This window comes from Ectopseudomonas khazarica (genome assembly GCF_017915135.1).
In the GTDB taxonomy this organism is placed as follows: domain Bacteria; phylum Pseudomonadota; class Gammaproteobacteria; order Pseudomonadales; family Pseudomonadaceae; genus Aquipseudomonas; species Aquipseudomonas khazarica.
Genome location: NZ_CP068551.1, coordinates 3,612,482 through 3,669,096, shown reverse-complemented (window position 1 = coordinate 3,669,096; position 56,615 = coordinate 3,612,482). Strand labels below are relative to the sequence as shown.

At 64.5% G+C, this 56,615-nt stretch carries 52 protein-coding genes (2 of these 52 running past the window's edge); 39 read left to right on the top strand and 13 right to left on the bottom strand.

The window, feature by feature from the left end; translation table 11 throughout:
• The 22 genes from pyrH to ispD form a co-directional block, all read left to right on the top strand.
• Positions 1-459 carry the 3' portion of a UMP kinase gene (gene pyrH, locus JLK41_RS17300; RefSeq protein WP_037053743.1) on the top strand. 285 nt of this gene lie to the left of the window's left edge, so 459 of the gene's 744 nt are visible here — the last part of the coding sequence; the start codon falls outside the window, past its left edge; its stop codon occupies positions 457-459.
• Positions 456-1,013, top strand: a complete 558-nt coding sequence (gene frr, locus JLK41_RS17295) for a ribosome recycling factor (RefSeq protein WP_037053747.1) — start codon at positions 456-458, stop codon at positions 1,011-1,013. Before pyrH ends, frr begins: the two co-directional genes overlap by 4 nt.
• A gap of 17 nt (positions 1,014-1,030) precedes the next feature.
• Positions 1,031-1,774 (top strand): polyprenyl diphosphate synthase, encoded by a 744-nt coding sequence (uppS, locus tag JLK41_RS17290; RefSeq protein WP_047591990.1) that lies wholly within the window; start codon positions 1,031-1,033, stop codon positions 1,772-1,774.
• Positions 1,774-2,589, top strand: coding sequence for a phosphatidate cytidylyltransferase (locus JLK41_RS17285; protein WP_047591992.1), 816 nt, complete (start codon positions 1,774-1,776; stop codon positions 2,587-2,589). Before uppS ends, JLK41_RS17285 begins: the two co-directional genes overlap by 1 nt.
• The gene (gene ispC, locus JLK41_RS17280) at positions 2,586-3,770 is read left to right on the top strand and encodes a 1-deoxy-D-xylulose-5-phosphate reductoisomerase (protein WP_037053762.1); all 1,185 of its coding nucleotides are present in this window, start codon (positions 2,586-2,588) and stop codon (positions 3,768-3,770) included. The genes JLK41_RS17285 and ispC overlap by 4 nt, the downstream gene beginning before the upstream one ends.
• Positions 3,771-3,833: 63 nt before the next feature.
• On the top strand, positions 3,834-5,186 hold the full coding sequence (gene rseP, locus JLK41_RS17275; protein ID WP_210389442.1) for a sigma E protease regulator RseP: 1,353 nt from the start codon (positions 3,834-3,836) through the stop codon (positions 5,184-5,186).
• Between the two features lie 87 nt (positions 5,187-5,273).
• A complete protein-coding gene (bamA, locus tag JLK41_RS17270; protein ID WP_047589056.1) occupies positions 5,274-7,634 on the top strand; it encodes an outer membrane protein assembly factor BamA in 2,361 nt (786 codons plus the stop codon).
• A 43-nt stretch (positions 7,635-7,677) separates the two neighbouring features.
• On the top strand, positions 7,678-8,181 hold the full coding sequence (locus JLK41_RS17265; RefSeq protein ID WP_047589055.1) for an OmpH/Skp family outer membrane protein: 504 nt from the start codon (positions 7,678-7,680) through the stop codon (positions 8,179-8,181).
• A complete protein-coding gene (gene lpxD, locus JLK41_RS17260; protein ID WP_155294609.1) occupies positions 8,178-9,239 on the top strand; it encodes a UDP-3-O-(3-hydroxymyristoyl)glucosamine N-acyltransferase in 1,062 nt (353 codons plus the stop codon). Before JLK41_RS17265 ends, lpxD begins: the two co-directional genes overlap by 4 nt.
• 49 nt (positions 9,240-9,288) lie before the next feature.
• Positions 9,289-9,729 (top strand): 3-hydroxyacyl-ACP dehydratase FabZ, encoded by a 441-nt coding sequence (gene fabZ / locus JLK41_RS17255; RefSeq protein WP_017363778.1) that lies wholly within the window; start codon positions 9,289-9,291, stop codon positions 9,727-9,729.
• Positions 9,726-10,502, top strand: coding sequence for an acyl-ACP--UDP-N-acetylglucosamine O-acyltransferase (lpxA, locus tag JLK41_RS17250; RefSeq protein ID WP_210389441.1), 777 nt, complete (start codon positions 9,726-9,728; stop codon positions 10,500-10,502). Before fabZ ends, lpxA begins: the two co-directional genes overlap by 4 nt.
• 5 nt (positions 10,503-10,507) lie before the next feature.
• The gene (gene lpxB, locus JLK41_RS17245; RefSeq protein ID WP_037053782.1) at positions 10,508-11,641 is read left to right on the top strand and encodes a lipid-A-disaccharide synthase; all 1,134 of its coding nucleotides are present in this window, start codon (positions 10,508-10,510) and stop codon (positions 11,639-11,641) included.
• Positions 11,641-12,258 (top strand): ribonuclease HII, encoded by a 618-nt coding sequence (gene rnhB, locus JLK41_RS17240; protein ID WP_210389440.1) that lies wholly within the window; start codon positions 11,641-11,643, stop codon positions 12,256-12,258. Before lpxB ends, rnhB begins: the two co-directional genes overlap by 1 nt.
• Before the next feature lie 136 nt (positions 12,259-12,394).
• A complete protein-coding gene (gene dnaE, locus JLK41_RS17235; protein ID WP_210389439.1) occupies positions 12,395-15,925 on the top strand; it encodes a DNA polymerase III subunit alpha in 3,531 nt (1,176 codons plus the stop codon).
• 138 nt (positions 15,926-16,063) lie between these two features.
• A complete protein-coding gene (locus tag JLK41_RS17230) occupies positions 16,064-17,014 on the top strand; it encodes an acetyl-CoA carboxylase carboxyltransferase subunit alpha (protein WP_210389438.1) in 951 nt (316 codons plus the stop codon).
• A 58-nt stretch (positions 17,015-17,072) separates the two neighbouring features.
• Complete coding sequence (tilS, locus tag JLK41_RS17225) at positions 17,073-18,395, top strand: tRNA lysidine(34) synthetase TilS (protein ID WP_150605822.1); 1,323 nt, start codon at positions 17,073-17,075, stop codon at positions 18,393-18,395.
• Between the two features lie 155 nt (positions 18,396-18,550).
• Positions 18,551-20,182 carry a CTP synthase gene (locus JLK41_RS17220; protein WP_037053793.1) on the top strand — a complete coding sequence of 544 codons (1,632 nt, stop codon included), beginning with the start codon at positions 18,551-18,553 and terminating at the stop codon, positions 20,180-20,182.
• Between the two features lie 3 nt (positions 20,183-20,185).
• Positions 20,186-21,031 carry a 3-deoxy-8-phosphooctulonate synthase gene (gene kdsA / locus JLK41_RS17215; protein WP_037053795.1) on the top strand — a complete coding sequence of 282 codons (846 nt, stop codon included), beginning with the start codon at positions 20,186-20,188 and terminating at the stop codon, positions 21,029-21,031.
• Positions 21,032-21,177: 146 nt separating this feature from the next.
• Positions 21,178-22,467 carry a phosphopyruvate hydratase gene (eno, locus tag JLK41_RS17210; RefSeq protein WP_037053798.1) on the top strand — a complete coding sequence of 430 codons (1,290 nt, stop codon included), beginning with the start codon at positions 21,178-21,180 and terminating at the stop codon, positions 22,465-22,467.
• 89 nt (positions 22,468-22,556) lie between these two features.
• On the top strand, positions 22,557-22,757 hold the full coding sequence (locus tag JLK41_RS17205) for a hypothetical protein (protein WP_210389437.1): 201 nt from the start codon (positions 22,557-22,559) through the stop codon (positions 22,755-22,757).
• 47 nt (positions 22,758-22,804) lie between these two features.
• Positions 22,805-23,083, top strand: a complete 279-nt coding sequence (locus JLK41_RS17200; protein WP_037053844.1) for a septum formation initiator family protein — start codon at positions 22,805-22,807, stop codon at positions 23,081-23,083.
• Positions 23,080-23,778, top strand: coding sequence for a 2-C-methyl-D-erythritol 4-phosphate cytidylyltransferase (gene ispD, locus JLK41_RS17195; protein WP_210389436.1), 699 nt, complete (start codon positions 23,080-23,082; stop codon positions 23,776-23,778). The genes JLK41_RS17200 and ispD overlap by 4 nt, the downstream gene beginning before the upstream one ends.
• 3 nt (positions 23,779-23,781) lie before the next feature.
• Here the strand turns inward: ispD and JLK41_RS17190 are convergent, their stop codons facing one another.
• Positions 23,782-24,105, bottom strand: coding sequence for an HPF/RaiA family ribosome-associated protein (locus JLK41_RS17190; protein ID WP_037053803.1), 324 nt, complete (start codon positions 24,103-24,105; stop codon positions 23,782-23,784).
• Between the two features lie 120 nt (positions 24,106-24,225).
• A complete protein-coding gene (locus JLK41_RS17185; RefSeq protein ID WP_037053805.1) occupies positions 24,226-25,122 on the bottom strand; it encodes a LysR family transcriptional regulator in 897 nt (298 codons plus the stop codon).
• A 173-nt stretch (positions 25,123-25,295) separates the two neighbouring features.
• On the opposite strand from JLK41_RS17185, the gene JLK41_RS17180 reads away from it, so the two are divergent.
• The 9 genes from JLK41_RS17180 (at position 25,296) to rpoS (ending at position 33,327) form a co-directional block, all read left to right on the top strand.
• Positions 25,296-26,408 carry an S-(hydroxymethyl)glutathione dehydrogenase/class III alcohol dehydrogenase gene (locus tag JLK41_RS17180; protein ID WP_037053808.1) on the top strand — a complete coding sequence of 371 codons (1,113 nt, stop codon included), beginning with the start codon at positions 25,296-25,298 and terminating at the stop codon, positions 26,406-26,408.
• 71 nt (positions 26,409-26,479) lie between these two features.
• Positions 26,480-27,322: an S-formylglutathione hydrolase gene (gene fghA / locus JLK41_RS17175; RefSeq protein WP_210389435.1), complete on the top strand. Its 843-nt coding sequence runs from the start codon at positions 26,480-26,482 to the stop codon at positions 27,320-27,322.
• A gap of 76 nt (positions 27,323-27,398) precedes the next feature.
• Positions 27,399-27,872, top strand: a complete 474-nt coding sequence (gene ispF / locus JLK41_RS17170) for a 2-C-methyl-D-erythritol 2,4-cyclodiphosphate synthase (RefSeq protein WP_037053815.1) — start codon at positions 27,399-27,401, stop codon at positions 27,870-27,872.
• Positions 27,869-28,927, top strand: a complete 1,059-nt coding sequence (truD, locus tag JLK41_RS17165; RefSeq protein ID WP_210389434.1) for a tRNA pseudouridine(13) synthase TruD — start codon at positions 27,869-27,871, stop codon at positions 28,925-28,927. Before ispF ends, truD begins: the two co-directional genes overlap by 4 nt.
• Positions 28,915-29,664, top strand: a complete 750-nt coding sequence (surE, locus tag JLK41_RS17160; RefSeq protein ID WP_210389433.1) for a 5'/3'-nucleotidase SurE — start codon at positions 28,915-28,917, stop codon at positions 29,662-29,664. Before truD ends, surE begins: the two co-directional genes overlap by 13 nt.
• The gene (locus tag JLK41_RS17155; RefSeq protein WP_037053822.1) at positions 29,664-30,338 is read left to right on the top strand and encodes a protein-L-isoaspartate(D-aspartate) O-methyltransferase; all 675 of its coding nucleotides are present in this window, start codon (positions 29,664-29,666) and stop codon (positions 30,336-30,338) included. The genes surE and JLK41_RS17155 overlap by 1 nt, the downstream gene beginning before the upstream one ends.
• 25 nt (positions 30,339-30,363) lie before the next feature.
• Positions 30,364-31,302, top strand: coding sequence for a polyprenyl-phosphate transporter (locus JLK41_RS17150; protein WP_037053825.1), 939 nt, complete (start codon positions 30,364-30,366; stop codon positions 31,300-31,302).
• A gap of 46 nt (positions 31,303-31,348) precedes the next feature.
• Positions 31,349-32,218, top strand: a complete 870-nt coding sequence (locus tag JLK41_RS17145; RefSeq protein ID WP_373921536.1) for a peptidoglycan DD-metalloendopeptidase family protein — start codon at positions 31,349-31,351, stop codon at positions 32,216-32,218.
• Positions 32,219-32,319: 101 nt separating this feature from the next.
• Positions 32,320-33,327: an RNA polymerase sigma factor RpoS gene (gene rpoS, locus JLK41_RS17140; protein WP_037053828.1), complete on the top strand. Its 1,008-nt coding sequence runs from the start codon at positions 32,320-32,322 to the stop codon at positions 33,325-33,327.
• Positions 33,328-33,683: 356 nt separating this feature from the next.
• Here the strand turns inward: rpoS and JLK41_RS17135 are convergent, their stop codons facing one another.
• The 4 genes from JLK41_RS17135 to JLK41_RS25490 form a co-directional block, all read right to left on the bottom strand.
• A complete protein-coding gene (locus JLK41_RS17135) occupies positions 33,684-34,886 on the bottom strand; it encodes an ISL3 family transposase (RefSeq protein WP_150605811.1) in 1,203 nt (400 codons plus the stop codon).
• Between the two features lie 270 nt (positions 34,887-35,156).
• Complete coding sequence (fdxA, locus tag JLK41_RS17130; RefSeq protein WP_037053831.1) at positions 35,157-35,480, bottom strand: ferredoxin FdxA; 324 nt, start codon at positions 35,478-35,480, stop codon at positions 35,157-35,159.
• Between the two features lie 139 nt (positions 35,481-35,619).
• Positions 35,620-38,187 carry a DNA mismatch repair protein MutS gene (gene mutS / locus JLK41_RS17125; protein WP_210389432.1) on the bottom strand — a complete coding sequence of 856 codons (2,568 nt, stop codon included), beginning with the start codon at positions 38,185-38,187 and terminating at the stop codon, positions 35,620-35,622.
• Positions 38,188-38,278: 91 nt separating this feature from the next.
• A complete protein-coding gene (locus JLK41_RS25490; protein ID WP_037053240.1) occupies positions 38,279-39,583 on the bottom strand; it encodes a methyl-accepting chemotaxis protein in 1,305 nt (434 codons plus the stop codon).
• A gap of 110 nt (positions 39,584-39,693) precedes the next feature.
• On the opposite strand from JLK41_RS25490, the gene JLK41_RS17115 reads away from it, so the two are divergent.
• The 3 genes from JLK41_RS17115 to recX all read left to right on the top strand — a co-directional run bounded on the left by JLK41_RS17115 (position 39,694) and on the right by recX (position 41,800).
• Positions 39,694-40,194 (top strand): CinA family protein, encoded by a 501-nt coding sequence (locus JLK41_RS17115; protein ID WP_037053239.1) that lies wholly within the window; start codon positions 39,694-39,696, stop codon positions 40,192-40,194.
• Between the two features lie 85 nt (positions 40,195-40,279).
• Complete coding sequence (gene recA / locus JLK41_RS17110) at positions 40,280-41,323, top strand: recombinase RecA (protein ID WP_037053238.1); 1,044 nt, start codon at positions 40,280-40,282, stop codon at positions 41,321-41,323.
• Between the two features lie 15 nt (positions 41,324-41,338).
• Positions 41,339-41,800, top strand: coding sequence for a recombination regulator RecX (gene recX / locus JLK41_RS17105; protein WP_037053237.1), 462 nt, complete (start codon positions 41,339-41,341; stop codon positions 41,798-41,800).
• Between the two features lie 10 nt (positions 41,801-41,810).
• Here recX and JLK41_RS17100 read toward each other — a convergent pair whose 3' ends face one another.
• Positions 41,811-42,689 carry a DUF6685 family protein gene (locus tag JLK41_RS17100; protein WP_037053236.1) on the bottom strand — a complete coding sequence of 293 codons (879 nt, stop codon included), beginning with the start codon at positions 42,687-42,689 and terminating at the stop codon, positions 41,811-41,813.
• Positions 42,690-42,833: 144 nt separating this feature from the next.
• On the opposite strand from JLK41_RS17100, the gene JLK41_RS17095 reads away from it, so the two are divergent.
• Both JLK41_RS17095 and JLK41_RS17090 read left to right on the top strand, forming a co-directional pair.
• Positions 42,834-43,055 carry a DUF2835 domain-containing protein gene (locus tag JLK41_RS17095; protein ID WP_080756997.1) on the top strand — a complete coding sequence of 74 codons (222 nt, stop codon included), beginning with the start codon at positions 42,834-42,836 and terminating at the stop codon, positions 43,053-43,055.
• A gap of 87 nt (positions 43,056-43,142) precedes the next feature.
• Positions 43,143-44,165, top strand: a complete 1,023-nt coding sequence (locus JLK41_RS17090) for a quinone-dependent dihydroorotate dehydrogenase (protein ID WP_037053235.1) — start codon at positions 43,143-43,145, stop codon at positions 44,163-44,165.
• An 80-nt stretch (positions 44,166-44,245) separates the two neighbouring features.
• On the opposite strand, the gene rmf is transcribed toward JLK41_RS17090, so the two are convergent.
• The gene (rmf, locus tag JLK41_RS17085) at positions 44,246-44,461 is read right to left on the bottom strand and encodes a ribosome modulation factor (RefSeq protein ID WP_080756998.1); all 216 of its coding nucleotides are present in this window, start codon (positions 44,459-44,461) and stop codon (positions 44,246-44,248) included.
• Between the two features lie 416 nt (positions 44,462-44,877).
• Here rmf and rlmKL point away from each other — a divergent pair, with 416 nt between their 5' ends.
• Positions 44,878-47,055, top strand: a complete 2,178-nt coding sequence (gene rlmKL, locus JLK41_RS17080) for a bifunctional 23S rRNA (guanine(2069)-N(7))-methyltransferase RlmK/23S rRNA (guanine(2445)-N(2))-methyltransferase RlmL (protein WP_210389431.1) — start codon at positions 44,878-44,880, stop codon at positions 47,053-47,055.
• 57 nt (positions 47,056-47,112) lie between these two features.
• Here rlmKL and dacB read toward each other — a convergent pair whose 3' ends face one another.
• Entirely contained in the window at positions 47,113-48,549 is a 1,437-nt protein-coding gene (gene dacB, locus JLK41_RS17075; protein WP_037053231.1) for a D-alanyl-D-alanine carboxypeptidase/D-alanyl-D-alanine endopeptidase, read from the bottom strand.
• 185 nt (positions 48,550-48,734) lie between these two features.
• Between dacB and JLK41_RS17070 the strand changes: the two genes are divergently transcribed.
• On the top strand, positions 48,735-49,076 hold the full coding sequence (locus JLK41_RS17070; protein ID WP_210389430.1) for a YggL family protein: 342 nt from the start codon (positions 48,735-48,737) through the stop codon (positions 49,074-49,076).
• 64 nt (positions 49,077-49,140) lie between these two features.
• Here the strand turns inward: JLK41_RS17070 and JLK41_RS17065 are convergent, their stop codons facing one another.
• From JLK41_RS17065 to JLK41_RS17055, 3 genes are all read right to left on the bottom strand, one after another.
• Entirely contained in the window at positions 49,141-52,092 is a 2,952-nt protein-coding gene (locus tag JLK41_RS17065; RefSeq protein WP_150605795.1) for an HD domain-containing phosphohydrolase, read from the bottom strand.
• A gap of 71 nt (positions 52,093-52,163) precedes the next feature.
• Positions 52,164-53,228 carry an FUSC family protein gene (locus JLK41_RS17060; RefSeq protein ID WP_037053224.1) on the bottom strand — a complete coding sequence of 355 codons (1,065 nt, stop codon included), beginning with the start codon at positions 53,226-53,228 and terminating at the stop codon, positions 52,164-52,166.
• Positions 53,225-54,556 carry a deoxyguanosinetriphosphate triphosphohydrolase gene (locus tag JLK41_RS17055; RefSeq protein ID WP_037053222.1) on the bottom strand — a complete coding sequence of 444 codons (1,332 nt, stop codon included), beginning with the start codon at positions 54,554-54,556 and terminating at the stop codon, positions 53,225-53,227. Before JLK41_RS17055 ends, JLK41_RS17060 begins: the two co-directional genes overlap by 4 nt.
• Positions 54,557-54,796: 240 nt before the next feature.
• Between JLK41_RS17055 and JLK41_RS17050 the strand changes: the two genes are divergently transcribed.
• Positions 54,797-55,579, top strand: a complete 783-nt coding sequence (locus JLK41_RS17050; protein ID WP_210389429.1) for an SDR family NAD(P)-dependent oxidoreductase — start codon at positions 54,797-54,799, stop codon at positions 55,577-55,579.
• Between the two features lie 64 nt (positions 55,580-55,643).
• Here the strand turns inward: JLK41_RS17050 and JLK41_RS17045 are convergent, their stop codons facing one another.
• On the bottom strand, positions 55,644-56,615 hold the 3' portion of the coding sequence (locus tag JLK41_RS17045; RefSeq protein WP_047586710.1) for an EAL domain-containing protein. The gene runs 192 nt beyond the window's last position; only the last 972 of its 1,164 coding nucleotides appear in the window; the start codon falls outside the window, past its right edge; it ends in the stop codon at positions 55,644-55,646.

The following is a 56,615-nucleotide window of genomic DNA, read 5'->3' as shown; positions in this document are numbered from 1 at the left end:
GACGCGCTGGAGCGCTCGAACATCCCGGCCATCGTCATGTCGGCCATTTCCATGGTCGGCGTCACCGACCACTACGACCGCCGCAAGGCCATGCGCCACCTCAAGACTGGTGAAGTGGTGATCTTCGCTGCCGGTACCGGCAACCCGTTCTTCACCACCGACTCCGCTGCCTGCCTGCGCGCCATCGAGATCGATGCCGACGTGGTGCTGAAGGCGACCAAGGTGGATGGCGTGTACACTGCCGACCCGTTCAAGGACCCGCATGCCGAGAAATTCGAGCGTCTGACCTACGACGAAGTGCTCGATCGCAAGCTGGGCGTCATGGACCTGACGGCCATCTGCCTGTGCCGCGATCACGCCATGCCGCTGCGTGTCTTCAACATGAACAAACCAGGCGCCCTGCTCAATGTGGTGGTGGGTGGCGCCGAAGGAACCCTGATCGAGGAGGAAGCACAATGATCAACGACATCAAGAAAGACGCCCAGGAGCGTATGAGCAAGTCCCTGGATGCGCTGGGTCGCAACCTGGCTTCCATTCGTACCGGCCGTGCCCACCCGAGCATTCTCGATAGCGTCAAGGTGCCGGCCTGGGGTAGCGACATGCCGCTGAACCAGGTGGCCGCGATCACCGTCGAGGACGCCCGTACCCTGAAGATCGTCGCGCACGACAAGAACCTCGGCGCCGCCATCGAGAAGGCCATCCTGACCTCCGACCTCGGCCTGAACCCGAGCAGCGCCGGTACCACCATTCGCGTGCCGATGCCGGCCCTGACCGAAGAGACCCGCAAGGGTTACACCAAGCAGGCGCGTGGTGTGGCGGAAGATGCCAAGGTTGCCGTGCGCAACGTGCGTCGCGATGCCCTGGCCGAGCTGAAGAAGCTGTCCAAGGCCAAGGAAATCAGCGAAGACGAAGAGCGTCGCGCCGCTGACGAGCTGCAGAAGATCACCGACAAGTTCGTCGCTGACATCGACAAGGCCCTGGAGGTCAAGGAAGCGGACCTGATGGCCGTTTGACGGCTGAGTGCCCAGACATGGACAAGAACAAGCAGGCGGTGCCGCGGCACGTCGCCATCATCATGGACGGCAACAATCGCTGGGCGAAGAAACGCCTGTTGCCGGGAGTGGCAGGGCACAAGGCCGGGGTCGATGCGGTTCGCGCGGTGATCGAGGTCTGTGCCGAGTCGGGTGTCGAGGTGCTCACCCTGTTCGCCTTCTCCAGTGAGAACTGGCAGCGCCCGGCCGAAGAGGTCGGCGCGCTGATGGAGCTGTTCCTCAGTGCGCTGCGTCGTGAGGCCAGGCGCCTGCAGGACAATGACATCAGCCTGCGCATCATCGGGGATCGCTCGCGCTTTCATCCCGAATTGCAGGCGGCGATGCGCGAGGCGGAACTGCAGACGGCGGGTGGTCGTCGTTTCATCCTGCAGGTAGCTGCCAACTACGGTGGTCAGTGGGACATCGCCCAGGCTGCTCAGCGTCTGGCGCGAGAGGTGCAGGCCGGCCATCTGCGGCCCGAGGACATCACCCCCGAGCTGTTGCAGGGCTGTCTGGCCACGGGCGATCTGCCATTGCCCGATCTGTGCATCCGCACCGGTGGCGAGCACCGCATCAGCAATTTCCTCCTCTGGCAGCTGGCCTATAGCGAGCTGTACTTCTCCGACCTGTACTGGCCGGATTTCAAGCACGAGGCCATGCGCAAGGCATTGGCCGATTTCGCCAACCGCCAGCGTCGCTTCGGCAAGACCAGCGAGCAGGTAGAGGCTGAGGCGCGTTCCTGATGCTCAGACAACGAATCATCACCGCGCTGGTGCTGTTGCCCATTGCCCTGGGCGGATTCTTCCTGCTCGATGGCGCTGCCTTCGCGTCGTTCATCGGCCTGGTTGTCTCCCTGGGCGCCTGGGAGTGGGCGCGTCTGGCTGGTCTCGAGGCGCAGGCGCAGCGGGTGGGCTATGCCGCCGTGGTCGCGGCGTTGCTTGGCGTGTTGTACCTGACGCCGGTCGTGGCCCCCTGGCTGCTGGTGGTGGCCGTGCTCTGGTGGCTGGCCGCGACCTTCCTGGTGCTGACGTACCCCTACAGCAGCCGTTTCTGGGGCAGTGTTCCCCGGCGCCTGCTGATCGGCCTGCTGATCCTGTTGCCGGCCTGGCAGGGGTTGGTGCTGCTCAAGCAGTGGCCGCAGGCCAACGGCCTGATCATTGCGGTGATGGTGCTGGTGTGGGGTGCGGATATCGGTGCCTATTTCTCCGGCAAGGCCTTCGGCAAGCGCAAGCTGGCGCCCAAGGTCAGCCCGGGCAAGAGTTGGGAAGGGGTGTATGGCGGTCTGGCCGCCAGCCTGCTGATCACCCTGCTGGTCGGGCTGCAGCAGGGCTGGTCATTCAAGGGGCTGGTGCTGGCCCTGGTCGGCGCCGCTCTGGTGGTGTTCATCTCGGTGATCGGCGACCTGACCGAAAGCATGTTCAAGCGCCAGTCCGGGATCAAGGACAGCAGTAACCTGCTGCCTGGGCATGGTGGCGTGCTCGATCGCATCGACAGCCTCACGGCGGCCATCCCATTGTTCGCCGCATTGCTCTGGCTGGCAGGGTGGGGCGCGCTGTGAGTGCTGTGCAGCGCATCACGGTGCTCGGCGCCACCGGGTCGATCGGGCTGAGCACGCTGGACGTGATCGCGCGTCACCCCGAGCGCTACAGGGTCTTCGCCCTCAGCGGCTTCTCGCGTCTGGCGGAGTTGCGGGTGCTGTGCCTCAAGCACCGTCCGCGCTACGCCGTGGTGCCCGATGCCCAGGCTGCGCGTACCCTGCAGGGCAGCCTGCAGGCCGACGGGCTGGATACCCAGGTGCTGTGCGGCGAGGAGGGGCTGTGCGCAGTCGCCGCGGATGCCGAGGTCGACTGCGTGATGGCGGCGATCGTCGGGGCGGCGGGCCTGCGTCCGACGCTGGCGGCTGTGCAGGCCGGCAAGAAGGTGTTGCTGGCCAACAAGGAGGCGCTGGTGATGTCTGGCGCCCTGTTCATGCAGGCGGTCAGGAGCAGCGGTGCGGTGCTGCTGCCGATCGACAGCGAACACAATGCGATTTTCCAGTGCCTGCCCGGTGACTATGCCCGGGGCCTGCAGCAGGTTGGGGTTCGCCGCGTCCTGCTGACCGCATCTGGCGGGCCGTTCCGTGAAACGCCGCTGGCGGCGCTGGAACACGTGACCCCCGAGCAGGCCTGTGCTCACCCGAACTGGTCCATGGGGCGCAAGATCTCTGTCGATTCGGCGAGCATGATGAACAAGGGCCTGGAGCTGATCGAGGCGTGCTGGCTGTTCGATGCGCGCCCCGAGCAGATCGAGGTAGTGATCCATCGGCAGAGCGTGATTCATTCGCTGGTCGATTACGTCGATGGCTCGGTGCTGGCCCAGCTGGGCAACCCGGACATGCGCACGCCGATCGCGCATGCGCTGGCCTGGCCGGAGCGCATCGACTCGGGCGTGTCGCCGCTGGACCTGTTCACGGTCGGTCGCCTCGATTTCGAGCGCCCCGACGAACAGCGTTTCCCTTGCCTGCGCCTTGCCCGCGAGGCCGTGCAGGCCGGCGGCAGTGCGCCGGCGATGCTCAATGCCGCCAATGAGGTGGCCGTCGAGGCCTTCCTGCAGGGGCGCATACGTTTCATCGATATCGCGCGTATGATTGAGTCCGTGTTGAACGCGCAACCGGTGCAGGCTGTCGAAGCGCTCGACGCGGTATTCGAGGCCGATGCGCAAGCGCGCGCGCTGGCCGGAGAATGGCTTGCCGGTCATTGAGCGAGCCTGTGTTGACCCGACGTGCGCCAGGCCATGAGCGGCGTGTAGGGCTGGAGAAGTGAAATGAGTGGGCTGTACATGCTGGTTGGCACCCTGATCGCGCTGGGTGTGCTGGTGACCTTCCATGAGTTCGGGCATTTCTGGGTGGCCCGTCGCTGTGGGGTCAAGGTGCTGCGTTTCTCCGTCGGCTTCGGCACGCCGCTGCTGCGCTGGCATGACCGTCAGGGCACCGAATTCGTGGTGGCCGCCATTCCCCTGGGCGGCTACGTGAAGATGCTCGACGAGCGCGAGGGCAGCGTGCCGGACGAGCAGCTCGATCAGGCATTCAATCGCAAGAGCGTGGCTCAGCGCATCGCCATCGTGGCGGCCGGGCCGGTGGCCAACTTCCTGCTGGCACTGCTGTTCTTCTGGTTCGTCGCGATGCTCGGCAGTCAGCAGGTGCGCCCGGTCATTGGCGCGGTGCAGCCCGACAGCCTGGCGGAAACGGCCGGCCTGCAGGCCGGACAGGAAATCGTCGCGGTCAATGGCGAGGCCACCACGGGCTGGGCGGCAGTCAACCTGCAGCTGGTTCGGCGCCTGGGGGAGAGCGGTACCCTGAATCTGCGCGTGCTCGAACCCGGTTCCACGGTGGAGACCTCCAGGCAGGTGCCGCTGGACAACTGGCTGCGCGGTGTCGATGAGCCGGACCCGATCGGCTCGCTCGGCATTCGCCCCTGGCGCCCGGTGCTCGAGCCGGTTCTGGCCGAGGTCGATTCCAAGGGGCCGGCCTATGCTGCCGGCCTGAAGCCGGGCGACCGCCTGCTGGCGCTCGACGGCGAGCCGCTGGCCGACTGGCAGGACCTGGTCGATCGCGTGCGCAAGCTTCCCGGTGCCGATGTGACCCTGCGCTACGAGCGCGCCGGTCAGGCGCAGGACGTGCGCCTGACCCTGGCGGCGCGGGGCGAGGGTGAGGCGCGCAGCGGCTACCTGGGGGCTGGCGTGCAGGGTGTCGAATGGCCGCCGGAAATGCTGCGCGAGGTGCGCTACGGGCCGCTCGACGGCGTTGCCGAAGGTGTCCGCCAGACCTGGGCGATGAGCCTGCTGACCCTTGATTCGCTGAAGAAAATGCTCTTCGGAGAGCTCTCGGTAAAAAACTTGAGCGGGCCGATAACCATTGCTAAAGTGGCGGGCGCTTCGGCTGAGTCAGGGCTGGGGGATTTCCTGAAATTCCTTGCATATCTGAGTATTAGCCTGGGGGTTCTCAATCTTTTGCCCATTCCCGTACTGGATGGTGGGCATCTGCTGTTCTATCTGGTCGAGTGGGTGCGTGGTCGCCCCTTGTCCGAGCGGGTTCAGGGTTGGGGGATGCAGATCGGCATCAGTCTGGTCATCGGGGTCATGTTGTTGGCGTTGGTCAACGATCTCAGCCGTCTGTAAGCATTGCTGGATTGCGTTCTTGAGATTTACAAGAAGTGTCGCCTCGAGCGGCAGCTTTTATCGTCAGTTGGAATAAGAAAGGACTTCATGAAACGTCTGCTGCTACCTGCGGTACTGTCCGCATTGATGATCGCCGAAGTTCACGCCGAGTCCTTCACCATCTCCGATATACGCGTCAACGGTCTGCAGCGGGTCTCCGCCGGCAGCGTGTTCGGCGCGCTGCCGTTGAACGTGGGCGAGCAGGTCGACGACCGCCAGTTGGTCGACGCCACCCGTTCCCTGTTCCGTACCGGCTTCTTCCAGGACATCCAGCTCGGCCGCGATGGCGATGTGCTGGTCGTCACCGTGGTCGAGCGTCCTTCCATCTCCGGCATCGAGATCGAGGGCAACAAGGCCATCACCACCGATGACCTGCTCAAGGGCCTGAACCAGTCCGGTCTGGCGGAAGGCGAGATCTTCCAGCGCGCGACCCTCGAAGGCGTGCGTAACGAGCTGCAGCGCCAGTACGTGGCCCAGGGCCGCTACTCGGCCGAGATCGAGGCCGAAGTGATCCCGCAGCCGCGTAACCGCGTGGCGCTGAAGATCACCATCAACGAAGGTACCGTTGCGGCGATCTCCCACATCAACGTGGTCGGCAACACCGTCTTCTCCGACGAAGACCTGACCGACCTGTTCGAGCTGAAGACCAGCAACTGGCTGTCGTTCTTCAAGAACGACGACAAGTACGCCCGCGAGAAACTCTCCGGTGACCTCGAGCGCCTGCGCTCGTACTACCTGGACCGCGGCTATATCAACATGGATATCAGCTCCACCCAGGTATCCATCACCCCGGACAAGAAGCACGTCTACATCACCGTCAACGTCGAAGAGGGCGAGAAGTACAGCGTCCGCGACGTGAAGCTGTCCGGCGACCTCAAGGTGCCGGAAGAAGACGTGCGTGCGCTGCTGCTGGTCAAGGAAGGTCAGGTCTTCTCGCGCAAGATCATGACCACCACCAGCGAGCTGATCACCCGCCGCCTGGGCAACGAGGGCTACACCTTCGCCAACGTCAACGGCGTGCCGGAAGCGCACGACGAAGACAACAGCGTTTCGATCACCTTCTTCGTCGATCCGGGCAAGCGTGCCTACGTCAACCGTATCAACTTCCGTGGCAACACCAAGTCCGAGGACGAAGTGCTGCGCCGCGAGATGCGCCAGATGGAAGGTGGCTGGGCCTCGACCTATCTGATCGATCAATCCAAGGTGCGCCTGGAACGCCTCGGCTTCTTCAAGGAAGTCAACGTCGAAACGCCGCAGGTACCGGGCACCGACGACCAGATCGACGTCAACTACAGCGTCGAGGAACAGCCTTCCGGCTCGATCACCGCCAGTGTCGGTTTCGCCCAGAACGCCGGTCTGATCCTGGGTGGCTCGATCAGCCAGAACAACTTCCTGGGTACCGGGAACAAGGTCAGCATCGGCCTGACCCGCAGCGAATACCAGACCCGCTACAGCTTCGGCTTCGTCGATCCCTACTGGACTGCCGATGGCGTCAGCCTGGGTTACAACGCCTTCTATCGCACCACCGACTACGATGAGCTCGATGTCGACGTATCCAGCTACTCGGTGGACAGCATGGGGGCAGGCGTCAACATCGGTTACCCGATCAGCGAGACCGCGCGCCTGACCTACGGCCTGAGCCTGCAGCAGGACAGCATCGACACCGGTCGTTACACCGTCGACGAGATCTTCGACTTCATCGACGCCGAGGGCGACAACTACCTGAATTTCAAGGGCTCCATCGGCTGGTCCGAGTCGACCCTCAACCGTGGCGTGCTGGCCAACCGTGGCCATTCGCAGAGCCTGGTGCTGGAAACCACCCTGCCGGGCAGCGACCTGTCGTTCTACAAGCTCGACTATCGCGGCCAGGTGTTCACGCCGCTCAGTGACAACTACACGCTGCGCTTCCATACCCAGCTGGGTTACGGAGACAGCTATGGCAGCACGGCGGAACTGCCGTTCTACGAGCACTACTACGCCGGTGGTTTCAACTCGGTGCGTGGTTTCGAGGACAGCAGCCTGGGTCCACGCAGCACACCGAGTACCGGTACCAAGCCCGGCACGCTGGCCGATCCGGACCAGGATCCGCTGCCGTTCGGTGGTAACGTGCTGGTGCAGGGTGGCGTGGAAATGCTGTTCCCGCTGCCGTTCGTCAAGGACCAGCGTTCGCTGCGTACCTCGCTGTTCTGGGACGTGGGTAACGTGTTCGACACCAATTGCTCGTCGAGCCAGAAGAAGAACAGTGACAGCTGCGATATCGACTTCAGCAACCTGGCCAGCTCCGTGGGTGTCGGCGTGACCTGGATCACCGCGCTCGGTCCGCTGAGCTTCAGCCTGGCCATGCCGATCAAGAAGCCGGATGATGCCGATACTCAGGTGTTCCAGTTCTCCCTGGGTCAAACCTTCTAATCTGTTTCACCGAAAGCCAACAGTTTTGTTGCAGGAGTGCATTGTGCGTAAGTTGACTCAACTGGTTCTGTTCACCGCCGCCCTGATCGCCACTCCGGCGTTCGCCGAGATGAAGGTGGCCGTACTGAACTATCAGATGGCGCTGCTCGAGTCGGATGCTGCCAAGCGTTACGCCGTCGATGCCGAGAAGAAATTCGGCCCGCAGTTGAACAAGCTCAAGACTCTGGAAAGCGACGCCAAGCGCATCCAGGACCGCATGGTCAAGGAAGGCGAGAAGATGCAGCAGGCCGAGCGCGAGCGTCTCGAGCTCGAGTTCAAGCAGAAGGCCCGTGATTTCCAGTTCCAGTCCAAGGAGCTGAACGAAGCCAAGGCCATCGCTGATCGCGAGATGCTGGCCAAGCTCAAGCCGAACCTGGACAAGGCGGTCGAAGAAGTCATCAAGAACGGCAATTTCGACCTGGTTCTCGAGCGCGGTGCGGTGATCGATGTCAAACCTCAGTACGACATCACTCGCCAGGTCATCGAGCGTATGAATCAGATGCGTTGAGCATGGCCGTCACAGTTACCCTCGGCCAGCTGGCCGAGCGCCTGGGCGCCACCCTGCGTGGCGCCGAAGGCAAGGTCATCTCGGGCCTGGCCACCTTGCAGGAGGCCGGGCCCGAACAGTTGAGCTTCCTGGCCAACGCCCAGTACCGCAAGTTCCTGGCCGAGAGCCAGGCCGGCGCGGTGCTGCTGACAGCTGCCGATGCGGAAGGCTACGCGGGTGACGCGCTGATCGTCGCCAACCCCTATCTCGCCTACGCCCAGCTGTCCCATCTGTTCGATCGCAAGCCCGTGGCAGCGGCCGGCGTGCATGCCACTGCCCAGGTCGCAGCGGATGCGCAGGTCGATCCGAGTGCCAGTATCGGTGCCTTTGCCGTGATCGAAAGTGGCGCGCGTATCGGCGCGGATGTCAGCATCGGCGCGCATTGCGTGGTCGGTGCGCGCAGCGTGATCGCTGACGGTGGCTGGCTGGCACCGCGCGTGACGTTGTACCACGACGTGCGGATCGGCAAGCGCGTGGTGATTCAGTCCGGGGCGGTGATCGGTGGCGAAGGCTTCGGTTTCGCCAACGAGAAGGGCGTGTGGCAGAAGATCGCGCAGATCGGTGGGGTGACCATCGGCGATGACGTCGAGATCGGCGCCAATACCACCGTGGACCGTGGTGCGCTGTCCGACACCCTGATCGGCAACGGCGTGAAGCTGGATAACCAGATCATGATCGCGCACAACGTGCAGATCGGCGACAACACCGCGATGGCGGGCTGTTGCGGGATTTCCGGCAGCACCAAGATCGGCCGCAACTGCATGATCGCAGGTGGCGTCGGCATGGTGGGGCATATCGAGGTGTGCGACAACGTGTTCGTCACCGGCATGACCATGGTGACGCGTTCGATCACCGAAGCGGGCGCCTATTCTTCCGGAACCGCCATGCAACCGGCAGGCGAGTGGAAGAAGAGTGCGGCACGCATTCGTCAGTTGGACGAGATGGCCAAGCGTCTGCGAGAGCTGGAAAAGCAGCTGGCCGCCGTGACCCAGACGGCGAATGTCTCATCTGATGCCTGAGCATGGCGTGCTGCCGTGCTCTTTTCTTTTCTTACAGGCTTAACCGGACATGATGGACATCAACGAAATTCGTGAATATTTGCCGCACCGCTATCCTTTCCTGCTGGTGGATCGTGTGGTGGACCTGGACGTCGAAGGCAAGACTGTTCGCGCCTACAAGAATGTCAGCATCAATGAGCCGTTCTTCAATGGTCACTTCCCCGAGCATCCGATCATGCCGGGCGTGCTGATCATCGAGGCCATGGCCCAGGCTGCCGGGATTCTCGGCTTCAAGATGATGGGCGTGAAACCGGCCGATGGCACCCTGTACTACTTCGTCGGTTCCGACAAGCTGCGTTTCCGCTCTCCCGTCACGCCGGGCGATCAGCTGGTACTGGAAGCCAAGTACCTGAGCGACCGTCGCAGCATCTGGAAATTCGAGTGCCGCGCCACTGTCGATGGCAAGGAAGTCTGCTCCGCTGAAATCATCTGTGCGGAACGCAAGCTATGAGTTCGATTGACCCTCGCGCGATCATCGACCCCAGTGCCAGGTTGGCCGACGACGTCGTCGTCGGCCCCTGGAGCATTGTCGGGCCCGATGTGGAAATCGGCGAGGGTAGCGTGATCGGTCCGCACGTGGTGCTCAAGGGACCGACCGTGATTGGCAAGCACAACCGCATCTACCAGTTTTCCTCGGTTGGCGAAGATACCCCCGATCTGAAGTACAAGGGCGAGCCCACGCGCCTGGTGATCGGTGATCACAACGTGATTCGCGAAGGCGTCACCATTCACCGTGGCACCGTGCAGGACCGCAGCGAAACCACCATCGGTGACCATAACCTGATCATGGCCTATGCCCATATCGGTCATGACAGCGTCATCGGCAATCACTGCATCCTGGTCAACAACACCGCGCTGGCGGGGCATGTATGGGTCGACGACTGGGCGATTCTGTCCGGTTACACCCTGGTGCATCAGTTCTGCCGCATTGGCGCGCACAGCTTTTCCGGCATGGGTACCGCCATCGGCAAGGACGTGCCGGCGTTCGTCACCGTATTCGGCAACCCGGCCGAAGCGCGCAGCATGAATTTCGAAGGCATGCGCCGTCGTGGCTTCTCCGCCGAAGCCATCTCTGCGCTGCGCAAGGGTTACAAGCTGGTCTACCGCCAGGGCCTGACCGTCGAGCAGGCGCTCGCCGAGTTGGCCGAGTCCGCGGCCCAGTTCCCGGAGGTCGCGATATTCCGCGACTCCATTCAGGCGTCCACACGCGGCATCATTCGCTGAATCCCATGACTAGACCTCTTCGCGTCGCACTGGTCGCCGGTGAGGCGTCCGGCGATATTCTCGGAGCGGGCCTGATGCAGGCCATCAAGTTGCGCCATCCGGACGTCGAGTTCATCGGCGTGGGCGGTGCACGCATGGAAGCCGAGGGCCTTACATCCTATTTCCCGATGGAACGCCTGGCCGTGATGGGGCTGGTCGAGGTGCTCGGTCGCCTGTTCGAGCTGCTGGGGCGTCGACGCCAGCTGGCACGCGACCTCATCGCGGCGCAGCCCGATGTGTTCATTGGCATCGATGCACCGGATTTCAACCTGGGCCTGGAACTCAAGCTGCGCCGCGCCGGGATCAGGACCGTGCACTACGTCAGCCCGTCGGTGTGGGCCTGGCGGCAGAAGCGGGTGTTGAAGATCCGTGAAGCCTGCGATCTGATGCTGACCCTGTTTCCGTTCGAGGCGCAGTTCTACGATGCGCATCAGGTGCCGGTGCGCTTCGTCGGTCACCCCCTGGCCGATGCCATACCGCAGCACGCCGACCGCGCGGCGGCACGCGACGCGCTGGATCTGCCGCATGACGAGGCCGTCGTCGCCCTGATGCCAGGCAGTCGGGGCGGCGAAGTGGCGCGTCTTGGCGAACTCTTTCTCGATGCGGCGATTCGTCTGCGCGCGCTGCGCCCGGGCATCCGTTTTCTGCTGCCATGCGCCACCCCGGAGCGCCGTGAGCAGCTCGAGCAGATGCTGGCCGGGCGCGACCTGCCGCTGACCCTGCTCGATGGTCGCTCGCACGAGGTGCTGGCCGCCTGCGACGCGGTGCTGATCGCTTCCGGCACGGCGACCCTGGAGGCCCTGCTGTACAAGCGGCCGATGGTGGTGGCCTATCGTGTGGCGCCGATGACCTATCGCATTCTCAAGCGCCTGGTGAAAAGCCCCTATATCTCGCTGCCCAACCTGCTGGCCGAGCGTCTGCTGGTGCCCGAGCTGATCCAGGATGCGGCGACCGCCGAGGCGTTGGCGCAGACCGTGGCGCCATTGATCGATGGCGGTCAGGTGCAGACCGAGGGGTTCGACGTGATCCACCGTGCACTGCGGCGCGATGCTTCGGTGTCGGCAGCCGATGCCGTGCTCAAGCTGGCAGGGCGTGGCTGATGCAGCTGGGCCTGGACTTTACCCTGGTCGAGGATCTGGTCGCCGGCGTCGATGAGGTCGGCCGTGGCCCGCTCTGCGGCGCTGTGGTGACGGCGGCGGTGATTCTCGATCCGGCTCGTCCGATCCTGGGCCTGAACGATTCGAAGAAGCTCACCGAGGCCCGCCGCGAGGCGCTGTTCGACGAGATCCGCGAGAAGGCCCTGGCCTGGTGCATCGCCCGTGCCGAGGTGGAAGAGATCGACCGCCTGAATATCCTGCATGCCACCATGCTGGCCATGCAGCGTGCCGTGGAAGGCTTGGCGGTGACGCCGAAGCTGGCGCTGATCGATGGCAATCGCTGCCCGAAACTGGCCGTGCCCAGCGCCCCGGTGGTCAAGGGGGACAGTCGGGTGCCGGCGATCGCCGCTGCCTCGATCCTGGCCAAGGTCAGCCGTGATCGCGAGATGCTCGAGATGGACCGTCTCTACCCCGGCTATGGCATCGCCGGGCACAAGGGCTATCCCACGCCGGTGCATCTCGAGGCGCTCAAGCGCCTGGGGCCGACGCCGATTCATCGGCGCTCCTTCGCGCCGGTGAGAGAAGCAGCTTCAAGCCTCAAGCTCCAAGCTCCAAGTTAAAGTTAAAGGCAAAAGCAGCGTAGCCCGGATGCAATCCGGGGCACGGGCTACGAACTTGCAGCTTGTGGCTTGCAGCTTGCCGCTCGCTCTTACTGCTACAATTCGCGCTTTGTCGTTTTCACCTGCAAGGCCGCCCATGACCCAAGCTTTCGTCCATCTGCGTCTGCACACCGAATATTCCCTGGTCGATGGCCTGGTGCGGGTCAAACCGCTGATCAAGGCCGTTGCCGGGGGCGGTATGCCGGCAGTGGCAGTCACCGACATGAGCAACATGTGCTCGCTGGTGAAGTTCTACAAGACCGCCATGGGGGCTGGGGTCAAGCCGATCTGCGGCGCCGACATCTGGATGGCCAGCGCCGAGGAAGATGGCCCGCTGAGCCGCCTTACCCTGCTGGCGATGAACGCCAAGGGCTATCGCAATCTAACCGAGCTGATCTCGCGGGGCTGGTCCGAAGGGCAGAGCAACGACCTGGTGATCATCCAGCGCGACTGGGTCAAGGCCTCTGCCGATGGGCTCATCGCCCTGTCCGGCGCGCGCGAGGGCGAGGTTGGCATGGCCTTGCTGGCTGGTGACGAGGCCCAGGCCGAGGCGCGCCTGCGCGAGTGGATGCAGGTGTTCCCGGAGCGTTTCTACCTGGAAGTGCAGCGCACCAGCCGTGTCGGTGACGAAGAGTACCTGCACGCGGCGGTGGCGCTGGCCGATCGCGTCGAGGCGCCGCTGGTGGCCACCAACGACGTGCGTTTCATCAAGCAGGACGACTTCGAGGCCCACGAAACCCGCGTCTGCATCGGCGAAGGCCGCACCCTGGACGATCCGCGCCGGCCACGGCACTACTCCGACCAGCAGTACCTGAAGAGTCCCGCTGAAATGTGGGAACTGTTCTCCGACTTGCCCGAGGCGCTGGAAAACACCGTCGAGATCGCCAAGCGCTGCAACATCGAGGTGCAGCTCGGCAAGTACTTTCTGCCGGACTTCCCCACGCCGGGCGGCATGGGCATCGACGACTACCTGCGGCATGCGTCCTTCGAGGGCCTGGAAGAGCGCCTCGAGGTGCTGCTGCCCAAGGACACGCCGGACTACGAGGCGAAGAAGCAGGTCTACATCGACCGCCTCAACTTCGAGCTCGATATCATCATCCAGATGGGTTTCCCCGGTTACTTCCTCATCGTGATGGACTTCATCCAGTGGGCGAAGAACAACGGCGTGCCGGTCGGTCCGGGCCGTGGTTCGGGTGCGGGCTCCCTGGTCGCATACGTGCTGAAGATCACCGACCTCGACCCGCTGGCCTATGACCTGCTGTTCGAACGTTTCCTCAACCCCGAGCGGATCTCCATGCCCGACTTCGACGTCGACTTCTGCATGGATGGCCGTGACCGGGTGATCGACTACGTGGCCGAGAAGTACGGGCGCAACGCGGTGAGCCAGATCATCACCTTCGGTTCCATGGCGGCCAAGGCGGTGGTGCGCGACGTCGCGCGCGCTCAGGGCAAGTCCTACGGCCTGGCCGATCGTCTGTCGAAGATGATCCCCTTCGAAGTGGGCATGACCCTGGAGAAGGCCTACGAGATGGAGGAGCCGCTGCGCGACTTCCTCAAGAACGACGAGGAAGCCCAGGAAATCTGGGACATGTCGCTCAAGCTCGAGGGTGTGGTGCGTGGTACCGGCAAGCACGCCGGGGGTGTGGTCATCGCGCCGACCAAGCTCACCGACTTCTCGCCGATCGCCTGTGACGAGGAGGGCGGCGGCCTGGTGACCCAGTTCGACAAGGACGACGTCGAGCAGGCCGGCCTGGTCAAGTTCGACTTCCTCGGCCTGCGTACCCTGACCATCATCAAGTGGGCGATGGAAACCATCCATCGCGTGCAGAAGCGCGACGGTGCCTCCGACGAGGAACTGGTCAACATCGACTTCATCCCGCTGGACGACAAGAAAACCTACGACATGCTGCAGAAGGCGGAGACCACCGCGGTCTTCCAGCTCGAATCGCGCGGCATGAAGGAGCTGATCAAGAAGCTCAAGCCCGACTGCCTGGAAGACATGATCGCACTGGTGGCGCTGTTCCGCCCAGGGCCGCTGCAGTCCGGCATGGTGGACGACTTCATCAACCGCAAGCACGGTCGTGCCGAGCTGTCCTATCCGCACCCCGACTACCAGTATGCAGGCCTGGAGCCGGTGCTCAAGCCGACCTACGGCATCATCCTGTACCAGGAACAGGTGATGCAGATCGCCCAGGTCATGGGTGGCTATACCCTGGGTCAGGCGGACATGCTGCGCCGCGCCATGGGCAAGAAGAAGCCCGAGGAGATGGCCAAGCAGCGCGGCGGCTTCATCGAAGGTTGTGCCAACAACAACATCGACGCGGAACTGGCCGGTAACATCTTCGACCTGGTGGAAAAATTCGCCGGCTACGGCTTCAACAAGTCGCACTCCGCAGCCTATGGCCTGGTCTCCTACCAGACCGCCTGGCTCAAGGCGCACTACCCGGCGCCGTTCATGGCGGCGGTGCTCTCGGCGGATATGCACAACACCGACAAGGTGGTGATCCTGGTGGAAGAGTGCCGCAACATGAAGTTGCGCATCGATCCGCCGGATGTGAACGTCTCCGAGTTCAAGTTCACCGTCAACGACGACGGTCGCATCGTCTATGGCCTGGGCGCGGTCAAGGGCGTCGGCGAGGGGCCGGTGGAGGCCATCGTCGAATGCCGCAGCGAAGGCGGGCCGTTCAAGGACCTGTTCGACTTCTGCAATCGCGTCGACCTCAAACGCATCAACAAGCGCACCCTGGAAGCGCTGATCCGCAGTGGCGCCCTGGATCGTCTCGGCCCCTACTACCAGGACGAGCTCAAGGCCTACCAGGCCAGCGTCGACAAGAACCGCGCCGTGCTGCTGGCCTCCATGGAGGAGGCGGTGCAGTCGGCCGAGCAGACCGCACGCAGCGCCGAGAGTGGTCACATGGACCTGTTCGGCGGCCTGTTCGGCGAGCCCGAGGCGGACATGTACGCCAACCACCGCAAGGCGCGCGAGCTGCCGATCAAGGAACGCCTCAAGGGCGAGAAGGACACCCTGGGCATCTACCTGTCCGGTCACCCCATCGATGAGTACGAAGGCGAGATTCGTCGCTTCGCCCGCCAGCGCATCGTCGAGCTGAAGCCGGCCCGTGATACCCAGACCATCGCCGGGATGATCGTCAACCTGCGGGTGATGAAGAACAAGAAGGGCGACAAGATGGGCTTCATCACCCTCGACGACCGCTCCGGGCGCATCGAGGCCTCGCTGTTCGCCGATGCCTTCGCCAGCAACCAGGCGCTGCTGCAGAACGATGCGCTGGTGGTGGTCGAGGGGGAGGTCAGCAACGACGATTTCTCCGGTGGCCTGCGCCTGCGCGCCAAGCGCGTGATGAGCCTGGAGGAGGCGCGCACCGGCCTGGCCGACAGCCTGCGCCTGAAGGTCGCCAGTGCCGCGTTGAAGGGCGATCGTCTGCGCTGGCTGGCGGAACTGTGCAGCAAGCACAGGGGCGCCTGCCCGGTCACGCTGGACTACAGTGGTGAAGAGGCACGCGCCTTGCTTCAGTTCGGCGACGCCTGGCGAATCGACCCGGCTGACACTTTGATTCAGGCATTGCGTGACCAGTTCGGGCGCGACAACGTCTTTTTGCACTACCGCTGAATTGCGAGAGGGGAAATTCCCCCTAGCATCGGCAAAGGCACCTGCGGGTGTCGACCCGCTGCGTCCTATCCCTTAAGGTAGGGCGCCTAATGGATACAGCTCCCCGGCCACTTGGCCGTCGACGCAAGACGGATGACTATGAACCCGAATTTCCTCGACTTCGAACAGCCGATCGCCGACCTGCAAGCCAAGATCGAAGAGCTCCGCCTGGTCGGTAATGACAACTCGTTGAACATCGGCGACGAGATTGCCCGCCTGCAGGACAAGAGCAGCGCCCTGACCGAAAGCATCTTCGGCAACCTGAGCAGCTGGCAGATTGCCCAGCTCGCCCGTCATCCGCGCCGCCCTTACACCCTGGACTACATCCAGCACATCTTCACCGAGTTCGACGAGCTGCACGGTGATCGTCACTTCTCCGACGACGCCGCCATCGTCGGTGGTGTGGCGCGTCTGGGTGATCAGCCGGTGATGATCATCGGCCACCAGAAAGGCCGTGAAGTGCGCGAGAAGGTGCGCCGCAACTTCGGCATGCCGCGCCCGGAAGGCTACCGCAAGGCCTGCCGCCTGATGGAAATGGCCGAGCGCTTCAAGATGCCGATCCTGACCTTCATCGACACCCCCGGTGCCTACCCGGGCATCGACGCCGAGGAGCGCGGGCAGAGCGAGGCGATCGCCTGGAACCTGCGCGTCATGGCGCGCCTGAAGACACCGATCATCGCCACCGTGATCGGTGAGGGTGGCTCCGGCGGCGCACTGGCCATCGGCGTCTGCGATCAGCTGAACATGCTGCAGTACTCCACCTACTCGGTGATCTCGCCGGAAGGTTGCGCCTCCATTCTCTGGCGCACGGCCGAGAAGGCGCCGGACGCTGCCGAAGCCATGGGCATCACCGCCGAGCGCCTGAAGGACCTGGGCATCGTCGACCAGGTCATCGCCGAGCCGCTGGGTGGCGCGCACCGCGATCCTGCCGCCGCGTCCGAGTCGATCCGCCAGGAACTGACCAAGCAACTGGCCAGCCTGCAGGAGCACGACACCGATGCGCTGCTCAAGCGTCGTTATGACCGCCTGATGAGCTACGGCATCGCCTGATCCATCCTGTGCAAATCACAACGGGCCTTCGGGCCCGTTGTTGTTTTAAGCTGCGCCGATGACTGCTCTCGATAATCGCCTGCGCCAGGCCCTGGCGCCCTGGCGCACCGCCTCGGCCTGGTGCGTTGCCTTCTCTGGCGGCCTGGATTCCAGCGTGCTGCTGCATCTGCTCGCCGAGCTGGCTCGGCGCGAGGCCGTGCCAGCGCTCTCGGCCATTCATGTGCAGCACGGCCTGCAACCGGTCGCTGCGGCCTGGCCTGAGCATTGCCGGCAGTTCTGCGCAGCGCTGGGTATCCCTTTGCAGGTGGTTGCGGTGCAGGTGGCGGCGCAGGCCAGCGTCGAGCAGGCGGCGCGGCAGGCGCGCTACGCGGCCTTTGCCGAGCATCTGCAGCCGGATGCGGTGCTGTTCAGTGCCCAGCATCGTGATGACCAGGCGGAGACGCTGCTGTTTCGCCTGCTGCGCGGCGCCGGTGTGCGTGGCCTGGCGGCCATGCCAGGGCAGCGCCCGCTGGGGCGGGGGACGCTGCTGCGGCCGCTGCTGGATTGCTCGCGGGCCGAACTGCAGGGCTACGCCGAGGCGCATGGGCTGAGCTGGATCGAAGACCCGAGCAACGCCGACACACGCTTCAGCCGCAACTTCCTGCGCCAGCGGGTGATGCCGTTGCTGGCCGAGCGCTGGCCCCAGACTAGCGTCGCTCTCGCGCGCAGCGCGGCGCACCTGAGCGAGGCCGAGCAACTGTTGGGCGAGCTGGCCCGCATGGATCTGCAGGCTGCGCACGGCGAACCGCCGTTTTCCTGGCTGGCGCTGCCGTCGCTGGAGCTGTCGCTGGTAACGCAGCTGAGCGATGTGCGGCAGCGCAATCTGCTGCGTCATTGGCTGGCGCCGTTGAGTCGCATGCCCGACAGCGATCACTGGGCCGGTTGGCAGGACCTGCGCGACGCAGCCGGGGATGCGTCGCCCGTCTGGAAGCTGGCGGATGGCGAGCTGCACCGCGCCGATGGCCGTCTGTACTGGCTCAGCGCTGACTGGCTGGCGCCGCCCGTGCTGCCCGATCCTGCCATTGTGCGCGTGCAGGGCGCATCCGAACTGCCTGGCAACGGCCAGGTGCAGATACGGGGTGAGTTGCCTGCGGGGCGCTGGCACCTGCGCTACCGCCTGGGTGGCGAATCGCTGCACCTGCCGGAGCGTGGCAGGCGCGACCTCAAGCGCCTGCTCAACGAGTGGCGAGTGCCGGCGTTCGTGCGTCCGCGACTGCCATTGTTGTTCGATGGCGACGAGTTGATGGCCGTGGCAAATCTGGCGCAATCAGCGTCGTTACAGGCGTGCGGCGTGCGTCTTCACTGGTCGCCGCCGATCGGCGCGCAAGGTTTGAGCTGGTAAGGCGTTTCGGGTAGACTACGCTCCCGTCTTAATACAGCTTTTGCCGACTCCCCCAGGGAGCTTGGCGGGCTTGCCATTGTTTGTTGCGAGTAATGGCGCTCCTTCGCTTTCCCCGGCGGCACTGACCGCTTAAACGCAGACTTCTAGGGTTTTTCATGACGCGCTACATCTTCGTCACGGGTGGTGTTGTTTCTTCATTGGGGAAAGGCATTGCCTCGGCTTCACTGGCGGCCATCCTGGAGGCGCGGGGCCTGAAGGTCACCATGCTCAAGCTGGACCCCTACATCAACGTCGATCCGGGCACCATGAGCCCGTTCCAGCACGGTGAGGTGTTCGTCACGCAGGACGGCGCCGAGACCGACCTCGACCTGGGCCACTACGAGCGGTTCATCCGCACCACCATGACCCAGAACAACAACTTCACCACCGGCCGCGTGTACGAAGACGTACTGCGCAAGGAGCGCCGTGGTGACTACCTGGGTGCGACCATCCAGGTCATCCCGCACATCACCGACGAGATCAAGCGTCGCATCATCAAGGGCGCCGGCGATGCCGACGTGGCCCTGGTGGAGATCGGTGGCACCGTGGGTGACATCGAGTCGCAGCCATTCCTCGAGGCGATCCGTCAGCTGCGCGTCGAAGTCGGCGCCAAGCGCGCGATGCTCATGCACCTGACCCTGGTGCCGTATATCGCCACCGCCGGCGAGACCAAGACCAAGCCGACCCAGCATTCGGTCAAGGAACTGCGTTCCATCGGCCTGCAGCCGGACGTGCTGGTGTGCCGCTCCGATCACCCGATCGATGTGTCCTCGCGGCGCAAGATCGCCCTGTTCACCAACGTCGAAGAGCGTGCGGTGATCAGCCTGGAAGACGTCGACACCATCTACAAGATCCCGGGCGTGCTGCATGCACAGGGCCTGGATGACTTCGTCGTCGAGCGTTTCGGTCTGGAGTGCGGCAGTGCCGACCTCTCCGAGTGGGACCGCGTGGTCGATGCCAAGCTCAACCCGGAAAAAGAAGTCACCATCGCCATGGTCGGCAAGTACATGGAGCTGCTGGACGCGTACAAATCGCTGATCGAAGCGATGAGCCACGCCGGCATCCAGAACCGGACCAAGGTCAACCTGCGCTACATCGATTCCGAAGACATCGAGAACCAGGGCACCGCGCTGCTCGAAGGCGTGGACGCCATCCTGGTGCCCGGCGGCTTCGGTCTGCGTGGCGTGGAAGGCAAGATCAAGACCGTGCAGTACGCCCGCGAGAACAAGATCCCTTACCTGGGTATCTGCCTCGGCATGCAGGTGGCGGTCATCGAGTACGCCCGTAACGTGGTGGGCTGGAGCGACGCCAACTCCACCGAGTTCGACATGGCCAGCCAGCATCCGGTGGTGGGTCTGATCACCGAATGGCAGGACGCCGCAGGCAGCGTCGAGCAGCGCAGCGAAAGCTCCGACCTGGGCGGCACCATGCGCCTCGGCGCGCAGGACTGCCAGCTGCAGGCCGGTTCGCTGGTGCATGACTGCTATGGCAAGGACGTGATCGTCGAGCGTCATCGTCACCGCTACGAGGTGAACAACAACCTGCTGCCGCAACTGACCGACGCCGGCCTGAAGGTCACTGGCCGTTCCGGTGACGGCGCGCTGGTCGAGGTGGTCGAGGCGCCGGATCACCCGTGGTTCGTCGCGTGCCAGTTCCACCCGGAATTCACCTCCACGCCGCGTGACGGCCACCCGCTGTTCAGCGGGTTCGTCAACGCCGCGCTGGCGCAGAAAGGGAAGAAGGTCTAAGGCATGGCTCAGAAGATCATCAAGGTCCGCGATATCGAGATCGCCAACGACAAGCCGTTCGTGCTGTTCGGGGGTATCAACGTACTCGAATCGCGCGACCTGGCCATGCAGGCGTGCGAGGAGTATGTGCGGGTCACCGAGAAGCTCGGTATCCCCTACGTGTTCAAGGCCAGCTTCGACAAGGCCAACCGCTCCTCCGTCACCTCCTTCCGTGGCCCCGGCCTGGAAGAGGGCATGAAGATCTTCGAGGAAGTGAAGAAGACCTTCGGCGTGCCGGTGATCACCGACGTTCACGAGCCGCATCAGGCGGCTGCCGTGGCCGAGGTGTGCGACATCATCCAGCTGCCGGCCTTCCTCTCCCGGCAGACCGACCTGGTGGTGGCCATGGCCAAGACCGGCGCGGTGATCAATATCAAGAAGGCGCAGTTCCTCGCGCCGCAGGAGATGAAGCACATCCTGCACAAGTGCGAGGAAGCCGGTAACGATCAGCTGATCCTCTGCGAGCGTGGTTCGAGCTTCGGCTACAACAACCTGGTGGTGGACATGCTCGGCTTCGGCATCATGAAGCAGTTCGAGTACCCGGTGTTCTTCGACGTGACCCATGCCCTGCAGATGCCGGGCGGTCGTGCCGATTCCGCCGGCGGCCGCCGTGCCCAGGTCACCGACCTGGCCAAGGCCGGTATCAGCCAGGGCCTTGCCGGTCTGTTCCTCGAGGCGCATCCGGAGCCGGAAAACGCCAAGTGCGACGGTCCCTGTGCGCTGCGCCTGAACAAGCTGGAGCCCTTCCTCGCTCAGCTCAAGCAGCTGGATGACCTGGTGAAGAGTTTTCCGCCGATCGAGACTGCCTGAACCGGTCGCAATCCGGTAAAGTGCCGCCCCAGAAAATCCCCCTGACCCGTGAGTCAGAGTGTGCCGCCGACCTGCCCGTGGGCAGCGGCGGTCTCGCGCAGCCCGCTGCTGCCGTCTTACCGTCAACTATTGGAGTGTTAACAAGAATGGCAAAGATCGTCGACATCAAGGGTCGTGAGGTTCTCGACTCCCGTGGCAATCCCACCGTGGAAGCCGACGTCATCCTCGAAGGTGGCATCGTCGGCAGCGCTTGCGCACCCTCCGGCGCCTCCACCGGCTCGCGCGAAGCGCTGGAGCTGCGTGACGGTGACAAGAGCCGCTACCTGGGCAAGGGCGTACTGAAGGCCGTGGCCAACATCAACGGCCCGATCCGCGACCTGCTGCTGGGCAAGCACGCGACCGATCAGCAGGCGCTGGACCGTGCGATGATCGAACTCGACGGCACCGAGAACAAGGCTTCGCTGGGCGCCAACGCCATCCTCGCCGTGTCCCTGGCTGCCGCCAAGGCCGCCGCGCAGGCCAAGGGCGTGCCGCTGTACGCACACATCGCCGACCTCAACGGTACGCCGGGCGTCTACTCCATGCCGGTGCCGATGATGAACATCATCAACGGCGGCGAGCACGCCGACAACAACGTCGACATTCAGGAGTTCATGGTCCAGCCGGTCGGCGCCAAGAACTTCGCCGATGCCCTGCGCATGGGCGCCGAGATCTTCCATCACCTCAAGGCCGTGCTCAAGGCCCGTGGCCTGAACACCGCCGTGGGTGACGAGGGTGGCTTCGCGCCGAACCTGGCGTCCAACGAAGACGCGCTGGCCGCCATCGCCGAAGCCGTGGCCAACGCCGGCTACAAGCTGGGTGACGACGTGACCCTGGCCCTGGACTGCGCCTCCAGCGAGTTCTTCAAGGACGGCAAGTACGACCTGGAAGGCGAAGGCAAGGTGTTCGACGCCGCAGGCTTCGCCGACTACCTGGCCGGTCTGACCCAGCGCTACCCGATCATCTCCATCGAAGACGGCATGGACGAGTCCGACTGGGCCGGCTGGAAAGTGCTGACCGACAAGATCGGCGCCAAGGTGCAGCTGGTCGGTGACGACCTGTTCGTCACCAATACCAAGATTCTCAAGCGTGGTATCGACGAGAAGATCGGTAACTCGATCCTGATCAAGTTCAACCAGATCGGCTCGCTGACCGAGACCCTGGAAGCCATCCAGATGGCCAAGGCCGCCGGCTTCACCGCCGTGATCTCGCACCGCAGCGGCGAAACCGAAGACAGCACCATCGCCGACCTGGCCGTGGGCACTGCCGCAGGCCAGATCAAGACCGGTTCGCTGTGCCGCTCCGATCGCGTGTCCAAGTACAACCAGCTGCTGCGCATCGAAGAGCAGCTGGGTGGCAAGGCCGCGTACAACGGCCGCGCCGAGTTCCGCGGCTGACAACGGCCTGTTGCGCGTCGCTCCTGCAGCGTCAGGAACAGGTTCGGCAAGCCGCCTCAGCGCTGCTCGAAGGGGGAGTGGAGTGACTCATGCTCATTGGCTTCAGTAAACTCCGCTTCCGCACCTGTTTTTCCTGGCAGGACGCTGACTCGCAAGATCGTTTGGCTTTGGAAAAGGGCGACGCAAGTCGCCCTTTTTCGTGGGTGCCTCGTCGCCATCAGGGAACCATTGCACGGATGCAGGACCTTAAAACCCATGTCACTCATCAGTCCGCTTCTTTTCAAGCATGAACGCAGCCCCTACCATGCCGATGACTCATTTCGCGAGCCGCCGCTCCATGCGTAGTCCGTACTGGCTGTTCATCGTGCTGATCCTGTTGCTGGCCGGTCTGCAGTATCGCCTGTGGGTCGGCGAGGGCAGTCTTGCCCAGGTCAGTCGTCTGCAGCAGCAGATTGCCGAGCAGCGCGGCGAGAACGAGCGCCTGCTGGAGCGCAACCGTATCCTCGAGGCCGAGGTGATGGAGCTCAAGCGCGGCATGGAGACCGTCGAAGAGCGTGCACGCCAGGAGCTGGGCATGCTCAAAGAGGGCGAGACCCTCTACTTGCTGACCGAATGAGCGCGAGATTCTGGCTGGTGATTCCAGCCGCCGGTATCGGCGCGCGCATGGCCGCCGATCGTCCCAAGCAGTACCTGCAGGTGGCCGGTCGCAGCATTCTCGAGCACACGCTGCAGCGCTTTCTCGATCATCCCGCTCTGCGTGGGGTGGTGGTGAGCCTGACGGCTGACGATCCGTACTGGCCTGCGCTGGCCGTCGCCAGCGATCCGCGCATCCGCCGGGCTGCCGGTGGGCGGGAGCGCGCCGATTCGGTGCTGGCCGGCCTCGAAACCCTGAAGAGCGAAGGCGCAGCCGACGACGACTGGGTGCTGGTGCATGACGCTGCCCGCCCCAATCTGGCTCTGGAAGACCTGCAACGCCTGCTGGACAGCCTGGCCGACGACCCGGTCGGTGGCCTGCTGGCGGTGCCCGCCCGCGATACCCTCAAGCGTGCCGGCGCCGACGGACGGGTGCAGGAAACCGTCGATCGCAGCGTGATCTGGCAAGCCTATACGCCACAGATGTTTCGCCTTGGCGCCTTGCGCCAGGCACTGGCGCAGGCCTTGCGGGCGCAGGTGGCGATCACCGATGAGGCGTCGGCCATGGAGTGGGCCGGACTGGCGCCGCGTCTGGTCGAGGGGCGGGCGGACAACCTCAAGGTGACCCGCCCGGAAGACCTGCAGTATCTGCAGGTCCTGTGGTCGGAGCCGCGCTGAGTCTCAGTGAGCCCAGCGCTTGGCATCCTTGCCGAGGTTGCGTTCCAGTGCATGGGTCAGCTTGTTCACCGCACCGTCGATGGCCTGCTGCAACTCGGCCGCATCGTGGGAAACCGTCAGCGGGTCACGGCCCTTCATTCGCGCTTCCACCTTGCAGCGTTTGTCCTGTGGGCCGTTCTTGAGCGCATTTTCGTCGGAGAGGTGGAGTTCGATCCGGGTGAGATGGTCTTCGTAGCGTTGCAGCTTGGCTTGCACGCGACTGCGAATGTCGTCCTTCAGGGCCATCGAGGAGGCAACGTGCTTACCGCTGTTGACCAGAACCTGCATAACCATGTCCTCATGCTGATGAGTGGCGAAGCCCCGTCGGCGGGGCTCATGGTTACGACGCTGTTGCCGCGTCCGAGTTTCTCGCCGGCTTGTGACATTCCATGACCGTTCAGCGTGGCGTCAGCTCGGCACACGGTATTCGGCGCGCTGGCTGAGGCCGGAGCGCAGGGTATCGATCAGCTGGCGGACCTTGGGGGAGAGGTGGCGCTGCTGCGGATAGAGGGCCCACACCGCCGTGTTCGGCGGGCGGTGCTGCTCCAGCAGCGACACCAGGCGCCCGCTGCGCAGGTGCTCGAGCACGTAGTAGTCCGGCAGCTGGCAGAGGCCGAAACCGCGTAGCGCCGCGTCGAGTACCGACTGACCGCTGTTGCAGCGCCAGTTGCCCTGCACGCGAACCTGGGTTTCCCGGCCGTTCTCCGCAAAGCCCCAGTGGTCGCTGCTGCCGATCAGGCAGTTGTGCCGCGCCAGTTCCGACAGCGAATGCGGGCGCCCGTAGCGCTGCAGGTACTCCGGCGCCGCGCACAGGTACATCTCGCGAGGAGCCAGGCGCGCGGCCATCAGGCGCGAGTCCTGCAGCCGTCCCAGGCGGATGGCCAGGTCCAGGCCCTCGTGAAGCAGGTCGAGCTGGCGGTTGCTCAGCTCGATTTCCACGCGCAGCTGGGGGTGGCGGGCCATGAAGTCGTTCACCAGTGGCACGATGAAGCGCTCGCCATAGGCGACGGCGCAGGTCAGGCGCAGCAGGCCCTTGGGTTCCGCCCCCAGGTCGCCAACCGCGCGCAGCGCCTCCTCGCGAGCATCCTGCAGGCGCTGGCAATGCTGCAGGAACAGCTGGCCGGCCTCGGTCAGCGCCACGCGCCGGGTGCTGCGGTAGAACAGGCGGCTTTGCAGGCGGTCTTCCAGGCGCGCCACCTGGCGACTGACCTGCGAGGTGGACAGGCCCAGGCGCTCGGCGGCGGCGCTGAACTGGCCGCATTCGGCAACGGCGACGAACTCGTCGAGTCCTTCCCAGCGATTCATGTGTTCTCCATCGGGCTGCGGGTGCCGGCTGACGGGTGATCCGCGAGCAGCTGTCAGCAGCAGGCGGCATATTATCCCTGTGTAGCAATAATGTTTTGATATTTCTCTGATTATCTCTTTATTGGCTTGATCTAGACTGCTCGCCACGTTCACTCACGCTCAGGAGAGCTTCCATGATCAAGTCCCGCGCTGCCGTCGCATTCGGCCCCAACGAGCCGCTGAAGATCGTCGAGATCGATGTCGAGCCGCCGAAGGCCGGTGAAGTGCTGGTGCGCATCGTCGCCACCGGCGTCTGCCACACCGATGCCTACACCCTGTCTGGCCAGGATTCCGAAGGCGTCTTCCCCTGCGTGCTGGGGCACGAGGGTGGCGGCATCGTCGAGGCGGTCGGCGAGGGCGTGACCTCGGTCAAGGTCGGTGACCATGTGATCCCGCTGTACACCGCCGAATGCGGCGAGTGCAAATTCTGCAAATCGCAGAAGACCAACCTGTGCAGCTCGGTGCGTGCCACCCAGGGCAAGGGCCTGATGCCGGACGGCACCACCCGCTTCAGCTACAACGGCGAGCCGATCTATCACTACATGGGCTGCTCGACCTTCTCCGAGTACACCGTGTTGCCGGAAGTCTCGGTTGCCGTGATCCCCAAGGAAGCGCCGCTGGACAAGGTCTGCCTGCTCGGTTGCGGCGTGACCACCGGCATCGGTGCCGTACTCAACACCGCCAAGGTGGAAGAGGGCGCTACCGTGGCCATCTTCGGTCTCGGCGGCATCGGCCTGGCGGCGATCATCGGCGCCAAGATGGCCAAGGCCTCGCGCATCATCGGTATCGACATCAACCCGGCCAAGGAAGCGGTCGCCCGCGAGCTGGGACTGACCGACTTCGTCAACCCGAAGGAGCACAGCAAGCCGATCCAGGACGTCATCGTCGAAATGACCGACGGCGGCGTCGACTACAGCTTCGAGTGCATCGGCAACGTGCAGCTGATGCGTGCCGCGCTGGAGTGCTGCCACAAGGGCTGGGGCGAGTCGACCATCATCGGCGTGGCACCGGCCGGTGCCGAGATCAGCACCCGTCCGTTCCAGCTGGTCACCGGGCGTGTCTGGCGCGGCAGCGCCTTCGGTGGCGTCAAGGGCCGCAGTGAGCTGCCGGGCTATGTGGAGAAGTCGCAGAAGGGTGAAATCCCGCTGGACACCTTCATCACCCACAACATGGGTCTGGACGAGATCAACGAGGCGTTCGAGCTGATGCACGAAGGCAAGAGCATCCGTACCGTCATCCATTTCTGATAGCGGCAAGCGACGAGCTACAAGCGACCAGTGGCCTGTCGCTTGTGGCCTGACGCTGTCCGGAGGGGCTTATGGAAAACATTTCCTGCCAGAAGAGTTTCGGTGGCTGGCACAAGCGCTATCGCCACCGTTCCACCACCCTGGGTTGCGACATGGTGTTCGCCGTCTACCTGCCGCCGCAGGCCGAGCAGGGCGGCAGGCTGCCGGTGCTGTACTGGCTGAGCGGGCTGACCTGCACCGACGAGAACTTCATGCAGAAGGCCGGGGCGCAGCGCCTGGCCGCCGAGCTGGGGCTGGTGATCGTGGCGCCGGATACCAGTCCGCGTGGTGACGATGTGCCGGGTGACCCGGACAACGCCTGGGACTTCGGCAAGGGCGCGGGCTTCTACGTCAACGCTACCCAGGAGCCCTGGGCGCGCAACTACCGCATGCACGACTACGTGGTGCAGGAGTTGCCCGCGCTGATCGAGGCCAACTTCCCGGTGTCCGACCGCCGTGGCATCGCCGGCCACTCGATGGGCGGGCATGGTGCGCTGGTCTGCGCGCTGCGCAACCCGGGGCGCTATCGCTCGCTGTCGGCGTTCTCGCCGATCAGCAATCCGATGCACTGCCCCTGGGGCGAGAAGGCACTGTCGCGCTACCTCGGCGAAGACCGTTCGCGCTGGAAAGAGTGGGATGCCTGTGCGCTGCTGGCCGAGGCCAGCGAGCGTCTGCCGATCCTGGTGGATCAGGGCGATCGTGACGATTTCCTCGAGAACCAGCTCAAACCCGAGGCGCTGGAGGCGGCTGCCAGGGCGGTCGGCCATCCGCTGATCCTGCGTTTGCAGCCTGGCTATGACCACAGCTACTACTTCATCGCCAGCTTCATCGAGGATCACCTGCGTCACCATGCGCAGGCACTGGCTCAGGCCTGACTCGAGCGGATTTCATCCGAGCGAGCCGGCAAACCGGTTAGAATTGCGCCCTGACTTTTTCAGGGCGTTGTTCTTTATGCGTATCGGTCATGGCTATGACGTACACCGCTTCGGCGATGGCGATTTCATCACCCTCGGTGGCGTGCGGATTCCCCACAGGTTCGGTCTCGTCGCTCATTCCGACGGTGATGTGCTGCTGCACGCACTGAGCGACGCCCTGCTCGGCGCGGTGGCGCTGGGTGACATCGGCAAGCACTTTCCCGATACCGATCCGACCTTCAAGGGCGCCGATAGCCGCGCGCTGCTGCGTCACGTGATGGGGCTGGTGCGAGCCAAGGGCTTCGCGGTGGGCAATGTCGACGCCACCATCGTCGCCCAGGCGCCGAAGATGGCGCCGCACATCGAGGCCATGCGCGCGTGCATCGCTGCGGATCTCGGCGTGCAGCTGGACCAGGTCAACGTCAAGGCCACCACCACCGAGAAGCTGGGCTTCACCGGGCGTGAGGAAGGGATCGCGGTGCATGCCGTGGCCTTGCTGGTCAAGGCATGAACGAGCAGCAGCTGCTGGGCCCGCGCGCCCATGGCGAGGCCTGCGGGCGCGCCGTGCTCAAGGCCACCGCCGAGGACTTCCAGGTCGATGAAGTGCTGGACATTCCGCTCACCGGCCAGGGTGAACACCTCTGGCTGTGGGTGGAGAAGCGCGGCCTGAACACCGAGGATGCCGCCCGTCGCATCGCCCGCGCTGCGGGGCTGCCCCTCAAGGCGGTCAGCTACGCCGGCCTCAAGGATCGCCAGGCACTCACCCGGCAATGGTTCAGCCTGCACCTGCCAGGCAAGGCCGACCCCGATCTGGCGGCCGCCGAAAGCCCGGCACTGAGCATCCTCAAGCGCGAGCGACACAATCGCAAGCTGCAGCGCGGTGCCCATTCGGCCAACGGCTTCATCCTGCGCCTGACCGCGCTGCAGGCCGACCGCGAGGCGCTGGAGCAGCGCTTGCGGCAGATCGCCGAACAGGGCGTGCCCAACTATTACGGGCTGCAGCGTTTCGGCTTCGACGGTGGCAACCTGCAGGAGGCGCGGCGCCATGCCGAGCGCGAGGAGCTGCCGGTGCAGCGCAACCTGCGTTCGCGGCTGCTGTCTTCGGCACGCAGCTACCTGTTCAACCGTGTGCTGGCCGAGCGGGTCGCCGCAGGGAGCTGGAACCAGGCGTGCGTCGGCGATCTGCTGGCCTTCACCACCAGCCGCAGCTTCTTCATGGCCGGCGAGGCCGAGTGCCAGGATCCGCGCCTGGCGATCCTCGATCTGCACCCCACCGGGCCGCTCTGGGGCGAAGGGCTGCCCCCGACCGCGCAGGCGGTGAACGAGCTGGAGCAGGCGGTCGGCAGTGAGGAGCCGGCGCTGCTCGCCTGGTTGAGCAAGGCGGGCATGGCTCACGAACGACGCATTCTGCGCCTCCCCATTCAGAGCCTTACGTGGCATTATCCGGAACCCGATATTCTGCAACTTGCATTCGTCCTGCCGGCCGGGAGTTTCGCCACCGTCGTGGTGCGCGAGCTCGTCGACCTCATGCCGACAGGGCAGACGGATACTCCATGCGAATTCTGATTTCCAACGACGACGGGGTGAACGCACCCGGTATCGCCGCGTTGTACCAGGCGCTGGCCGATTACGCCGAGTGCGTGGTGGTTGCGCCGGCCGAAGACAAGAGCGGTGCCAGCAGTGCGCTGACACTCGACCGTCCGCTGCATCCGGTGGCGCTGCCCAACGGCTTCATCAGCCTCAATGGCACCCCGACCGACTGCGTGCACCTGGGCATCAACGGCCTGCTCGAGCAGACGCCGGAGATGGTCGTCTCCGGTATCAACCTGGGGGCGAACCTGGGTGATGACGTGCTCTATTCCGGCACCGTCGCCGCTGCGCTGGAAGGGCGTTTCCTGGACAAGACGGCGTTTGCCTTCTCGCTGCTGTCGCGCCTGCCCGACAACCTGCCGACGGCTGCCTATTTCGCCCGCAAGCTGGTCGAGGCGCACGCGCAGCTCGACCTGCCACCGCGTACCGTGCTCAACGTCAACGTGCCGAACCTGCCGCTCGAGCATATCCGCGGCGTGCAACTGACCCGTCTGGGCCACCGTGCCCGCGCGCCGGCGCCGGTCAAGGCGGTCAATCCGCGTGGCAAGGAAGGTTACTGGATCGCGGCCGCGGGTGATGTCGAGGACGGCAGCCCGGGCACCGACTTCCACGCCGTGATGCAGGGTTACGTTTCGGTCACGCCGCTGCGGCTCGACCGGACGTTCAATGAAGCCCTCGAAAGTATGGACGGCTGGCTGGAGGGAATCTTCTGATGCGTGGACAGGACGACATGCAGCGCAGCGGGATCGGCATGACCTCGCAGCGCACCCGTGAGCGGCTGATTCAGCGCCTCTACGAGGAAGGATTGTCCAACGCGCGGGTGCTGGAAGTGATCCGCCGTACACCGCGCCATCTGTTCGTGGATGAGGCGCTGGCGCACCGCGCCTACGAGGACACCGCACTGCCCATCGGTCACAACCAGACCATTTCCCAGCCCTACATGGTCGGCCGCATGACCGAGTTGCTGCTGGCCGCCGGGCCGCTGGACAAGGTGCTGGAGATCGGCACCGGTTCCGGCTACCAGACCGCCGTGCTGGCGCAACTGGTCGAGCGGGTGTTCTCCGTGGAGCGCATCCAGGGGCTGCAGGAGCGCGCCAAGGAGCGCCTCGTCGAACTCAGCCTGCGCAACGTGGTCTTTCGCTGGGGTGATGGCTGGGAAGGCTGGAATGCGCTGGGCCCGTACAACGGCATCATCGTCACCGCCGCCGCTGCGCAGGTACCGCAGGCGCTGCTCGACCAGCTGGCACCGGGTGGTCGCCTGGTCATACCGGTCGGCAGCGGCGACGTGCAGCAACTGTTGCTGATCGTGCGCGAGGAGGAGGGCTTTTCCCGACACGTGCTCGATGCCGTGCGTTTCGTGCCGTTACTCAACGGGCCACTGGCCTGACCGCTTTATCGTTCTGGAAGGATCCATGAAGAAACATTTCCTGCTCTACGCCAAGGGCATGGCCATGGGCGCTGCCGATGTGGTGCCTGGCGTCTCCGGCGGTACCATCGCCTTCATCAGTGGCATCTACGACGAGCTGCTGCGCTCCATCGCCAGCGTTCCCGATGCGCTTCTGTTGTTGCTGCGCGGCCGTATCAAGGACGCCTGGCAGAAAGCCAATGCGACCTTTCTGCTGGTGCTGTTCAGCGGCATTCTGACCAGCATCCTCACCCTCGCACGGCTGATCACCTACCTGCTCAAGCATCACCCGATACCGGTCTGGTCGTTCTTCTTCGGTCTGATCCTCGTGTCCACCTACCTGGTGGGGCGCGAGATCGGGCGCTGGAACTGGACGCGGGTGCTGAGTTTCCTGCTCGGCCTGGGGTTCGCCTACTGGATCACCGTGGCCGCCCCGATGCACTGGGGGAGCGACCTGCCGACCCTGTTCCTGGCGGGGGCGATCGCCATCTGCGCGATGATCCTGCCGGGAATCTCCGGCAGCTTCATTCTTCTGCTGCTGGGGCTCTACTCGGTGGTGCTGGGAGCGGTGAAGGACCTCAACCTCCTGGTGCTGGGCGTGTTCGCCGCTGGCTGCCTGCTCGGGCTGCTCAGCTTTGCCCGGCTGCTCAGCTGGCTGCTGGCGCGCTGGCGTGATCTGAGCCTGGCCTTTCTCAGTGGCCTGATGCTCGGTTCGCTGAACAAGGTCTGGCCCTGGAAGGAGACGCTCACCTGGCGTATCGACAGCAAGGGTGAGCAGGTGCCGCTGTTGCAGCACAACCTGCTGCCCGGGCATTTTGCCGAGATCAGCGGCCAGGATGCACAGCTGCTGATTGCCGTGCTGCTGGCGATTGGCGGGATCGTGCTGGTGCTGGGCCTGGAGTGGCTGGCACAGCGTCAACCCGCCGATGCTGGTCGCGCCGAATAAATACGGCACAATACGCCGTACTCGGAATCATTCAGGGAGCCATCGGGTGAGTCGCACCGTCGTTCACGTTCTGCTTCGCGCCACCATGGCGCTGCGCCTGCCACTGGTCACGCTCGCCGTTGCCGCGCTGGCCGGTTGCGTCAGTTCGCCTCCCGGTGGCGTACAGGTGGTGGAGCGCGGGCAGAACCAGGGGCGGGCGCCGGTGATCCAGCGTCAGCCCGTGCGCAGTGGTCACTACGTGGTGCAGCGCGGCGACACCCTGTACTCGATCGCCTTCCGCTTCGGCTGGGACTGGAAGGCCCTGGCTGCCCACAATGGCCTGCGTGATCCCTACCTGATCCGTGTCGGCCAGATCATCCGCTTCGACAATCGCGCCCTGGCCAGCCAGCCGGTGGCGTCGACCCCCGTTCGCAGCAGCACGCCGACAACCAGCAGGCCGGTTCAGCCTGCTACTCCCGTCACCGCGCCGCCCGCGACCAAGCCGGCCAAGCCGCCTGTCGCCAGCACGCCTGCCACGACACCTGTAACGCCCGTGAGTCGCTCGGCCAGTGGCTGGGCCTGGCCAACGCAGGGCTCGGTGATCAGCCGTTTTTCCTCAAACGGTAGTTTGAATAAAGGCATTGATATCGCCGGGGAATTAGGACAGCCTGTTTTAGCTGCGTCTGATGGGTCGGTGGTGTACGCCGGGAGTGGTTTGCGGGGCTACGGCGAATTGATCATCATCAAGCACAGCGACACCTACGTAAGTGCCTACGGTCACAACCGCAGGCTGTTGGTACGGGAGGGGCAGCAGGTCAAAGCCGGGCAAAGCATTGCCGAGATGGGATCAACAGGGGCCGACCGGGTGAAACTGCACTTCGAGATTCGCCGCCAAGGTAAGCCTGTCGATCCACTGCAATACCTGCCACGTCGTTGATCCGCCGCTGACTCGTTCCATCTCGTGGGAGGGACGGGCTCAGGTATGGCCAGGACGGTTCCGCCAGAGTCTGTTGTCGAACTCAGCTAGGGACAACAACAATGGCTCTCACAAAAAAAGAAGCGCCGGAGTTTGACGTCGACGATGAGCTGCTCCTCATGGAGCCGGGTATCGTCTTGGGCGAGGTTCAGGGCGATGAGGTGGAAGCACCGGTCGCGCGTACCAAGACCAAGAACGCCGCTCCCTCCAAGCAGCACAAGTACATCGATTACACCCGGGCGCTCGACGCCACTCAGCTTTACCTCAACGAAATCGGTTTCTCTCCCTTGCTCACTCCCGAAGAGGAAGTGCACTTCGCGCGCCTGGCGCAGAAGGGCGACCCTGCCGGGCGCAAGCGCATGATCGAGAGCAACCTGCGCCTGGTCGTCAAGATCGCTCGGCGTTACGTCAATCGCGGCCTCTCTCTGCTCGATCTGATCGAAGAGGGGAACCTGGGGTTGATTCGCGCTGTGGAGAAGTTCGATCCGGAGCGTGGTTTCCGTTTTTCAACCTATGCGACCTGGTGGATCCGCCAGACCATCGAACGGGCCATCATGAACCAGACGCGAACCATCCGTTTGCCGATTCATGTGGTCAAGGAGCTCAACGTATACCTGCGTGCGGCTCGTGAACTGACCCAGAAGCTCGACCATGAGCCTTCAGCGGAAGAAATTGCCAACCTGCTGGAAAAACCGGTGGGTGAGGTCAAGCGCATGCTTGGCCTCAACGAGCGGGTGTCCTCGGTGGACGTCTCGCTCGGTCCGGACTCGGACAAGACGTTGCTCGACACCCTGACCGACGATCGTCCGACCGACCCGTGTGAGCTGCTGCAGGACGATGACCTGTCCCAGAGTATCGACCAGTGGCTCTCGGACCTGACCGACAAGCAGCGTGAAGTCGTGGTACGCCGCTTCGGCTTGCGTGGCCATGAGAGCTGTACGCTGGAAGAGGTGGGACAGGAGATCGGTCTGACCCGCGAGCGGGTCAGGCAGATCCAGGTGGAGGCGCTCAAGCGTCTGCGCGAGATCCTCGAAAAGAATGGCCTTTCGAGCGACGCACTGTTCCAGTAGCGTTCGCCTCGATCACCAACCCGGCTTCGGCCGGGTTTTTTCTGCGTCCCCGTGTAAGTCATCGCTTACAGACGCTGTCAGCGTTTGGGGTGGCTGCCTCTTGTTTTTGTCTTTTTATTTTTTAACTCATTGTTTTTGAACATGTTTTTATTTTAAAGGACTGGGTGAGGGCGGTTTTTGCCGGCTTGCAGGGAAGTCTGTAGCGGCTAATATCACAACCGTGCTTAGGGATAAGCACAGGTCATCAGGACGATGATCAGGAACATCGCAAGAAGCGATTCATCAGGACGATGGGCTTGGAAATAAAGGGACTAGGGAATAAAAGTGGGCGGCGCAAGCCGCCCCTTTTTTTTGGTTCATCGCGCTTTCCCGGGGAAGGCGGCCTTGATTTTCAGGAAGAAGTAGTCAGAGTCCCGGAAGCCATAGGCCATCCGCTTGATCACCTTGATGCGGTTGTTCACGCCTTCCAGGACGCTGGTGTGCAGGGGGAAGCGGGCGCTTGCGAGGATGCCACGGGCGTATTTGCGCAGATTCCGGGCAAAGCGTTGGAGCGGCGCCAGACCGCTGTCCCGAGCATGCCGCAGCCAACTTCGCCAGCGCCGCCAACCCTCCCGCACAGTGGGGGCGTACCAGACTTCCTTTAACGCATCCTTGAGCACGTAGACCGTGGCCAATGGCTGGTTGGCGGCGAGCAACTCCTGCAACTGCACGGCTTGGCCGTCCTTCAGGTTTTCGCGATTGCGCAGCAACAGCCAGCGGCTCTGCTTGACCACCTTGCGTGCCGGTTTGTCATCGCGCAGGAGATTGGCCTGGTCGACGCGGATACGGTCGATCACCTCACGCCCGTAGCGCGCCACCACATGGAACAGGTCGTACACCACTTCGGCTTGAGGGCAGTGCCGCTTCACCTCCAAATCGAAGGCGGTGTTCATGTCCATCGCCACCGCTTCGATCCGTTGGCAGCGCTCGCCCAGTAACTCAAAGAATGGGCGGATCGCCTCGCGGCTGTTGCCATGACCGACCCATAGCACCCGCGTGCGCTCGGCATCCATGATCACCGTGGCGTAGCGATGGCCTTTGTGCAGGGCGAACTCGTCCATCACCAGGCAACGCACATCACCCGGCTCGAAGGTGCCGACGGCGGCATCCAGCCGACGTTTGTCGAGTTGCTTGAGCGTGTGCCAGTGTATGCCGGTGAGGCGGCTGACGTGGCTGATCGGCAGCAGTTGCAGCAAAGCCTCGAGCCAGGCCTGCAAGCGCCGCGTCAGACGTGACGCCGGCTCCAGCCAGGCGATCCGCTCGGTCACCCGCCCACAGCGCAGGCAGTCAACGCGGCGCACAGGCACCTGGAGCAGAACGCGCTGATCCAACAAATCCCGATCGCGTATCCGACGCAGTCGGCGCTCGTGGATCAGCGGACAAGCTTGGCCGCAGCGCCCACATTCGGGGATGGCGTCGGCTTGAGGCTTGAGTTCGATCAACAGGATGTTGTCGGCAGAGGGGCGACAGGCGACGACTGCGTAGCCTGGCCAGAACTGGGCAAGATCAATAGGATGCACGGTGGCAGCAGGGCGTGGGGGTTGGTTCGTTTGGCGACTGCCAATTTACCCACTTCCCTGACTGTCAACGCGCTCTTCCCCCAGACTCCGCGAAGAACCTTTTTTTTGCCCGCCATTCCTGCCCGCAATCCGCAGGGGGGCACCCGCCACGTCAGGCGTGGCGCCGGCAACTGGCCTCGATGTGCACCGCGGTGCGCCGACTGTTCCGAGCAACGCTATCCCATAATGCAAAAGACCCGCACTTGGCGGGTCTTTGCATTCTGCAGCGGCTTAGCGCTCCAGGTGCTGCAGCTTGTCCTTCACGCCATCCCACTCTTCGGCGTCGGCCAGGGCGTCTTTCTTCTCGGTGATGTTCGGCCAGACTTCAGCCAGATCGGCGTTCAGCTCGATGAACTCCTGCTGATCTTCCGGCACCTCGTCTTCCGAGAAGATGGCCTGGGCGGGGCACTCCGGCTCGCACAGGGCGCAGTCGATGCACTCGTCAGGATGGATGACCAGAAAGTTCGGGCCCTCGTAGAAGCAGTCCACCGGGCAGACTTCCACGCAGTCGGTGTATTTGCACTTGATGCAGTTGTCGGTGACGACGAAGGTCATGTCTGATTCTCTCCTCGGGCGGCGGCCTGGGCCCTTTCTGTGAAGGGCTCTCAGGCGCTCTGTCAGGGGCCGCGGCTCAGGCTGTAAACCGGGCGGTCGTAAAATTGCGCGCGATTCTAGCAGTTTGTTGTATTGAGCGTTAGATCTGCGTCTTCCATGTATATAACAGTTCCAACGCTTTGCGCGGAGTCAGATCATCCGGATTGATCGTATGCAATTGCTCCAGCAGCGGGTGCGGCGTGCTGGCGAACAGGTCGCTCTGCATCGGTGCTTGCGGCTGTCCGGGCTCTTGCCGAGGTCGATCGTGCGGCAGGCTGGTGGCTTCCAGGCGTGCCAGGTGCTCACGGGCGCGGCTGATCACGGTGCCGGGCACGCCCGCCAGCTGTGCCACGGCCAGGCCGTAGCTCTGGCTCGCAGGCCCCGCCTGGACGTGGTGGAGGAAGACGATGCGCTCGTTGTGCTCGGTGGCCGAGAGGTGCACGTTGGCCACCACCGGCTCGCTTTCCGGAAGCACGGTCAGCTCGAAGTAGTGGGTGGCGAACAGGGTGAAGGCGCGCAGGCGGGCCAGGTGTTCGGCCGCCGACCAGGCCAGCGACAGGCCGTCGAAGGTGCTGGTGCCACGGCCAACCTCGTCCATCAGCACCAGGCTGCGTTCGCTGGCGTTGTGCAGGATGTTGGCGGTTTCGCTCATCTCCACCATGAAGGTCGAGCGTCCACCGGCGAGGTCGTCACTGGAGCCGATGCGGGTGAAGATACGGTCGACCAGTGACAGTTCGCAGGCCGCGGCAGGGACGAAGCTGCCGATGTGCGCCAGCAGCACGATCAGCGCGGTCTGGCGCATGTAGGTGGATTTACCGCCCATGTTCGGACCGGTGATGATCAGCATGCGGCGGTTGTCGTCGAGGTCGAGGTCGTTGGCCACGAAGGGTGTGGTCAGCACCTGCTCGACCACCGGGTGGCGGCCCTGGTCGATGCGCATGCAGGGTTCTTCGACGAAGCGCGGGCGGTTCAGGTCGAGATTCAGCGCGCGTTCGCCCAGGTTGCTCAGCACGTCCAGTTCGGCCAGCGCCGCGGCACTGTCCTGCAGCGGCGCCAGGTGGCCGATCAGGCGCTCCAGCAGTTCGTCATAGAGCATCTTCTCGCGGGCCAGGGCACGGCTCTTGGCCGACAGGGCCTTGTCCTCGAACTCCTTCAGCTCCGGGGTGATGAAGCGTTCGGCGCCCTTGAGCGTCTGCCGGCGAATGTAATCGGCGGGGGCCGACTCCGCCTGCTTGGTCGGCAGTTCGATGAAGTAGCCGTGCACGCGGTTGTAGCCGACCTTGAGGTTGGCCAGGCCGGTACGGGCCTTCTCGCGTGCTTCCAGGTCCATGAGGAACTGGCCGGCGTTCTCGCTCATCGCCTGCAGTTCGTCCAGTTCGGCGTCGTAGCCGGTCTTCAGCACGCCACCATCACGGATGACCGCCGGCGGGCTGTCGATGATGGCACGGGCCAGCAGGTCGGCCAGCTCGGGGTAGGTGGCGATGCTGCTTGCCAGTTGCTGCAGGTGCGGCGTGTCCAGCGGAGTCATCGCCTGCTGCAGCTCGGGCAGTGCGGCGAGAGCGTCACGCAGGCGGGCGAGGTCGCGTGGTCGGGCGTTGCGCAGGCCGATACGGGCCAGGATCCGCTCCAGGTCGCCGATCTCCTTGAGCTGCGGTTGCAGCGTCTCGAAACGGTAGCCGTCGAGCAGGCAGGCGATGGCGTTCTGACGCGCTTCGAGCACGGCACGATCACGCAGCGGACGGTTCAGCCAGCGCCCCAGCAGGCGGCTGGCCATGGCGGTCTGGCAGCGATCCATCACCGATTGCAGGGTGTTGTCGCGCCCGCCGGAGAGGTTGATGTCCAGCTCCAGGTTGCGGCGGCTGGCGCCGTCGAGGATCACCGTGTCGTCCAGGCGTTCGTGCCGCAGGCTGCGCAGGTGGGGCAGGGCGGTGCGCTGGGTTTCCTTGGCGTAGCCCAGCAGGCAGCCGGCGGCGCCGATGGCCAGTGTCAGGTTTTCGCAGCCGAAGCCTTTCAGGTCCTGGGTGCCGAACTGCTGGCACAGGCTCTTGAAGGCACTGTCGCGATCGAAGTCCCAGGGCGCGCGACGTCGAGAGCCCTTGCGTTTTTCGGCCGGGAGGCCCTGTGGCCAGTCGTCGGGGATCAGCAACTCAGCGGGGTTCAGACGCTCCAGTTCGGCCAGCAGGTTTTCCCAGCCCCTGATTTCCTGAACGCTGAAGCGGCCGCTGGTGATGTCCAGCACGGCCAGGCCGAACAGGCGCTCGTCACCCAGCACGGCAGCCAGCAGGTTGTCGCGGTGTTCGTCGAGCAGGGCCTCGTCGCTGATGGTGCCGGGAGTGATGATGCGCACCACCTGGCGCTCGACCGGGCCCTTGCTGGTGGCCGGATCGCCGACCTGCTCGCAGATCACCACCGACTCGCCAAGCTTGACCAGTTTGGCCAGGTAGCCTTCAACCGAATGGAAGGGGATGCCGCACATGGGAATCGACTGACCGGCCGACTGGCCGCGCGCGGTCAGGGTGATGTCCAGCAGCTTGGCGGCCTTCTTCGCATCCTCGTAGAAGATCTCGTAGAAGTCGCCCATGCGATAGAACATCAGCTGATCCGGGTGCTGGTTCTTCAGCTTCCAATATTGCTGCATCATCGGGGTGTGAGCGGAGAGATCGGTCATGCCGGGCCTTAGGTGCGGTGGGTGTGACGAAGCCGGGAATTTTCCCATACTTCGCCCACCGCGTGGACCCCGAATCGGCAGCGATTCGCGTTCAGTCGGTGAACGTCACCGAGAACTGGGCGACGGCTTCGACCACCCGCTGCGACTCGCTGCGTATCTCGCGAATCACCTCGCCGGCCTGGTTGGCCAGGTCCACGCCGGTGCGTGCGTGTTCGCGCGTCGTGGCCATGCTGGCCACGGCGTTACGCGTGAGGCTCTGGTTCTCCTGGACGACACCGTTGATTTCCTGGGTGGCCTGGCTGGTGCGCGAGGCCAGCTGGCGGACTTCATCGGCGACCACGGCGAATCCGCGCCCCTGTTCACCGGCGCGTGCGGCTTCTATCGCGGCATTGAGTGCCAGCAGGTTGGTCTGGTCGGCGATGCCGCGGATGACCTGGACGATGCTGGTGATCTGTTCCGACTGCTTGTTCAGGCCTTCGATCTGCTCCGCAACGTTGGCCAGTTCGCTGGCGATGTCGTTGACCACCGCGACGGTCTGCGCCACGGTGCGGGTGCCGTGATCGGCGGAGACGTCGGTCTCCTTGGCGATGTCGTGGGCCAGCTGCGCGGCGGCGGCTTCGGAGTCGCGGCGCTCGACCTGGGTGGTGATGTCGCTGGCGAACTTGACGACGCCGTACACGCGTCCATTGGCGTCGTACAGCGGGTTGTAGGTCGCGCGCAGCCAGACCTGGCGGCCGTGCCTGGTGACGCGGCGAAAGCGGTCGGACATGAACTCGCCCTTGTTCAGGCGCGCCCAGAACTCGCGGTAGTCGTCGCTGTGGCTGTCTTCTGCCAGGCAGAACATCCGGTGATGCTGGCCGATCACCTCGTCGCGGGTATAACCCATCAGGTCGAGGAAATTCTGGTTGGCGCTGACCACCTCGCCATCCAGGTTGAATTCGATCACCGCCATGGAGCGGTCGATGGCCTTGATGTAGCTCTCGTGCATGTGTTCGGCGGCGACCTGACGGGTGATGTCGGTGGCGATCTTCATGACCTTGGTCACCGTGCCCTGGGCGTCACGGATCGGCATGTAGGTGGCTTCGAGCCAGACTTCCCGGCGATCCCGCGTCAGCCTGGGGAAGCGGTCGCTGAAGTGTTCGCCCTGGCGCAGGCGCTGCCAGAACTGCTGATAGGCCAGGCTCTCGCTCAGGCTGCGCGAACAGAACAGTCGGTGGTGCTGGCCGACGATCTCCTCCAGGCTGTAGCCCACCACCTCGAGAAAGGCGCGATTGGCATCGAGGATGATGCCATCCGGGGTGAACTCGATCATCGCCATCGATTGTCGTATGGCCTGCAGCTCGGCCGTTCCGGCGCTGGGCGCGTCCTTCTGCTCTTTATTGCGTGACAGCCACATCTCGCGTCTCCTTTCGTTCCGTCACCGGAGATAACACTAGACGACATTTGCGCGTTCCACTGGCGGTTCAAGCTGTGTAGGGTTGTCCGTTCGATGAACGAGGGACGGACATGGACAGAATCGATCGACTGGCCGCGCAACTGGGTGACGGGTTGAAAAGGGTGGGCGCCCAGGTGAGCACCGCAGAGTCCTGCACCGGCGGTGGGATCGCCGAGGCCATTACCCGCATTCCCGGCAGTTCGGCCTGGTTCGAGGCGGGCTATGTCACCTACTCCAATGCGCAGAAAACCAGGCAGCTGGACGTGTGCAGCGAGTTGTTCGTCAGCGTCGGTGCGGTCAGCCAGGAAGTCGTCGAGGCGATGGTGCGAGGGGCTCAGGCGCACAGCGGCGCGCGTTACGCAGTCGCGGTCAGCGGAGTGGCCGGTCCCGACGGCGGCTCGGCGGAGAAGCCGGTGGGCACTGTCTGGTTGGCCTGGGGCGATGGTGAGCGGCTTTTCAGCGTGCGCAAACAGTTCGCCGGAGGCCGTGATCAGGTGCGCCGACAAACGGTCGAGGCCGCACTGACGGGGCTTCTCGCCCTGTTGGCGGAGGAAAATCCTTCCCTGGGGTAGGCGGACGACTTGCCCTGTGGAATAATACTGGCTACTTATACAGTTGTTGGTGGCCTGCCGGCCCTCTTGAACATGCGAGGATAGAATGGACGAGAACAAGAAGCGTGCCTTGGCGGCTGCCCTGGGCCAGATCGAGAAGCAGTTTGGCAAGGGCGCGGTCATGCGCATGGGCGATCACGAGCGCCAGGCTATTCCGGCCATTTCCACCGGTTCGCTGGGGCTGGACATCGCGCTGGGCATCGGCGGCCTGCCCAAGGGCCGTATCGTCGAGATCTACGGTCCGGAATCCTCCGGTAAGACCACGCTCACGCTGTCGGTGATCGCCGAAGCGCAGAAGCTCGGTGCCACCTGTGCCTTCGTCGATGCCGAGCACGCGCTGGACCCGGATTACGCCGGCAAGCTGGGTGTCAACGTCGACGACCTGCTGGTCTCCCAGCCCGACACCGGCGAACAGGCCCTGGAAATCACCGACATGCTGGTGCGCTCCAACGCCATCGACGTGATCATCGTCGACTCCGTGGCGGCCCTGGTACCGAAGGCGGAAATCGAGGGTGAGATGGGTGACATGCACGTCGGCCTGCAGGCTCGCCTGATGAGCCAGGCGCTGCGCAAGATCACCGGTAACATCAAGAATGCCAACTGCCTGGTCATCTTCATCAACCAGATCCGCATGAAGATCGGTGTCATGTTCGGCAGCCCGGAAACCACTACCGGTGGTAACGCGCTGAAGTTCTACTCCTCGGTTCGCCTGGACATCCGTCGCACGGGTGCGGTGAAAGAGGGTGAAGAGGTGGTCGGTAGCGAAACGCGGGTTAAGATCGTCAAGAACAAGGTCGCTCCGCCTTTCCGTCAGGCCGAGTTCCAGATCCTCTATGGCAAGGGCATCTACCGCAACGGCGAGATCATCGACCTCGGCGTGCAGCAGGGCCTGGTCGAGAAGTCGGGTGCCTGGTACAGCTACCAGGGCAACAAGATCGGCCAGGGCAAGGCCAACGCCGCCAAGTACCTGGAAGACAATCAGGCCGTGGCACGCGAGATCGAAGGTCAGATTCGCCAGAAGCTGCTGGTCAGCAGCACTCCGGCGAAGGCGACTGCCGATGACCTGGCTGACGCAGAAGTCGACTTCTAAGCCTGCCGCGCACGCATGACCGCGATACTGGACAACCCGCTCGCCGTTCGGCGGGCGGCCATGGACCTGCTTGCCCGGCGTGAGCACGGGCGTGTCGAGCTGACGCGCAAGCTGCGCAAGCGCGGTGCACCGCAGGAGCTGATAGAGGCGGCCTTGCAGCGCTTGTCCGAGGAAGGCCTGCTGTCCGAGGCGCGCTATCTGGAAAGCTTCGTTGCCTATCGTGCGCGTGCCGGCTATGGGCCGCAGCGCATTCGCGAAGAGCTGGGGCAGCGGGGGCTGGAGCGCGGCGACATCGATCAGGCGCTGCGCGAAAGTGCTATCGACTGGTTCGAGTCATTGCGTGAGACCTGGCAGCGCAAGTTCGCCGGTCAGTTGCCCATGGACGCTCGTGAGCGTGCCAAGCAGGGGCGGTTTCTCGCCTATCGAGGTTATTCGCTGGACATGATCGGACGCCTGTTGCGCGGCAGCGACGAATAGACGCCAGCGATCACTCGGCGATAGTTGCCAGCTGGCGCAGATAATCCAGCACGTTTGGCGCGCCGGCCAGGCGCAGTCCTTCGCCCAGGGCGGTGGCGTCCTGGTGCTCCTTGGGGAGCAGGAGGAACTCCGGCTTGCCGGCTTTCTTCAGCAGCGACAGGCGCGCGTAGGGTATGCCGTTGTCCAGCAGCAAGCCCATGAAGCCTGGATCGCTCCAGGCCTCTTCAGGCATGGCCAGTACGTGGTAGCGGTGCTGCAGGTTGTCCAGCCCCGCCTCGCTCAGGCGATAACGCACCATGTTGGCGGGCAGCAGCACTTCCAGCCCGCGTCTGCGTGCATAGGCAATCGCACTGGCGAAGGCTTCCCCTCGTGTTTCCCCTGCCCAGAATGTGCGGGTGCGCCAGTTGGCTTGCAGCAACTCGACCGGGTCGCCGGCCATGAAGCGTGGCAAGGGCTGGCTCATGGCCTTGAGGAAGTCCTTGTAGCTGATGATGCGGACCTGCCGGCAATGCTCGCTCGCCGCATAGTCTTCGAAACTGCCGTAGCCGGGGGCGGGAGTCGTACAGGCGAAACCGTCGATCAGGCGCAGGTCGAAGGATTGCAGCTGTTGCGTCTGCGCCTCCACGACCTGGGTCAGTGCGGAATGCGCCTGGGCCTTGTCCTCCTGCACCGGGCCGGACAGGGCGCCGCGAGGGAGGTGGAGCAGCTGTTGCAGTTGCGGGCCCTCATGCCAGCAGATGCTGTCGGCCGGCGCTGGTAGCACCTTGAATGGCAGACGCAGCACGCTGGCCCTGGCGAAGATCTGCCGCGAGGCACGACCCAGCAACCCCAGGCGTTGTGCCAGGGCCGTCAGGCGGCCACCAAGGGTGGAGGATTCGGGCAGGCTCATGGCCGACAGGTCGCTCCTGAAGCGTCTACTGCAGTGTGGCAGACACAGGCGGCTATTGCCCATACAGCGTGGTGCGGCACGTGAGCGCCTGTGGCTGCGTAGGTCTGTGGCAAAATAGCCGCATTCATTTGCGAGGGTGCCTCCATGCCCAGCTTGGTGCTGGATATTGCGTTATCGGCCGAACGAGTGCAGGCCATCTATCGGGGCCAGGCCAACCGGATTATGGCGCAAAGCCGCGACGGACGCCGAGTTAGTTTGCCAGCGCATCATTTGCGGCCGTATTTGACCCATGCGGGCATCCATGGTTCCTTCGTTCTGGAATTCAATGATGCCGGCGAGCTGCTGAGCTTACGCCCTCTGGGCTGATCTGGCGCAGGTGCCTCGCGCCCGTCATGCGTGCACGGCTATAATCGCCGGTCCGCCCACCCTCTATCTGTCGAGCTGAGCCTGCCCATGTACACCCTGGCCCGCGAGCTGCTGTTCAAACTTTCCCCGGAAACCTCCCACGAGCTGTCCATCGACCTGATCGGGGCGGGTGGTCGTCTGGGGCTCAATGGTTTGCTGACCAAGGCGCCGGCCAGCTTGCCGGTCAACGTGATGGGCCTGCAGTTCGCCAATCCGGTGGGGCTGGCGGCGGGGCTGGACAAGAATGGCGACGCCATCGACGGCTTTGCCCAGCTTGGCTTCGGTTTCGTCGAGATCGGCACCGTGACGCCACGGCCGCAGCCAGGCAACCCCAAACCGCGCCTGTTCCGCCTGCCGGAGGCCGAGGCAGTGATCAACCGCATGGGTTTCAACAACCAGGGCGTCGATCATCTGCTCGAGCGGGTCAAGGCTGCGAAATTCAAGGGTGTACTGGGCATCAATATCGGCAAGAACTTCGATACCCCGGTGGAGCGTGCGGTGGATGACTACCTGGCTTGCCTGGACAAGGTGTACGCCCACGCCAGCTACGTCACGGTCAATGTCAGCTCGCCCAACACGCCCGGGCTGCGCAGCCTGCAGTTCGGCGACTCGCTCAAGGAACTGCTGGAAGCCTTGCGTCGCCGTCAGGAGGACCTGGCCCAGGAGCATGGCAAGCGCGTGCCGCTGGCGATCAAGATCGCCCCGGACATGAGCGATGAAGAAACCGCGCTGGTGGCGTCGGCGCTATTGGGCGCGGACATGGACGCGGTGATCGCGACCAACACCACGCTCAGCCGCGAAGGTGTCGAGGGGCTGGCCCATGGCGACGAAGCCGGTGGCCTGTCCGGCGCGCCGGTGCGCGACAAGAGCACGCATATCGTCAAGGTGCTGGCTGGCGAGCTGTCCGGCCGACTGCCGATCATCGCCGTTGGCGGTATCACCGAAGGTCGGCATGCGGCGGAGAAGATCGCTGCCGGCGCCAGCCTGGTACAGATCTATTCGGGGTTCATCTACAAGGGGCCGGCGTTGATCCGTGAAGCGGTGGATGCGATCGCGGCACTGCGTAAATAAATAGGGCTCCCGAAGGAGCCCCTGGGCTTGCGCCCGCCGCCCGGATGGGGTCGGCATGGTGAAGTCGGGTGTGATCCTGATCAGCCGACAGCGTGAAGTTCGTTGAGTCGATGAATACCGGCCGCGCCGGTCAGCCCATCCCAGTTGTCACCACGGCCCTCACGCCAGCCATTGAGCCAGGCTTGACGTACCGATGGCAGGGTAAAGGGGCAAAGTTCGCGGGATTTACCATTGATGCCGTACTGATAGCCGCGCAAGAAAGCTCGTTCTAACGGATCACGCTTAAGTCTTCTCATAGGGTGTTGCCCTCACTGTTGACTGTTATGTCCCGTTGGCCTTGTGGCAAGGCCGGGCAGAAAATGTCTGCCTGCGAAGGCCCGCTGCCGGCGTGGCGGACCTTCTGTGCACTCGCCGTTGCAACGAGCGCCTTAGGTAGTGTTCTAACGAATGCACCGAGGCCTGTGAATGATCGATTTGTCATAAGGGCGTAACCTAAATGAGGGTGGCGCCATAAGGGGGCTGGGCATACATCCAGGCCCATTCGGCCAGACGCCGTGGGGCCTGGCTGAGCGCAGGCATGCCTGCAAAGTGCTAGTGCGAATGAGAGCGCTTGCTTATTCCGACGAAGGGTCGCCGTGTGACGTTTTGTCACTTATTTTTGAGTCGAGGTGCGCCGCCGCATCTCCCGGATTGCCATAGGCAGTAGGACACCATGTCTGATCGTTACGAAATCGTGCTGACTTGCCCCAAGGGGCTCGAAGGTCTGTTACTGGAAGAGGCCAGGGGGCTGGGGCTGGAGGAAGCGCGCGAGCAGACGGCGGCAGTCCGTGGCCATGCCGAGATCGAGGTCGCCTATCGCCTGTGCCTGTGGTCGCGCCTGGCCAACCGTGTGCTGCTGGTGCTGTCGCGTTTCACCATGAACAGCGCGGAGCAGCTGTATGACGGGGTCAAGGCGGTCGACTGGCGCGATCACCTGGAGCCGGCCGGCAGCCTGGCGGTGGAGTTCAGCGGCCAGGGCTCGGGCATCGACAACACCCATTTCGGCGCGCTCAAGGTCAAGGATGCGATCGTCGACCGGCTGCGGACCGCCGCCGGCGAGCGTCCGAGCATCGACAAGGTCAATCCCGACTTGCGCGTTCACCTGCGCCTGGACCGGGGAGAGGCGGTGCTGTCCCTGGACTTGTCCGGGCACAGCCTGCACCAGCGCGGATACCGCCTGCAGCAGGGCGCGGCGCCGCTCAAGGAAAACCTCGCGGCTGCGGTGCTGATCCGGGCCGGTTGGCCGCGTATCGCCGCCGAGGGCGGCGCCCTGGCCGACCCCATGTGCGGTGTGGGTACGTTCCTGGTGGAGGCCGCGCTGATGGCGGCGGACGTCGCCCCGAACCTCAAGCGCGAGCGTTGGGGCTTCTCCAATTGGCTCGGGCACGTGCCGGCGCTGTGGAAGAAGCTGCATGCCGAGGCCGAGCAGCGTGCGGCGGCTGGCCTGGCCAAGCCACCGTTGTGGATTCGTGGCTACGAGGCCGATCCCCGCCTGATCCAGCCGGGACGCAACAACGTGGAGCGTGCCGGGTTATCCGACTGGGTGAAGATCTATCAGGGCGAGCTGGCTCACTTCGAACCGCGTCCGGACCAGAACCAGAAAGGCCTGGTGATCAGCAACCCGCCCTATGGCGAGCGCCTGGGGGATGAAGCCAGCCTGCTGTACCTCTACCAGAACCTCGGCGAGCGCCTGCGCCAGGCCTGCCTGGGCTGGGAGGCTGCGGTGTTCACCGGGGCGCCTGAGCTGGGCAAGCGCATGGGCCTGCGCAGCCACAAGCAATATGCCTTCTGGAATGGCGCGCTGGCCTGCAAGCTGCTGCTGATCAAGGTGCAGACCGAACAGTTCGTGACCGGCGAGCGCCGGGCGAAGAACGTCGACGAGGCCGAGCAGGAAGCGCCGCAACAGGCGCGCCTGTCGGAGGGCGGGCAGATGTTCGCCAACCGCCTGCAGAAGAACCTCAAGCAACTGGGCAAGTGGGCGCGCCGCGAGGGGGTCGAGTGCTATCGACTCTACGATGCGGACATGCCGGAGTATGCCCTGGCGGTCGATCTGTACCGCGACTGGGTGCATGTGCAGGAGTACGCGGCGCCGCGCTCGATCGATCCGGAGAAGGCGCAGGCGCGCCTGCTCGATGCCCTGGCGGCGATTCCCCAGGCGCTGGGCGTGGCGCAGAACCGTGTGGCGATCAAGCGCCGTGAGCGCCAGGCCGGTACCAAGCAGTATCAGCGTCAGGCGGCCCAGGGCCAGTTCATGGAAGTGAACGAGGGCGGGGTCAAGCTGCTGGTCAACCTCACCGACTATCTGGATACCGGGCTGTTCCTCGATCACCGGCCGCTGCGCATGCGCATCCAGCGCGAGGCGGCCGGCAAGCGCTTCCTGAATCTGTTCTGCTACACCGCCACGGCTACGGTCCATGCGGCCAAGGGCGGGGCGCGCAGCACCACCAGCGTCGACCTGTCGAAAACCTACCTGGACTGGGCGCGGCGCAATCTGTCGCTGAACGGTTTCTCCGACAAACAGCGCCTGGAACAGGGCGATGTGATGGCCTGGCTGGGCGAGGACCGGGGCGAGTACGACCTGATTTTCATCGACCCGCCAACCTTCTCCAATTCCAAGCGCATGGAAGGGGTGTTCGATGTGCAGCGCGACCATGTCGAGCTGCTCGACCTGGCCATGGCGCGTCTGGCGCGTGGCGGCGTGCTGTATTTCTCCAACAACTTCCGCAAGTTCCAGCTGGATGAGAGCCTGATGGCTCGCTATCAGGTCGAGGAGATCAGCGCGCAGACGCTCGATCCGGACTTTGCGCGCAATGCCAGGATCCATCGCGCCTGGCGCTTCACCGCGCGTTGATTGCGTAGCCGGTGCAGTCCGCAGGCTGGCCCCCGGACTGCACCGGCCACGGCATCGTCAGCGCTTGGGCTGCGTGTAGGTGTCGAGCAGCACCTGGTCGAGAATCGAGGTCGCGCCCCAGGGCTTCGGGTCGTTGAGGATGGCCACTACCGCCCAGTCCTGGCCGTTGCTGTCGCGGCTGTAGCCGGCGATGGCGCGCACGTTGTTCAGCGTGCCGGTCTTGATGTGCGCCTCGCCCACCAGCGGGGTGCGTTGCAGGCGCCTGCGCATGGTGCCGTCCATGGCCACCAGCGGCATGGAGCTGCGGAACTCGGCGGAGTACGGACTGCGCCAGGCCGCCTGGAGGATCAGGGCCATTTCCCTGGCGCTGATGCGTTCGGCGCGCGACAGCCCGGAGCCGTTCTCCAGCACCAGATGCGGCGCGGTGATGCCCTTGCGCGCCAGCCAGTCACGGATCACCCGTTGCGCGGCCATGGCGTCGTCCTTGTCCGCGTCGGTGCGGAACTGCGCGCCGATGCTGAGGAACAGCTGCCGGGCCATGGTGTTGTTGCTGTACTTGTTGATGTCGCGGACGATTTCCACCACGTCCGGTGACAAGGCGCGGGCCAGCAGGCGCGCGTCTTCGGGCAGCGGGGCGAGGCGGTCCTTGCCGAGGATCTTGCCGCCCAGTTCCTTCCAGATGCTGCGCACCGCGCCAGCGGTGTAGCTGGGGTGGTCGAGCAGCGACAGGTAGGTCTGTGCGCTGCAGCCTTCGGCCAGCTGGCCGCTGACGATCAGCGTGGTGCCGTCGTACTGCTGCACCGCGTTGTAGCGGATGTCCGGCCAGGAGGGGCAGGTGGACGCCTTGAGCAGGCGCACCTGGTTGTCGATGCGCACGCTGGCGATGGGCGGGTCCATGGCGATCTGCACCTTGCCGTCTTCGGCGCGAGTGATGAAGCGTTGCGCCTTGAGGTTGACCAGCAGCGAATCGGGGGCGACCAGGAAGGGCTTGTTGCTGTCGCCGCCATCATCGTTGAAGGCGGGCAGCTGGGGTGCGACGAAGAAGCTGCGGTCCAGCACCAGGTCGCCCTGGACTTGACGCACGCCGTTGATGCGCAGGTCGCGCAGCAGCAGCCAGAGTTTCTCCATGTTCAGTTTCGGATCGCCACCGCCCTTGAGGTAGAGATTGCCGTGCAGCACGCCGTCCTTCAGCGGGCCGTCGCCGTAGAACTCGGTTTGCCACTGATGGTTGGGGCCGAGCAGCTCCAGCGCGGCGAAGGTGGTCACCAGCTTCATGGTGGAGGCCGGGTTGACCGAGACGTCGGCGTTGAACTGCAGGCCGCCGGTCTGTCCGCCCAGTGGCACGGTCATGACCGACAGCGAGCCATCGGGAATCTTGTTGGCCTTGAGGGCTTTCTCGACGTTGTCAGGCAGGGTGCCGTTGGCCGCCTGGCAGGCGAGGGCGAGGGGAAGTAGCACGGCGCTCAGCGCCAATTGACGAAACCGCTGGATCATAGTGGAGAACCTTGCGCCTCCGGGCGCTTGCAACGAGGTCTGGGGCAGACAGCACGAACCGCATTAGGGACTGTCTGGCGCAGGAAAAAGTTGCCTCTCATTATGCAGCAAGGGCGCTGTGCTGCGAGCGGTAACTCCGCCGATCTGCTAGAGTGCCGCGCGTTATCACCTTTGAGGATTGTTTCATGGCGACCAACCGTTCCCGCCGTCTGCGCAAGAAGCTCTGTGTCGATGAATTTCAGGAGCTGGGCTTCGAGCTGACCCTGAACTTCAAGGCCGACCTGAACGACCAGACCATCGACGATTTCGTCGATCAGTTCCTCGACCACGCGATCGCCGGCAATGGCCTGGACTACGTGGGCGGGGAAGACTACGGCCTCGTGTGCCTGGCCAAGCGTGGCTCGGTGGCCGAAGAGCAGCGCACTGCAGTCGAAGCCTGGCTGAAAGGGCGTGACGAGCTGCAGGGTTTCGAGATCAGTCCGCTGCTGGACGTCTGGTACCCGGAAAAGCCGATCACCCAGGCCTGATCGACAGGCGGCGCTGGTCTCTCCAGCGCCCTCCCGGCCGACCAGGCTTCGTTCCGAGGCCTGGTCAGGCAAGCCCCGCCTTATCCAGTAGCGCCTGCTCGTCCACCGCGTCGATCTGATCCGCCTGCATGAAACGCTCGGCATAGCGCCGGTAGATCTTCTGGCGCACGAACAGGGCGAACAGCTGCGGGTCGACATGCGCGCCCCGGCACATCCCCGCCATGATATCCAGCGCTTCGGAAAGCGACTTGCCCTTCTTGTAGGGCCGGTCGGCGGCCGTCAGCGCCTCGAAGATATCGGCAATTGCCATCATCCGTGCCGGCAGGCTCATCTGCTCGCGCGTCAGGCGTTTCGGGTAGCCGCTGCCATCCATCTTCTCGTGGTGTCCCCCGGCGATCTCGCTGACGTTCTGCAGGTGCTTGGGGAAGGGCAGGCGGTCGAGCATCAGGATGGTCTGCACGATGTGATGATTGATGATGTAGCGCTCCTCGGCCGTCAGCGTGCCGCGGGCGATGCTCAGGTTGTGCAGCTCGCCACGGTTGAACTTGTACGGTGGCACCTCCAGGCGGAACCCCCAGGGGTTGTCGGGACCGATCGTGTCCTGCTCGTCGCGTTCGATCAGGTGCTCGGGGCAGTCGGCCAGCAAGGGTTCGTCGACCGGCAGGCTGTCCGGCGTCGAACGCTGCAGGCGCTTGGCCTCTTCCCAGGACACGCCCAGGCGCTTGTCGAGGGTACGCGACCAGCGCCGTTCGGCGATCTGCCGCAGGCGAGCCTGGTCCGCATCGGCCATGCTCTCGCCGCCCAGGTTGATGCGTGCGATGAAGGCGAATTCGTCGTCCAGCTCCGCCAGCAGGTGGTCGCGCAGCGCCGCCAGCGCGCGCTCTTCGCCGCCCTCGCTGAGACCGCGCCAGTAACTGATCCAGGCATCGCGCTTGAGCACTTCGAAACGCATGCGCACTTCATGGATGCGGTCGTACAGGGTCTCCAGCTTGGTCGCCTTGTCGACCACGTACTCGGGCGTGGTGACCTTGCCGCAGTCGTGCAGCCAGGCGGCGATATGCAACGCTTCCCAGTCCTCGTCGCTGGGGTTGTAGTCGCGAAACTCGGGCCGTTCGCTGTCGGCAGCCGCACGGGCGAGCATCAGGGTGATCTCCGGTACACGCTGGCAATGCCCGCCGGTATAGGGGCTCTTGGCATCGATGGCACCGGCGATCAGCTGGATGAAGGCGTCCAGCAGCTGCTTCTGCCTGGCCAGCAGGCGCTGGCTCTCGATGCACAGGGCCGCGCTGCCGGAGACAGCATCGACGAAGGCGACGCGGTCCGGGCTGAGCATGCTCTCGCTGTTCTCGCCGCTGTCGCGCTGCAGCAGCACCAGCACGCCGACGGTGTCGCCCTGGCGGTTGTGCAGGCCGGCCGAAATCAGGTGCAGGCGGGGGCTGTCCATCGCCGACAGCAGCCCCTGGAAGCTGCCGGCCTGATCGAAGCCGATGGAGGTGGCAATGCTGTCGCCGCCCGTGGCGGGCCGCTGCAGCCAGCCGGGCAGGGCGGGGTCGTCATGGGCCACGCCGTCAATGCCCAGCTCGCTCAGGCCGCGGCTCTGGCCGTCGATGACCAGGCCCTGCGGTTCCAGGCGGCCAGTGTCGTTGTCGAGCAGATAGAGCAGACCGCCCTGGGCATCGCTGATGGATACGGTGGCGTCCAGTACGCGCTTGAGCAACGCTTCGAAATGGGTCTCGGCGGAAAGGCTGGCGGCGATGTCGAGGAATCTCGACAGGCGATCCTTCATGCTGCTCATCGAGACCGCCAGTTGGTCGACCTCCAGGATGGGCGAGCGGCCGCTGGCCGGAAAGGCGAAATCGAAGCGGTGAATCGCCTGCGCTTCCAGTACCAGGCTGCGCAGGGGCTTGACCACCAGGCGCGAGGTCAGCCAGCCCAGCGGCAGGCAGAGCAGCAGGGTGGTCAGGGTGATCAGCGCACCCTGCCAGCGGATGCGATAGGCGTCCGCCAGCAGTTCGTGCTCGGGCACCAGCAGCGCCAGGTGCAGGCCCTGGGGGCCACCTTCGCGCAGGTGCCGCTGGGACATGACCCAGCGCTGCTTGGCCAGCTCGACGATGCCGTCTTCCTGTTCCGAGAGCTTGCCGGACAACAGCTCGCCGAGGGCCGGGTTGAGATCTCTGACCTTGACCCGCTCGGTCTTGCCATCCACCTCGCGCAACAGGCGGCTGCTGTCGGGGTAGGCGACGGCATCGCCATTGGCATCGGCCAGCACCACTTCGCTGTTGGGAGTGACGCGGTGCTTGGCCAGGGTGGCGGAGAGGTCGTCCAGGGTCAGGTCGGCGCCGAGGACGGTGGTCAGGCCCGTGCGTCTGGCCAGCGTGGTACCGATCTCCTGGGTGGAGAAGAACAGGTAGGGCGCGGTGGTGATCTGCCCGCCATCGCCCCGTGCGCGGATGAACCACTCGCGCTTGCGTGGATCGTATGACTCCTTGAGGTTCTGGCGGCGGCTCAAGGGGTTGAGCGAGCCGTCGTAGAACAGGTAGTCGCTGGCCGTTCCGGTGGCGCTGCGGTCGATGCTCCAGACCTGGTAGGCGGCCTTGTCCGGCGCGTCGAAGCGCTGCTTGAGCGCGTCGCTGCGCAGCGGGCGGACCATGAAGAAGTCACCGTCCTCGTAACCCAGGTAGAGCGAGGCGAGCTTGGGGTTGTCGCGCAGGGCCTGGGCGAACAGGGGCAGCAGTTTCAGGCGTTCGTCGAGCTCCCTGGCCTGGGTGGCGGGATGCAGGGCGATCAGGCTGAGCACGTGGCGTATGGGGCGGTAGGTGCTGTCGAGGTCCCGTTCGACGTCCTGCTGGATGCGTTCGAACAGGGTCGCGCTGCTGGAAAAGATCAGCTGACTGGTCTGTCGGTAGTTGAACAGACCCAGCACGACGCCGGTGAACAGGAGCAGGAGGGTGAACAGAACGCTGATATGGACGTGCAGGGGAAAACGGCGTTCGCGGGGAACGGCGGTATTGAGCATCGCACTTCACTCCTTGCGGGCGCTGCAGGCTCACTCAGCATAGTGAAGGCTTGGCGATTCTGCCGAACGCTCTAGGACGGTTTTTCCGGCGTTGCCGTCGTCGTCACGGTTTTGCTCAGGTGCACGCGCAGGCCATGCACCAGCAGGGCGACGGTCAGGGCCAGGGCGACGCCGATCAGCGCATTGAGCAGGCGCACTTCCGCCAGGTGCCAGTCCCTGGCCAGGCTTTCGGTCAGCAGCACGAAGCACAGGCTGGTCTGCAGCACGAACAGGCCATAGTGGTTGGCCTGCAGGGCGCGGCTGAGGAAGACCAGCAGCAGGAGCGTGCCGACCATCACCGGCGGGCTCTGCAGGCTGTGTCCGAAGGCGATCAGCAGGCCTGCTGCGGCCAGGCTGGCGAGGCTGGCCTGCAGGGCGCGCACCAGGCTGCCCTGGAATTCCAGTTGCAGGGTGGTGATGACGGTCAGGGTCAGCCAGTAACCGCGTGACAGTCCGGCCAGGTTGACCAGCAGGCCCGAGGCCGAGAAGGCGAGCACGCAGGCCAGCGCGTGCAGCCGCCATTGCTGGCGCGGCAAGCGCTGGGCATGGCGCTTGAGTACCTTGAGAACGCTGATGAAACGCGGCATGTAGGGCCACATGCGCAGGCCGTGTACGCCGCGCAAGCCGAAGGCCAGCAGCATGACCCAGAGCCCGCCGAGGATGAATAGCATGGCCACGGCGTAAGGGTTGTGCAGATGGCCGGTGCCGAATTGCCCCTGGCCCAGGCACAGGCAGATGCACAGGCCGATGCCCAGCTTGCCGGCTTCGCTGCCGAAGCGTTGCAGCCAGGCCAGCAGCAGGCCGAAGGCGGCGAAAATGCCCAGGCTGATCAACGGATGCGTGGCCGCCCAGAAGCCCAGCCCGGCACTGCAGGCACCCAGCAGGGTGAGCAGCAGCATGCGCAGCATGCCGAAGCGATGCAGGGGGTTGGCCTGTGCTGCCTGGAAGGCGCCCGCAGAGGCCCACAGGAAGCCGGTATGGGCGGTGAACAGACCCAGCAGCAGGGGCAGTGCGCAGCCCAGCCCGGCGACCACGGCCGGGCCCCATGCCGGCGGGCCGGCATGCCAGGTGAAGCTGCTGCGGATCAGGTTCTTCATGAGGTCGCGGAACGCCCGGTCATTTCTCTCGCCATTTCTGTAGCGTAGCTGTCGGTCATACCGGCGATGAAATCGATGACCCGCATGAACGAGCGGTACAGCGGCCAGCCGGGTTCCGGGGCGTAGTAGCTGAGCAGATCGAGGATGCGCCGGTGCTTGAACGACAGCGGCCGCCCGCTGTGCTGCTCCAGCGCCGCGCCGCAGAACGCGTTGAGGAGAATTTCCAGGGTGGTGTATGCGCCGATCTCGTGCAGGGTCTTGCGCTTGTCGTGGAAGATCTTCTCCCGGGCCAGTGACTTGGCGCTCTGCACGCAGTGCTTGGCCGCGCCGTGCATGTGCTCGACCAGATCGCCCTGCAGGCGCCCGGCAAGCAGATCGTGCTGCTGTTCGACGAAGGCGTTGGCGGCGGCATTGGTCAGGTGCTCGATGGCCTTGCCGCGCAGGATCGCCAGTTTGCGTCGCCGCGAATCCCGTGGGCCGAGCTGGCGATAGGTTTCCGGCAGGTCATCGCCCACCAGGGCGAGCAGCAGCGCCTCGACTTCGGCATAGTCGAGCAGCTCCATCTCCACGCCATCTTCCAGGTCGATCAGGCCGTAGCAGATGTCATCCGCCGCCTCCATCAGGTACACCAGCGGGTGGCGTGCCCAGCGCTGCGCCTCCAACTGGGGCAGCTCCAGCTTGGCGGCGATCTGTTCGAGCAGCGGCAGCTCGCTCTGGTAGCAGCCGAACTTGTGCTTCTTGTAACCCAGCGCTTCAGCGTGGCGGGCCGTCCAGGGGTATTTGAGGTAGCTGCCCAGGGTGGCGTAGGTCAGGCGCGTGCCGCCGTCGAACTGGTGGTACTCCAGCTGGGTGAGGACGCGGAAACCCTGGGCATTGCCTTCGAAATTGAGGAAGTCGCCGCGCTCGGCGTCGCTCATCGCATCCAGCCAGCCGCGTGCCGCCGCCTGCTGGAACCAGTGGCGGATGGCATCTTCTCCGGAATGGCCGAATGGCGGGTTGCCGATGTCATGGGCCAGGCAGGCCGACTGCACGACCATGCCCAGATCGCTTGGCGTGCACCAGCTGGGCAGCGTCTCGCGCAGCATCTCGCCCACGCGCATGGCCAGCGACCGCCCGACGCAACTGACCTCCAGCGAGTGGGTCAGGCGGGTATGGATATGGTCGTTGCTCGAGACCGGGTGCACCTGCGTCTTGCGCCCCAGGCGGCGAAAGGCACCGGAGAAGATGATGCGGTCGTGGTCTTTGTGGAAGGGGCTGCGCCCGAGCTCGTCAGAGCTGGGGGCGGGTTTGCCGAGACGTTCGCGGGTGAGCAGGGTATGCCAATCCAAGGCCGATCCTCGCCTGTTGATCCGGGCTCCTAGCTTGGGTGTTCGAGCGGGCGCCTGCAAGTGCAGGGTGCCGATGGGGGCGATGTTTCCGCTCTGCGTCCGCTGCCTCTAGTCCATATCGACGATGCACGGCAGGACGCTCTGCGTATGCTGACTGCGCATTGCCGGCCCGATATTCGTCAGGCGCCTGCTGCCAATCGCCTTGGCACCTTGCAGTGTACCGCCAACAGGAGTTCCTCGATGTCATCGACTCACGCACTTGCCGCCCTCACCAGCCCGGTCATCGTGACGGGGGCTGCCTCGGGCATTGGCCTGGCGTGCGCCGAGTTACTGGCTGAGGCCGGCAGGCCCGTGGCGCTGTGGGACCTGCAGGTCGACAAGGCGATCGTTGAAGCGGTGCGCATCAGCGAGGCCACCGGAGTGGCGACGACCAGTCTGGGCGTCGATGTGGCGGACCTCGGCCAGGTGAGTCGGGCGATCAACCAGAGCCGCGCAGCGCTGGGCACCATTGGCGGCCTGGTGCACGCTGCCGGCGTTCCCGGTACCTGCCCGCTGGAACAGCTGAGCCCGGCTGCCTGGGCGCAGGTGATGGATATCAACCTGCGTTGCTGGCCGTTCATGATTCAGGCCTTGCTGGAGGACTTCAAGGCCAGCAAGGGGGCCGCCTGCGTGGGGATCGCCTCGATCAACGCCACCCTCGGCAATGCCTTCAACCCCACCTACAGTGCCTCCAAGGCCGGCATGCTCGGCCTGAACCGCGCCCTGGCCGATGAGCTGGCGCGCTTTGGCATTCGCATCAACGCCGTCTCGCCAGGCCAGATCATGACCCAGATGATCGCCGATGCCATCGCGGCAGCGCCGACGGGGCTCAAGGAGCGTTTCGAGAGCCGCATTCTCCTGGGGCGCCTCGGTCAGCCCCGTGAAGTGGCGACTGCCGTGCGCTTTCTGCTGTCGTCCGAGGCCAGTTACATCACCGGCGCCGAGCTGGTGGTCGACGGTGGCAATATCTCCTCGCAGCGCTGACTGCAGGGCTCGTCGCCCCGTGCGGGCCCGAGCGATCGGCCATGCAGAGACAGGGGCGGGCCGCTCAGAGCCCGGCGGCGTCGATGTCCACCAGCAGCAGGCGCCGGCCGTTGTCGATGAACTGGCCGGCCGTCAGGCAGTACTGGTTGCTGGTGGCGTCGCGGTAGGTGGTGGAAAGCGTCAGGCGGCGCTCCTCCCAGCCTTCGGCGAGCAGCTGGTAGAAGTACGGGCGCCACGACCAGTTGTGGCCAAGGTAGCGGTCGTCGGCGTGCCAGGACTGCTGGCGCCACTCCAGGTTCGGCGTGAGCTGGGTGCCGTGACGGTCGCACTGGTAGATGCGCAGCAGCCACGGGTAGTTGTCGGGGGCCTTCAGGCTGGAGGCCGGGGCGCCGCTTTCCGCCCACAGCTTCAGCTCGCCCATCAGTTCGGCCAACTGCTGGCGCAGGTTGACCAGGCGCGCCCGCTCGGCCAGTTTCTGTTGCACGTAGCTGTCGCGCAGACGGGCGAAGCGGCCGACGAAGGCGTCGCTGGCGAACAGCTCCACTTCCGGCTTGGCGAACAGGAAGCCCTGCACGTAGCGGGCGCCGCACTCCAGCGCGAAGTTCAGTTCCGCCTCGGTTTCCACGCCCTCGGCGATGATCCAGCAGCCGGTCTTCTCCGCCATCTGCGCGAGGGCCTTGACCACCTCGCCACTGGGGCCGCCCCGCGCGGCCTCCTGGAACAGGCGCATGTCCAGCTTGAGAATGTCCGGCTGCAGCGCCAGGACACGGTCGAGCTGCGAGTAGCCGGCGCCGAAGTCGTCGATGGCGATGCGTGCGCCGGCCTCGCGGTAGCGCGACACCACGTCGGGCAGCCGCTGGCTGGCGCCGCCCAACTCGGTGATCTCGAAGACGATGCGTGTCGGGTCGATGGCGCTGCGCTGCAGCTGGATCAGGCTCGGCAGCGGTTGCGCCGGGCGCAGGCGGCTGATCCAGCGAGGGGAGATGTTGAGGCTGAGGAACCAGTCCGCCGGCGCCTGATGGAAGCGGCGCAAGGC

Bases quoted from the DNA above. Each gene is read 5' to 3' on its own strand.
- frr (WP_037053747.1), top strand. From the start codon at position 456: ATGATCAACGACATCAAGAAAGACGCCCAGGAGCGTATGAGCAAGTCC.
- uppS (WP_047591990.1), top strand. From the start codon at position 1,031: ATGGACAAGAACAAGCAGGCGGTGCCGCGGCACGTCGCCATCATCATG.
- JLK41_RS17285 (WP_047591992.1), top strand. From the start codon at position 1,774: ATGCTCAGACAACGAATCATCACCGCGCTGGTGCTGTTGCCCATTGCC.
- rseP (WP_210389442.1), top strand. From the start codon at position 3,834: ATGAGTGGGCTGTACATGCTGGTTGGCACCCTGATCGCGCTGGGTGTG.
- bamA (WP_047589056.1), top strand. From the start codon at position 5,274: ATGAAACGTCTGCTGCTACCTGCGGTACTGTCCGCATTGATGATCGCC.
- fabZ (WP_017363778.1), top strand. From the start codon at position 9,289: ATGATGGACATCAACGAAATTCGTGAATATTTGCCGCACCGCTATCCT.
- lpxA (WP_210389441.1), top strand. From the start codon at position 9,726: ATGAGTTCGATTGACCCTCGCGCGATCATCGACCCCAGTGCCAGGTTG.
- lpxB (WP_037053782.1), top strand. From the start codon at position 10,508: ATGACTAGACCTCTTCGCGTCGCACTGGTCGCCGGTGAGGCGTCCGGC.
- rnhB (WP_210389440.1), top strand. From the start codon at position 11,641: ATGCAGCTGGGCCTGGACTTTACCCTGGTCGAGGATCTGGTCGCCGGC.
- dnaE (WP_210389439.1), top strand. From the start codon at position 12,395: ATGACCCAAGCTTTCGTCCATCTGCGTCTGCACACCGAATATTCCCTG.
- JLK41_RS17230 (WP_210389438.1), top strand. From the start codon at position 16,064: ATGAACCCGAATTTCCTCGACTTCGAACAGCCGATCGCCGACCTGCAA.
- tilS (WP_150605822.1), top strand. From the start codon at position 17,073: ATGACTGCTCTCGATAATCGCCTGCGCCAGGCCCTGGCGCCCTGGCGC.
- JLK41_RS17220 (WP_037053793.1), top strand. From the start codon at position 18,551: ATGACGCGCTACATCTTCGTCACGGGTGGTGTTGTTTCTTCATTGGGG.
- kdsA (WP_037053795.1), top strand. From the start codon at position 20,186: ATGGCTCAGAAGATCATCAAGGTCCGCGATATCGAGATCGCCAACGAC.
- eno (WP_037053798.1), top strand. From the start codon at position 21,178: ATGGCAAAGATCGTCGACATCAAGGGTCGTGAGGTTCTCGACTCCCGT.
- JLK41_RS17205 (WP_210389437.1), top strand. From the start codon at position 22,557: ATGCTCATTGGCTTCAGTAAACTCCGCTTCCGCACCTGTTTTTCCTGG.
- JLK41_RS17200 (WP_037053844.1), top strand. From the start codon at position 22,805: ATGCGTAGTCCGTACTGGCTGTTCATCGTGCTGATCCTGTTGCTGGCC.
- ispD (WP_210389436.1), top strand. From the start codon at position 23,080: ATGAGCGCGAGATTCTGGCTGGTGATTCCAGCCGCCGGTATCGGCGCG.
- JLK41_RS17190 (WP_037053803.1), bottom strand. From the start codon at position 24,105: ATGCAGGTTCTGGTCAACAGCGGTAAGCACGTTGCCTCCTCGATGGCC.
- JLK41_RS17185 (WP_037053805.1), bottom strand. From the start codon at position 25,122: ATGAATCGCTGGGAAGGACTCGACGAGTTCGTCGCCGTTGCCGAATGC.
- JLK41_RS17180 (WP_037053808.1), top strand. From the start codon at position 25,296: ATGATCAAGTCCCGCGCTGCCGTCGCATTCGGCCCCAACGAGCCGCTG.
- fghA (WP_210389435.1), top strand. From the start codon at position 26,480: ATGGAAAACATTTCCTGCCAGAAGAGTTTCGGTGGCTGGCACAAGCGC.
- ispF (WP_037053815.1), top strand. From the start codon at position 27,399: ATGCGTATCGGTCATGGCTATGACGTACACCGCTTCGGCGATGGCGAT.
- truD (WP_210389434.1), top strand. From the start codon at position 27,869: ATGAACGAGCAGCAGCTGCTGGGCCCGCGCGCCCATGGCGAGGCCTGC.
- surE (WP_210389433.1), top strand. From the start codon at position 28,915: ATGCGAATTCTGATTTCCAACGACGACGGGGTGAACGCACCCGGTATC.
- JLK41_RS17155 (WP_037053822.1), top strand. From the start codon at position 29,664: ATGCGTGGACAGGACGACATGCAGCGCAGCGGGATCGGCATGACCTCG.
- JLK41_RS17150 (WP_037053825.1), top strand. From the start codon at position 30,364: ATGAAGAAACATTTCCTGCTCTACGCCAAGGGCATGGCCATGGGCGCT.
- rpoS (WP_037053828.1), top strand. From the start codon at position 32,320: ATGGCTCTCACAAAAAAAGAAGCGCCGGAGTTTGACGTCGACGATGAG.
- fdxA (WP_037053831.1), bottom strand. From the start codon at position 35,480: ATGACCTTCGTCGTCACCGACAACTGCATCAAGTGCAAATACACCGAC.
- mutS (WP_210389432.1), bottom strand. From the start codon at position 38,187: ATGACCGATCTCTCCGCTCACACCCCGATGATGCAGCAATATTGGAAG.
- JLK41_RS25490 (WP_037053240.1), bottom strand. From the start codon at position 39,583: ATGTGGCTGTCACGCAATAAAGAGCAGAAGGACGCGCCCAGCGCCGGA.
- JLK41_RS17115 (WP_037053239.1), top strand. From the start codon at position 39,694: ATGGACAGAATCGATCGACTGGCCGCGCAACTGGGTGACGGGTTGAAA.
- recA (WP_037053238.1), top strand. From the start codon at position 40,280: ATGGACGAGAACAAGAAGCGTGCCTTGGCGGCTGCCCTGGGCCAGATC.
- recX (WP_037053237.1), top strand. From the start codon at position 41,339: ATGACCGCGATACTGGACAACCCGCTCGCCGTTCGGCGGGCGGCCATG.
- JLK41_RS17100 (WP_037053236.1), bottom strand. From the start codon at position 42,689: ATGAGCCTGCCCGAATCCTCCACCCTTGGTGGCCGCCTGACGGCCCTG.
- JLK41_RS17095 (WP_080756997.1), top strand. From the start codon at position 42,834: ATGCCCAGCTTGGTGCTGGATATTGCGTTATCGGCCGAACGAGTGCAG.
- JLK41_RS17090 (WP_037053235.1), top strand. From the start codon at position 43,143: ATGTACACCCTGGCCCGCGAGCTGCTGTTCAAACTTTCCCCGGAAACC.
- rmf (WP_080756998.1), bottom strand. From the start codon at position 44,461: ATGAGAAGACTTAAGCGTGATCCGTTAGAACGAGCTTTCTTGCGCGGC.
- rlmKL (WP_210389431.1), top strand. From the start codon at position 44,878: ATGTCTGATCGTTACGAAATCGTGCTGACTTGCCCCAAGGGGCTCGAA.
- dacB (WP_037053231.1), bottom strand. From the start codon at position 48,549: ATGATCCAGCGGTTTCGTCAATTGGCGCTGAGCGCCGTGCTACTTCCC.
- JLK41_RS17070 (WP_210389430.1), top strand. From the start codon at position 48,735: ATGGCGACCAACCGTTCCCGCCGTCTGCGCAAGAAGCTCTGTGTCGAT.
- JLK41_RS17065 (WP_150605795.1), bottom strand. From the start codon at position 52,092: ATGCTCAATACCGCCGTTCCCCGCGAACGCCGTTTTCCCCTGCACGTC.
- JLK41_RS17060 (WP_037053224.1), bottom strand. From the start codon at position 53,228: ATGAAGAACCTGATCCGCAGCAGCTTCACCTGGCATGCCGGCCCGCCG.
- JLK41_RS17050 (WP_210389429.1), top strand. From the start codon at position 54,797: ATGTCATCGACTCACGCACTTGCCGCCCTCACCAGCCCGGTCATCGTG.